43 protein-coding genes are annotated in these 42,457 nt (G+C 35.9%); 22 read left to right on the plus strand and 21 right to left on the minus strand.

Translation table 11 applies throughout. The annotated features are described in order from the left end of the window. Positions 1–84 precede the first annotated feature (84 nt). From ACH2CJ_RS04205 to ACH2CJ_RS04230, 6 genes are all read right to left on the minus strand, one after another. Entirely contained in the window at positions 85–288 is a 204-nt protein-coding gene (locus ACH2CJ_RS04205) for a hypothetical protein (protein ID WP_394990972.1), read from the minus strand. 99 nt (positions 289–387) lie between these two features. Continuing rightward, positions 388–2,208, minus strand: coding sequence for a translational GTPase TypA (typA, locus tag ACH2CJ_RS04210; protein ID WP_394990973.1), 1,821 nt, complete (start codon positions 2,206–2,208; stop codon positions 388–390). Between the two features lie 281 nt (positions 2,209–2,489). Then, positions 2,490–4,805: a DUF5916 domain-containing protein gene (locus ACH2CJ_RS04215; RefSeq protein WP_394990974.1), complete on the minus strand. Its 2,316-nt coding sequence runs from the start codon at positions 4,803–4,805 to the stop codon at positions 2,490–2,492. A gap of 75 nt (positions 4,806–4,880) precedes the next feature. Continuing rightward, on the minus strand, positions 4,881–5,834 hold the full coding sequence (locus ACH2CJ_RS04220) for a D-2-hydroxyacid dehydrogenase (RefSeq protein WP_394990975.1): 954 nt from the start codon (positions 5,832–5,834) through the stop codon (positions 4,881–4,883). Between the two features lie 49 nt (positions 5,835–5,883). Beyond that, positions 5,884–6,084 carry a response regulator transcription factor gene (locus tag ACH2CJ_RS04225; RefSeq protein ID WP_394990976.1) on the minus strand — a complete coding sequence of 67 codons (201 nt, stop codon included), beginning with the start codon at positions 6,082–6,084 and terminating at the stop codon, positions 5,884–5,886. Further along, complete coding sequence (locus ACH2CJ_RS04230; protein WP_394990977.1) at positions 6,081–6,344, minus strand: response regulator transcription factor; 264 nt, start codon at positions 6,342–6,344, stop codon at positions 6,081–6,083. The genes ACH2CJ_RS04225 and ACH2CJ_RS04230 overlap by 4 nt, the downstream gene beginning before the upstream one ends. Here ACH2CJ_RS04230 and ACH2CJ_RS04235 point away from each other — a divergent pair. Together ACH2CJ_RS04235 and ACH2CJ_RS04240 are read left to right on the plus strand one after the other, a co-directional pair. Next, positions 6,338–6,607 carry a hypothetical protein gene (locus tag ACH2CJ_RS04235; protein ID WP_394990978.1) on the plus strand — a complete coding sequence of 90 codons (270 nt, stop codon included), beginning with the start codon at positions 6,338–6,340 and terminating at the stop codon, positions 6,605–6,607. The genes ACH2CJ_RS04230 and ACH2CJ_RS04235 overlap by 7 nt on opposite strands. 12 nt (positions 6,608–6,619) lie before the next feature. Further along, on the plus strand, positions 6,620–7,165 hold the full coding sequence (locus ACH2CJ_RS04240) for a hypothetical protein (RefSeq protein WP_394990979.1): 546 nt from the start codon (positions 6,620–6,622) through the stop codon (positions 7,163–7,165). Between the two features lie 15 nt (positions 7,166–7,180). Here the strand turns inward: ACH2CJ_RS04240 and ACH2CJ_RS04245 are convergent, their stop codons facing one another. Further along, on the minus strand, positions 7,181–7,873 hold the full coding sequence (locus ACH2CJ_RS04245; protein WP_394990980.1) for a 2OG-Fe(II) oxygenase: 693 nt from the start codon (positions 7,871–7,873) through the stop codon (positions 7,181–7,183). A 171-nt stretch (positions 7,874–8,044) separates the two neighbouring features. On the opposite strand from ACH2CJ_RS04245, the gene ACH2CJ_RS04250 reads away from it, so the two are divergent. The 4 genes from ACH2CJ_RS04250 to tpiA all read left to right on the plus strand — a co-directional run bounded on the left by ACH2CJ_RS04250 (position 8,045) and on the right by tpiA (position 11,386). Beyond that, complete coding sequence (locus ACH2CJ_RS04250; RefSeq protein ID WP_394990981.1) at positions 8,045–8,542, plus strand: MarR family winged helix-turn-helix transcriptional regulator; 498 nt, start codon at positions 8,045–8,047, stop codon at positions 8,540–8,542. 11 nt (positions 8,543–8,553) lie between these two features. Further along, entirely contained in the window at positions 8,554–9,996 is a 1,443-nt protein-coding gene (locus ACH2CJ_RS04255; RefSeq protein ID WP_394990982.1) for a pyridoxal phosphate-dependent decarboxylase family protein, read from the plus strand. Positions 9,997–10,016: 20 nt separating this feature from the next. Next, entirely contained in the window at positions 10,017–10,487 is a 471-nt protein-coding gene (locus tag ACH2CJ_RS04260; RefSeq protein ID WP_394990983.1) for a GNAT family N-acetyltransferase, read from the plus strand. 137 nt (positions 10,488–10,624) lie between these two features. Further along, positions 10,625–11,386 (plus strand): triose-phosphate isomerase, encoded by a 762-nt coding sequence (gene tpiA, locus ACH2CJ_RS04265; RefSeq protein WP_394990984.1) that lies wholly within the window; start codon positions 10,625–10,627, stop codon positions 11,384–11,386. A gap of 97 nt (positions 11,387–11,483) precedes the next feature. Here the strand turns inward: tpiA and ACH2CJ_RS04270 are convergent, their stop codons facing one another. The 4 genes from ACH2CJ_RS04270 to ACH2CJ_RS04285 form a co-directional block, all read right to left on the minus strand. Further along, the gene (locus tag ACH2CJ_RS04270; RefSeq protein WP_394990985.1) at positions 11,484–12,119 is read right to left on the minus strand and encodes a TVP38/TMEM64 family protein; all 636 of its coding nucleotides are present in this window, start codon (positions 12,117–12,119) and stop codon (positions 11,484–11,486) included. Between the two features lie 99 nt (positions 12,120–12,218). After that, the gene (locus ACH2CJ_RS04275) at positions 12,219–12,842 is read right to left on the minus strand and encodes a hypothetical protein (RefSeq protein ID WP_394990986.1); all 624 of its coding nucleotides are present in this window, start codon (positions 12,840–12,842) and stop codon (positions 12,219–12,221) included. Next, positions 12,835–13,305: a hypothetical protein gene (locus ACH2CJ_RS04280; protein WP_394990987.1), complete on the minus strand. Its 471-nt coding sequence runs from the start codon at positions 13,303–13,305 to the stop codon at positions 12,835–12,837. Before ACH2CJ_RS04280 ends, ACH2CJ_RS04275 begins: the two co-directional genes overlap by 8 nt. Before the next feature lie 165 nt (positions 13,306–13,470). Beyond that, entirely contained in the window at positions 13,471–13,920 is a 450-nt protein-coding gene (locus tag ACH2CJ_RS04285; RefSeq protein WP_394990988.1) for an isoamylase early set domain-containing protein, read from the minus strand. A gap of 274 nt (positions 13,921–14,194) precedes the next feature. Here ACH2CJ_RS04285 and ACH2CJ_RS04290 point away from each other — a divergent pair, with 274 nt between their 5' ends. Both ACH2CJ_RS04290 and mgtE read left to right on the plus strand, forming a co-directional pair. Next, a complete protein-coding gene (locus ACH2CJ_RS04290) occupies positions 14,195–14,911 on the plus strand; it encodes a hypothetical protein (protein ID WP_394990989.1) in 717 nt (238 codons plus the stop codon). 5 nt (positions 14,912–14,916) lie between these two features. Next, positions 14,917–16,233, plus strand: a complete 1,317-nt coding sequence (gene mgtE, locus ACH2CJ_RS04295; protein WP_394990990.1) for a magnesium transporter — start codon at positions 14,917–14,919, stop codon at positions 16,231–16,233. A 75-nt stretch (positions 16,234–16,308) separates the two neighbouring features. Here mgtE and ACH2CJ_RS04300 read toward each other — a convergent pair whose 3' ends face one another. Genes ACH2CJ_RS04300 through ACH2CJ_RS04315 form a run of 4 tightly spaced genes read right to left on the minus strand, consistent with a single transcriptional unit; the run spans position 16,309 to position 19,567 of the window. After that, entirely contained in the window at positions 16,309–17,706 is a 1,398-nt protein-coding gene (locus ACH2CJ_RS04300) for a hypothetical protein (protein WP_394990991.1), read from the minus strand. A 4-nt stretch (positions 17,707–17,710) separates the two neighbouring features. After that, positions 17,711–18,283 carry a pentapeptide repeat-containing protein gene (locus ACH2CJ_RS04305; RefSeq protein WP_394990992.1) on the minus strand — a complete coding sequence of 191 codons (573 nt, stop codon included), beginning with the start codon at positions 18,281–18,283 and terminating at the stop codon, positions 17,711–17,713. Beyond that, complete coding sequence (locus tag ACH2CJ_RS04310) at positions 18,283–19,362, minus strand: hypothetical protein (RefSeq protein ID WP_394990993.1); 1,080 nt, start codon at positions 19,360–19,362, stop codon at positions 18,283–18,285. Before ACH2CJ_RS04310 ends, ACH2CJ_RS04305 begins: the two co-directional genes overlap by 1 nt. Before the next feature lie 16 nt (positions 19,363–19,378). Next, entirely contained in the window at positions 19,379–19,567 is a 189-nt protein-coding gene (locus ACH2CJ_RS04315; RefSeq protein ID WP_394990994.1) for a hypothetical protein, read from the minus strand. Between the two features lie 181 nt (positions 19,568–19,748). On the opposite strand from ACH2CJ_RS04315, the gene ACH2CJ_RS04320 reads away from it, so the two are divergent. Next, positions 19,749–20,243, plus strand: coding sequence for a dihydrofolate reductase (locus ACH2CJ_RS04320; protein WP_394990995.1), 495 nt, complete (start codon positions 19,749–19,751; stop codon positions 20,241–20,243). A 103-nt stretch (positions 20,244–20,346) separates the two neighbouring features. Here the strand turns inward: ACH2CJ_RS04320 and ACH2CJ_RS04325 are convergent, their stop codons facing one another. Then, complete coding sequence (locus ACH2CJ_RS04325) at positions 20,347–20,676, minus strand: DUF3467 domain-containing protein (RefSeq protein ID WP_394991013.1); 330 nt, start codon at positions 20,674–20,676, stop codon at positions 20,347–20,349. A 204-nt stretch (positions 20,677–20,880) separates the two neighbouring features. Further along, complete coding sequence (kdsA, locus tag ACH2CJ_RS04330) at positions 20,881–21,690, minus strand: 3-deoxy-8-phosphooctulonate synthase (protein ID WP_394991014.1); 810 nt, start codon at positions 21,688–21,690, stop codon at positions 20,881–20,883. A gap of 238 nt (positions 21,691–21,928) precedes the next feature. Between kdsA and ACH2CJ_RS04335 the strand changes: the two genes are divergently transcribed. The 4 genes from ACH2CJ_RS04335 (at position 21,929) to ACH2CJ_RS04350 (ending at position 25,528) form a co-directional block, all read left to right on the plus strand. Next, a complete protein-coding gene (locus tag ACH2CJ_RS04335) occupies positions 21,929–22,165 on the plus strand; it encodes an acyl carrier protein (protein WP_394990996.1) in 237 nt (78 codons plus the stop codon). Positions 22,166–22,314: 149 nt separating this feature from the next. Beyond that, positions 22,315–23,562: a beta-ketoacyl-ACP synthase II gene (fabF, locus tag ACH2CJ_RS04340; protein ID WP_394990997.1), complete on the plus strand. Its 1,248-nt coding sequence runs from the start codon at positions 22,315–22,317 to the stop codon at positions 23,560–23,562. 9 nt (positions 23,563–23,571) lie between these two features. Beyond that, on the plus strand, positions 23,572–24,318 hold the full coding sequence (gene rnc / locus ACH2CJ_RS04345; protein WP_394990998.1) for a ribonuclease III: 747 nt from the start codon (positions 23,572–23,574) through the stop codon (positions 24,316–24,318). Between the two features lie 202 nt (positions 24,319–24,520). Beyond that, positions 24,521–25,528 carry a WD40/YVTN/BNR-like repeat-containing protein gene (locus tag ACH2CJ_RS04350; RefSeq protein WP_394990999.1) on the plus strand — a complete coding sequence of 336 codons (1,008 nt, stop codon included), beginning with the start codon at positions 24,521–24,523 and terminating at the stop codon, positions 25,526–25,528. 77 nt (positions 25,529–25,605) lie between these two features. Here the strand turns inward: ACH2CJ_RS04350 and ACH2CJ_RS04355 are convergent, their stop codons facing one another. Continuing rightward, a complete protein-coding gene (locus ACH2CJ_RS04355; RefSeq protein WP_394991000.1) occupies positions 25,606–26,511 on the minus strand; it encodes a prohibitin family protein in 906 nt (301 codons plus the stop codon). A gap of 152 nt (positions 26,512–26,663) precedes the next feature. Continuing rightward, on the minus strand, positions 26,664–27,185 hold the full coding sequence (locus ACH2CJ_RS04360) for a KdsC family phosphatase (RefSeq protein WP_394991001.1): 522 nt from the start codon (positions 27,183–27,185) through the stop codon (positions 26,664–26,666). 84 nt (positions 27,186–27,269) lie between these two features. Between ACH2CJ_RS04360 and pbpC the strand changes: the two genes are divergently transcribed. Further along, positions 27,270–29,606: a penicillin-binding protein 1C gene (gene pbpC / locus ACH2CJ_RS04365; RefSeq protein WP_394991002.1), complete on the plus strand. Its 2,337-nt coding sequence runs from the start codon at positions 27,270–27,272 to the stop codon at positions 29,604–29,606. Positions 29,607–29,692: 86 nt separating this feature from the next. After that, positions 29,693–30,304, plus strand: a complete 612-nt coding sequence (locus tag ACH2CJ_RS04370) for a Uma2 family endonuclease (RefSeq protein WP_394991003.1) — start codon at positions 29,693–29,695, stop codon at positions 30,302–30,304. A gap of 83 nt (positions 30,305–30,387) precedes the next feature. Here the strand turns inward: ACH2CJ_RS04370 and rpsA are convergent, their stop codons facing one another. Next, positions 30,388–32,370, minus strand: a complete 1,983-nt coding sequence (gene rpsA, locus ACH2CJ_RS04375) for a 30S ribosomal protein S1 (RefSeq protein ID WP_394991004.1) — start codon at positions 32,368–32,370, stop codon at positions 30,388–30,390. Between the two features lie 169 nt (positions 32,371–32,539). Next, positions 32,540–32,950 (minus strand): ABA4-like family protein, encoded by a 411-nt coding sequence (locus ACH2CJ_RS04380; RefSeq protein ID WP_394991005.1) that lies wholly within the window; start codon positions 32,948–32,950, stop codon positions 32,540–32,542. Between the two features lie 146 nt (positions 32,951–33,096). Between ACH2CJ_RS04380 and ACH2CJ_RS04385 the strand changes: the two genes are divergently transcribed. From ACH2CJ_RS04385 to ACH2CJ_RS04415, 7 genes are all read left to right on the plus strand, one after another. Beyond that, positions 33,097–33,555 carry a RidA family protein gene (locus ACH2CJ_RS04385; protein WP_394991006.1) on the plus strand — a complete coding sequence of 153 codons (459 nt, stop codon included), beginning with the start codon at positions 33,097–33,099 and terminating at the stop codon, positions 33,553–33,555. 143 nt (positions 33,556–33,698) lie between these two features. Then, complete coding sequence (locus ACH2CJ_RS04390) at positions 33,699–36,065, plus strand: M1 family metallopeptidase (protein WP_394991015.1); 2,367 nt, start codon at positions 33,699–33,701, stop codon at positions 36,063–36,065. Positions 36,066–36,557: 492 nt separating this feature from the next. Further along, on the plus strand, positions 36,558–37,481 hold the full coding sequence (locus ACH2CJ_RS04395) for a helix-turn-helix domain-containing protein (RefSeq protein ID WP_394991007.1): 924 nt from the start codon (positions 36,558–36,560) through the stop codon (positions 37,479–37,481). A 164-nt stretch (positions 37,482–37,645) separates the two neighbouring features. Next, the gene (locus ACH2CJ_RS04400; protein ID WP_394991008.1) at positions 37,646–38,461 is read left to right on the plus strand and encodes an exonuclease domain-containing protein; all 816 of its coding nucleotides are present in this window, start codon (positions 37,646–37,648) and stop codon (positions 38,459–38,461) included. Positions 38,462–38,592: 131 nt separating this feature from the next. Then, complete coding sequence (nuoK, locus tag ACH2CJ_RS04405; RefSeq protein WP_394991009.1) at positions 38,593–38,925, plus strand: NADH-quinone oxidoreductase subunit NuoK; 333 nt, start codon at positions 38,593–38,595, stop codon at positions 38,923–38,925. A gap of 149 nt (positions 38,926–39,074) precedes the next feature. Next, positions 39,075–41,018, plus strand: coding sequence for an NADH-quinone oxidoreductase subunit L (gene nuoL / locus ACH2CJ_RS04410; protein WP_394991010.1), 1,944 nt, complete (start codon positions 39,075–39,077; stop codon positions 41,016–41,018). A gap of 63 nt (positions 41,019–41,081) precedes the next feature. Then, the coding region (locus ACH2CJ_RS04415) for a NuoM family protein (RefSeq protein WP_394991012.1) at positions 41,082–42,457 on the plus strand (1,376 nt) is incomplete at its 3' end.

The following is a 42,457-nucleotide window of genomic DNA, read 5'->3' on the forward strand; positions in this document are numbered from 1 at the left end:
AATGTAACTTGTGTCGGTTGTAACCCGACCCCTTGTTTGTCTTGGTTCTTGCCATTTGTTTACATAAATTTGTGTAAACCTATTTCAGGACAAGACAAAGTTTTGGCAGAAAGTATCGAAAGTCATTCCGTATTTTTGTTCAAAAAAATCAATACGACTTTTGTAATAGGATATCTTTTGTTGCAGAATCCCTTTGGCTTGCTCCCGTGCAAAGTCAATCACGCTCGAATAACCCAAAGAATGTATCAATTGGGTTAAAGTTTCTTGTGTATTTGCTACTTCTACCATAGTAATTTTGAGTTTTATACAAATGTAACAAATCTAATTTACACAAAAAAAGCCTTGATAATCTTTCGACTATCAAGGCTTTTATTATATTTTCAAAAATTAAGCTCCTGCAAAAGCATTTTTGCTTTCTGCACGTTTACGCTCGTTTTCGTCAAGGTAAATTTTACGCATACGAATAGATTTTGGAGTGATTTCCAAATATTCGTCTTTTTGAATATATTCCATGGCATCTTCCAACGAGAAATTGACTTTCGGAGCAATCTTCACGTTATTATCGGTACCAGATGCACGCATATTCGTCAACTGTTTTGCCGTTTGAACATTTACCACAATATCGTTTTGACGATTATGCTCGCCAATTACCATACCTGCATAAATATCTTCGTTCGGGTCAATAAAGAATACGCCTCTGTCTTGCAATTTATCAATCGAATAAGGGGTTGCTGGGCCATTTCCACTGGCAATCAACGAACCGTTTACACGTCCTGGAATTGGGCCTTTGAAAGGCTCATATGCCTTAAAACGGTGATTCATTATTGCCTCACCATAAGTTGCAGTCAATACATTTGAACGCAAGCCAATCAAACCACGTGAAGGAACATTGAATTCAAGGTGTTGTAAATCGCCTTTTGGCTCCATTATCAACAACTCTCCTTTGCGTTGCGTAACCAACTCGATTACTTTTCCAGCAGTTTCTTCAGGAACATCTACAACCAATATCTCAACAGGCTCCAAACGACGACCATTTTCATCTTCTTTGTATAATACTTGTGGTTGTCCAACTTGTATTTCATAACCTTCACGACGCATCGTTTCGATAAGAATTGACAAGTGAAGAATTCCACGACCAAATACTAAGAATTTATCTTCAGTGTCGCCAGATTCTACTCTTAAAGCCAGATTTTTTTCAATTTCTTTCATCAAACGGTCACGTAAGTGACGAGATGTTACGAATTTACCTTCTTTTCCAAAGAAAGGAGAGTTATTAATCGTAAACAACATATTCATCGTTGGTTCATCAATCGAAATACGTGGCAAGGCCTCTGGATTTTCGATGTCAGCAATAGTATCACCAATTTCAAAATCTTCAATACCTGTTACAGCACAAATTTCTCCTGAACCAACTTCAGTAACTTTTACTTTACCTAAACCTTCAAATACCTGTAGTTCTTTAATTTTATTTCTTTTTATTGAACCATCAGCTTTACAAAGTGCAACTTGCATACCCTCTTTCAAAACTCCTCTTGCCACACGACCGATAGCGATACGACCAACAAAAGATGAATAATCTAATGATGTGATTTGCATTTGAGCTGTTCCGTCAACTACTGGAGATGCTGGAATATATTCAATGATAGCATCTAACAAAGCAACAATATCAGTTGTTGGTTTTTGCCAATCTGTACTCATCCAACCTTGTTTTGATGAACCATAAAGGCAAGGGAAGTCTAATTGGTCTTCAGTTGCATCAAGGTTAAACATCAAGTCGAAAACTTGCTCATGAACTTCGTCAGGACGACAGTTCTCTTTATCAACTTTATTTACAACAACGATTGGTTTCAAACCTAAAGCAAGGGCTTTGCTCAACACAAAACGTGTTTGTGGCATTGGTCCTTCAAAGGCATCTACTAATAAAATTACGCCATCGGCTAATTTCAAAACTCGCTCTACTTCTCCACCAAAGTCGGAGTGACCTGGAGTATCAATAATGTTGATTTTTACGCCATTGTAACGAACCGATACGTTTTTTGAAGTGATGGTAATTCCACGTTCACGCTCAAGGTCGTTATTGTCAAGAATGAGGTCGCCAAATTCTTGGTTATCTCTAAATAATTTGGAAGCATGAATGATTTTATCAACCAATGTAGTTTTACCATGGTCAACGTGGGCAATGATGGCAATGTTTCTGATATTGTTCATTAAATGTAATTGTTAATTCGTTGTGCATCAACATTTACCCTATGCACGACGGATAAACAAAGACCAACAACACTTTATCTAAAATAAACCGCAAAATTATGAAATATAAATGAGAAAACCTTGTCAAAATTTGACAATTCAGTTGATTATCAAATTGTTAATGAGAATAATGCAATTATTTTTTGAAATAATTATGAAGTGATTGGCAATTAGTTGTTAGCAATTAGCTTTTTATGTTGAAAACAGATATTTTCGATACTACATTTTCAATACTAAATTAACTAAATATTCAACCAATAAGTCATTTTCAAAATCAAAGCTCTGTTTTTTGGAGTCCAAGCATTGATGTAATAATTGGGGATATTTTCGGCAAAATAATTATCTGTATAAACCAAAAACACATCAGAAACAGGTCGAAAACGCCACTGCAAACGAGAATTGATATTTACATTATTGGTTTGGGTATTGTACTGAAAAAATGTACTAAAAAATACACTTTTCGAAAACGATAGCTCGGCACGAGGTCCGATTAGCCAATATTCTACACTATTATAAGGCTTTGGCATATCAATTTTGGTATAATTACAATCGACCGAAAATACGCCATAAGGCTGATAACGATAACCTATACTTCCTTGTAGAAAAGTAGCGTTTCCGTTAAAATATTTACCTTTATTTACTTCAAAAGACCCGTTGAGATTATTTCGGCGGCTACTGGTATAGCTCATAGTAAAAAACTTTGAATGGTAATCTCCAATTGGTAGTTCTACAACATTTTTAAATGAATCTGGATTAGGATTATCGCTCGCATTGGTAGGATCGAAAGAATAAAATAGGTGAGTAAAACTCCAACTATAAGCCACAAATGCTTCTGCACCAGTTGGGCTATTTAAGAAAAAGAAAAGGCTGGTTTCACTATCAAGTCGCTCACCTTTTAAACTAAACACATCGCTACCTTCAGTTCCTATTCCATAGTTATTAATATATTTTCCTACTTGTTTGGACTTAGGATTCAAAATTATTTGAGCTGGGCGGTAAATTTGCCAAATACCTCTTCGTGGCACAAAGCCCACATCAGCACGGAAATTTTCCCCGATGCGTTGCACCCCCAAATTTATATTCAAATGTGGATGGTGGTAGCCCATAAAATGGGCAGCACTTCCTGCATCTTTTTTTCCATCTGGCGAAATAGATTGATGGTAATATGTTTCTGACTCAAAACGGCTGTCTTTTGAATAAAAATTAAATTCTAAACCCCCTACTCGATTATATTGGCGATAGTTTTTGGTTTGGTCGGCAGTAAGATTGCCAAAGTTATTTTCTTTATTCACAAAAATCCCACCTAAAGTTGAGCGATTTAGTAATTTTCGCTGCACAACAGCCACCGAATAATTTGCCGCAGGCAGGTATTTATCGTTTCCATAACTCACTCTGCGGGTCTGCATATTCATTAGCCCGATTCGCCAATCGTCATTGAGTTTTCCGCTGAGTCTTGCCCCTGCCAAAATCGGTACTTGCTGGTTAAGTCCTGTGTTTGGATTTCGAGTAATACCAATTCGACGTGAGAAAAATGGACGAGTATCAGGAAAGCCAAAAGTGCCAAAAAGGTCATTATTTTCAAGGAAAAATTGCCTTCTTTCAGGAAAAAACAACTCAAAACGGCTTAGATTCGTCACTTGTTTATCAACTTCTACTTGTGAGAAATCAGGATTTACCGTTAAATCTAAATTTAATGAAGGCGTAACTGCAATTTTGGCATCCATTCCTATTCCTTTCGGAAACTCGGAAGTTGTTGGAAGAGCTTTTAAATTTTCATCATTTCTTGGAAAATCTTTCTGTGTTGCCAATGAAACAAAAGGAATGAGCGAAACATTTGCACCCGGTTTTGGTGGATTTTCGTCCCAAATGATATTTCCTGCAAAAGCCAAATTTGAAGGTCTTAAATTACGAGGAACAGGTCGCCAAGTAGATATTTCGTTTTTTTGTAAGACATTTCGACCAAAATTGGCTCGCCAAGTATTTTGTCCATCAGTAACTTTATAACGAATCGTTTTGAAAGGAATTGCCATTTCGACAACCCAACGGTCTTCATAAGTTTTTACTTGGGAATACCATTTATTATCCCAATAATTGGAAGATTCTTCGCCATTAAAAATCAGACCCTCACGCTGAACACCATAAGGATTGATGGCAAACTGAAACCCATTGAGTCGGTCTTTAAAAGTATCTAAATTTACTGTAAACACATCGCTCGTACCCCCATCAAAATCTCGTTTTAGCGAAGCAACGGTATATAAACTGCGAGGTTCGTAACAAATAGCTCCAACATAAATAAAATTGTCATCAAATAGGATTTTTACTTCTGTTTGCAAAGTAGCAAAGGAAGAATCATAAGGTCGGCTTAAGAAGAAATCTTTGGCAAGGTCGGCAGTTTTCCAAGCATCATCATCGAGTAACCCATCTAATTTTATAGGTGTTTTCGATTTTTTAATGTGAATACTGTATTTATCATCTTCTTGAGTTTTGTTGTCTTGTGCAGAAAGTACGTTTATTGCCCACAGGATTGCTCCTATAGTTGTAAAATAAAGTTTTTTCATAAAGAATGTTGATATAAGTATAATACTTTAGACAAAGAACGGTAGCAAAAAGTTGCAAAAATTTCCTGAAAAATATCAAATCATACCTTTTGGGGGATATCCTTGTTGAAAAGCAATAATATTTTCAACTACTCCTTTTAATAATTCCTTGCGAGCATTTACGCCTGCCCAAGCAATGTGAGGCGTGATAATGACATTTTTGGCAGTCAAAAGTGGGTTGTCTTTAGTGGGTGGTTCGGCTGAAAGTACATCTAAACCCGCCCCTGCAATTTTTCCTTCGTTGAGAGCAGTAGCTAAATCATTTTCGTTGATTAATCCTCCACGAGAGGTATTAATAAGAATTGCAGAATGCTTTATCAAAGCCAAACTTTGTTGATTGATAAACTCCTGATTATCAGCAGTTAATGGGCAGTGAAGAGTTATAAAATCACTTTCTTGAAACAGTTTTTCTTGGTTACAAATCTCAACTCCTTCCATGCCGCCAGTTCCAGTATTTCGTTTGGTAGCCAATATTTTCATGCCAAAACCTAAACCAATATTTGCTACTTTTTTGCCAATATCGCCTAAGCCAACGATGCCCAAATTTTTACCTTCTAATTCGACCAAAGGAGAATGATAAAAACAAAAATCGGGTGAAGAAGTCCAAGTATTTTCAATATTATGGGCATGTTCTGCAACTCGATTTGTAAAACCTAATATCAAAGAAAAAACTAATTGAGCCACCGAAGCCGAACTATATCCACGAACATTGGCAACTGTTATACCATGCGACTTGGTAGCATCAATATCAATAATATTATAACCTGTGGCAACTACTCCAATATATTTCAAATTTGGCAATTTACTGATAGTCAAAGCATTGAGTGGGCATTTATTGGTTAAAACAATATCTGCATCTTTGGTTCGCTCAATAATTTGGTCTAATGGTGTGCGGTCGTAGATGGTTATATCACCAAGTGTATGTAATATTGATAAATCTAAATCATTGAGTGGATTTAGGGTGTACGCATCCAAAAAAACTATTTTCATTTTTATAACAAGGTTGATTTTAGAAGGAAATAAGTTTTGCAAAATAAAATTAAGCCAGCCCATTTTCAAGGGCAAATTTAACCAAATCGGCTGGTTTATTGATACCGAGTTTGAGATTAATATTATTGCGGTGAGTTTTTACAGTGGCAATACTCAAAAATAACTTATCGGCAACCTCTTCATTGGTATAGCTTTGTCCGATGAGTCCGATGATTTCGATTTCACGCTTGGTTAGCTGAAATTGTTTCATGAAAAATCATCAGTATGCTGATTAGTCGTAGTCTTTTTAGTGAGTTTAGGGTCGTAGTATTTTTTGTTGTCAACCACTGCCTCAATTGCCATAATTACTTCATCAACGCCCGAATTTTTCAAAATATAACCTTGTACGCCCATTTTTTGGCAATCTTCTACAAATTTTCGGTCGTTATACATCGTCAGTATAATGACTTTTACATTTTTATGGTGTTGCATAATCTGAGCGGCAACATCAAATCCATTCAAATGTGGCATATTTATATCAAGCAAATTTTGATTTTAAATTGGTGGAACTACCCGATGAAGAAGTAAATCCCAATGCTTACATTGAGTCAGTAACTATTCCGATGTATCAACAAAAAAATATTCACTCAACTACATTAATTTATGGAAATAATATGCCAATATTGAAAGCAAATAAGCGATATGCAGTTCGAGTAACTACTGCTGACACCGAAAAAAAAGTGATATTTTTGAACGAAGATCATAGTTTTGTAACAACATTTACCTGCAAATAACCAACCAAACCCGTGAAAAAACTTTCCAATTTCTTTTACAATCGAACTAATGGTTATCTTGTTTTAGGTTTTTTAGCTTTACAATTTATTTTTTCAGGACTCATTTTGCCATATTTTCAAAAGCAATTCGACCCCGAATTAAATCGTGGTCTGATGGATTTAAGTTTCGGCTTTACTCCCGAAAATGGTTATAATATCATCGAAAGCTATGGTGAAAAAGGGCGTGAAGTTTATCTTTTTGTCGAATCATTCATTGATATTCTTTATCCAATTGCCTATACAACATCATCAATTTTGCTTTTGAGTTTTTTATTCAAAAAGAATGGTTTTACTAAGTACCCCTTATTAAATTTACTCCCGCTTATTGGGATGGTATTTGATATGCTCGAAAATTTTGGAATTATTCAAATGCTAAAAGCTTTTCCCGAAAAAGTTGATTTTTGGGCGAAATTTGCTTCAAATTCAGGACTATTGAAATGGGGGTTTTTCGGAATAACCTTGACAATAACATTGATAAGTTTAATAATGTGGGGTTTCAACGCTTTAAGAAAAAAATAATCTGGTATCTTGGTATCATTTCGCATCATGAAAAATGATACCAAGATTAATTCTTTTGCCACTTCTGATTTCACTCACACCGTGCCGCATCGAAGTTCGATAATAGCCTCGACCGCCTAAAGTCGGTCTAAAATTAGTCGTAAAAATTACTGCTTCGCCTTTATTTGGTTGTAAAACTATACCTTTCGACTGCATTCGAGGGCGATTTTCGAGCATTACAAATTCTCCACCCGTATAATCAAAATTTGGTTGAGTCAAGAAAACAATTACTTGAAAAGGGAAAAAGATTTCACCGTATAAATCCTGATGCAAAGCATTCCAATCACCAGTTTCATATTTCAAAATCAAAGGCGTTGGACGATTTTGACCATTTTGGTGGCAGATTTCTAATAACTCATCTAATTGCTGAGGGAAAGTTTTTTCAATACCCAATTTCAGCATCCAATCATTAGCTATTTTTGCCAAATGTAGGTATAAAATATGACGCAATTCCTCCACAATATTGGGCAATGGATAATTAAAATATTTGTATTCACCACTACCAAACTGGTAGCGTTTCATATTAATTACACTTCGATAAGCAACAGCATTTTCGTAATATTCCGCTAATTGGTCGCACTTTTCATCAGAAATTATTTTAGGTAAAACGGCATAACCATTTTGATCAAGATTTGCCAAGTGTGTTGTAAAATCTATATTTTCAAGCATTTTTTGTTAATTTTTAACAAAAATGCCACGTTTTTCTCTTTCAATCAAACCGAATCTTGCGGTATAGCTCAATTTAGCAAATTGTGACCAAATAAAAGAGCAAGTTGAAAACTTGTAATACAAAAAAATTCTATTTTTATTTGCGTAATCAATTACGTAATTAATTACATAATGCAAGATGTTATATCAGAATTAGGGGCATTGGCAATGGGAAGCCGACTCAAACGCATGAGCGATGCTATCATGCGTGGCGGTGCGGAAGTGTATCGCAGCAATAACATCGACTTCGAGCCAAAGTGTTTTCCATTATTTTATTTGCTCTCAAAAGAAGAAGTTGAATTGGGTATCATGGATATTGCCGAAAGGCTAAATGTTTCGCATCCTGCGGTTATTCAGTTGGCAAAACAATTGGAAAAAAGAGGGTGGATTTCCTCAAAAAAATCAAAAAAAGATGCCCGAAAACGTTTTTTGCAACTGACCAAAAAAGGGCGAGATTTTTTACCACAATTACAAGCCATCTGGGCAGATATTCGAGCTTTAAATGAACAACTTATTAATAATCAAACAACCAATTTGTTGAGAGCATTAGAAGAAATGGAACATGTTTATGCTTCAAAATCTTATGCCCAACGAATGGATGAATTTCAAAAATCGAAAACAGAGCAATAATTCTAACAAAAATGAATAATACTTTAGATTATCCCCAAGAAGAGTTTCAGAAGATTCTCGAAAAAACATCGTCAATGATTCTTGACCAATACAGCAACCTAGCTTCTCAAAAAGGATTTAATGTAAATTCGCAAGAAGAAGTGGAAAGTTGGTTTAACGAGCCTCTTCCCCTTGAAGGAAAAGATAGTTTGACTTTATTGCAGGAAGCTAAAACGAAGGTTTTGGATAGTGCTACGGGCAATTTAGGGCTGAATATGTACGCTTATGTAATGTCGGGTGGTAATCAAATGTCAACTATTGCCGAACTTTTATTATCAACTATTAATCAAAATAACACAAAATGGCATTTAGCTCCTGCCATGGCAGAAATCGAAAAACGAGTAATAAAATGGACTGCCGAAATGATTGATTATACGCCAAATGCTGGCGGTGCGATGGTGAGCGGGGGTTCGGAGGCTAATTTGGCAGGCTTGACTGTTGCTCGAAATGTTTTTTTCAAGAAATTGGATATTAAACGAAATGGACTTTTCGGCATGAAGCCATTTACCGTTTACTGCTCGAATGAAACCCATAATTGTACGGATAAAAGCATCGCTTTATTGGGAATCGGCACAAATCAACTCCGCAGAATTGATACAAATGCAGATTTAACGATTGATACAAGTGCTTTAGAAACACAAATTCAAGACGATTTGGAGAACGGTTTTATGCCTTTTTGTATCGTTGGCAATGCTGGAACTGTAAATACGGGAGCAATCGATGACTTGTCTACTTTATCGCAAATAGCTAAAAAATATGAAATGTGGTTTCATGTTGATGGTGCTTATGGTGGTTTAGCATCTTCGTTGCCTTCATTGAAACACAAATATGCGGGATTAGAAAAAGCCGATTCAATAGCTCTTGATTTTCATAAATGGCTTTATCAACCTTTTGAGATTGGTTGTGTGTTGGTTCAAGATTGGGGCAAAATGCGAGAAACTTATTTTAAAGAAGCTGATTATTTGGCTACTGAATTACAAGCAAATCCTGATACTCGTTTGGAGTTTAATGAGCATTATTTTCAATTATCACGCAACGCCAAAGCATTTAAAGTTTGGATGTCGGTAAAGGCTTATGGTTTTAACCGAATCCGTGAAATGATTCAAAAAGACATTGATTTAACACATTATTTGATAAAATTAGTAAGCGAATCGACTGATTTTGAGTTAAAATCAAGTTCAGATTTAGCGGTTGCATGCTTTAGTTATGTTGGCAATTGTAGCACAAAAGAAGAAATTGTAGCAATCAATCAAAAGCTAATTCCTGCCCTCGAAGCTGATGGGAGAGTTTTTATTACAGGCACAAAACTAAACAATGAGTTTGTGCTACGAGCCTGTATTATTAATCATCGCAAACAACAATCCTCGATTGAGTATTTGTTGGATACGATTCGAGATGTGGCTTCAGGATTATAAACACTTTTTCATTTTAAAATATGTCAAAAATAGAAATCATCAACCTCGATCCGCAAAATGAAGCTCAAAAACTGGCTTTCAAGCAAATAAATTACGAGTGGATTAATAAATATTTTAAAGTAGAAAAAGGCGATTTAGATTCACTCGAAAATCCTGAAAAATACTTTCTGGCAACTGGCGGAGCTGTTTTATTAGCTCAACGAGGAGATGAATATTTGGGTACTTCGGCGTTAAAACCAATGGGCAATGATGCTTACGAGCTTTGCAAAATGGGTGTAAGTGAGTTGGCTCGTGGGTTTGGCATTGGTTATTTAATTGGAGAAGCTGCCATAAAAAAAGCCAAAGAATTAGGAGCAAAAAAGCTTTATTTAGAAACAAATTCAAGTCTAACGCCTGCACTTACACTTTATGCAAAATTAGGTTTCACTCGTATAGAAAATTTCAAATCGCCTTATCAACGTGCCGATGTTGCAATGGAAATGTGGTTTTAAATTTTGAATAAAAACTTGTATCTTTGAGGCAAAGTAGTCTACCGTCAATTGTCGATTATACACAGATTTGCTCTGATAACAGTCACCAATTGACGATCGACTATTGACTAAAAAATTAACCAAAGATTCTAAGAAAAATGAGAAAAAAAATCGCCGCTGGTAACTGGAAAATGAACAAAACTTTTGAAGAAGGTTTAATCCTACTTTCAGAAGTTGTAAATATGGTAAAAGATGAAGTTGTAAACCCTAATGTAGTGGTTGTACTTTGTGTACCTTTCCCTTATTTAAGCACATTCGGAAAATTAATTGATACCGATAAAATATCATTAGGAGCTCAAAACTGCTATCCAAAAGCCTCTGGTGCATATACAGGTGAAGTTTCAATTCCGATGTTGAAGTCAGTAGGTGTTGGTCACGTGGTTATCGGACACAGCGAACGCCGTCAGTATTTCAACGAATCGGATGCGTTTTTGGCCGAAAAAGTTGATGCAACTTTGGAAGGTGGTTTAATACCTATTTTCTGTTGTGGTGAAACTTTAGAACAACGCAACGAAGGCATTCATTTCGATTTCGTTCGTGGACAAATCACTAATAGTCTTTTTCACCTTTCGGCTGAAGATTTGCAAAAAACGGTAATTGCTTATGAGCCAATTTGGGCAATCGGCACGGGCGTAACGGCTTCAAACGACCAAGCACAAGAAATGCACAAGGTTTTGAGAGACCATTTGGCAACAAAATACGGTCAAGAAGTAGCTGACGAAATCTCAATCCTTTATGGCGGAAGCGTAAATGGAGCAAATGCTCAAGAATTGTTCGCCTGTCCAGATGTTGATGGGGGCTTAGTTGGTGGAGCTTCGTTGAAATCAAGAGAATTTACAAATATTGCGAAAGCATTTTGATTTGAATAGATTGCTATATAGAACCTTGCAGGATGCGAGTCGTCGCACCGTTTTCATCCTGTAAGGTTTTTTTTATGATGTTTTAGGATTATATTTATTAGCTCTCTTGATTTTTCTTCTTTTTGGGCAAAACAAAGTACAACAGTCCTGCAACTGAGAAAATTATTAATAAAATTATTAAAACTTTCTGCAAATTTCCTTCATTCGGATTTTCTAACAAGCGTTTGATTTCTTTTGCTTGCGAACCCGTCCAAACTGCTAAAGCTGTACGAGGAATCATTCCGAGAAAACCTCCCAAAAGAATATTTCTCAACTTTGCTCCTGACAATGCAAATACAAAATTGGTCAAAGCAAAAGGTAAAACTGGTGAAAGTTTAGTAAAGAAAATAACTTTTAATTCCTCCCGGCGAATATTTTCTAAAATAGCACTAACTTTCTTATTATCAGACAAATAGCTTTTGAATCTTTCTCCATCAAGCATCATAGTGATCATATTTATTAGAAAGATAGCTGCCATATTTAAAGTAAAAAGTGGAATAAGAGCATTCCAGCCAAGAAAATAGCCAAAAATCAAAGCCAAAAGCGTAGGAGGCGTAAATGCAAAAGTAGAAGTAAGACAGCAAATGAGCGTAATCAAAAGCCAATTTTGCCAATTGAATAAAGCAATTTGATTTTCGTGATTAATAATAATAGCGGTAAGCACCGAACTAAAAAGTAAGGGTACAACTGTCAAAAATATAGAAGAAATGAGAGGAAATGAGTATTTAGTAGATATTTTCAACAAATTTTAATTAGCTCCCTCTCCTTCGGAGAGGGCTGGGGTGAGGTATTTTTAAAAGAGAAACCCATAACGAAGCGTAATCGGAGTCTGACTTCCAAGTAAACTCTGCGGACTAATAAAACCACTGTTTGGAAAGCCTAAATTATACATCACCGAAATAAAACTACCCCGTCGGCCATCGCCACCTTGATAAAAGCCTGCACCAATGAGTGGTGAGCTTCCCCAATATTTTCTTGATGGGTCAGTCGAAGTATCAATGTATGAATAAAATTGGTCGGCACGAGCATTGATAAACTCATATTCGGCATGTGCAAAAAACCTTTTGAAAAGTTGTTGTCTTACAAAAACTTTAGGTCCATAAACAAAATTATTGGTATTATTAGCACTATTTCTGTTGAATGAACCTTGAAAAATAAAAGTACCACCTACCCCAGCAACAGTTCCCTTTTCATTGAGTTCATAGCCAATCATAGGTGAGGCATCAATATAAAAAGCACCAAAAAAACCCAGCCAAAAGTTTCCGCCGTAGCGAAGTTTATCTTTCCATTCGGGTCTTGGTTTTTCAAAATAAACTTGTGTTGGTTTGTCGGTATCACCCGATGTTGGAATTTGTTCCTGAGCAAAAACCGTTAATGAACTGATAATCAAAATGATAACTAAAGTATTTTTACGCATATTCTAACGCTTTTTCCTGTAAAAAATCAGGCAGTTTTATGCTGTCTAAGAGTTGTTCTTCGAGCATATTTGCCCACTCTGTTAGATAAACGACCACATCGGCTCTAACATTGTGGCGAAGATAGCGATTTTCGATAGGTAGACGCATTAAAATCTTCTTATCTGATAATTTTTCTAAGTTTTGGAGGTCTTCCAAGCTAAAACCCGAAGTAAGTAACTCAAAAATTATTAAATCTATGGGCATCACGCTTGTTTCGCAATAGTCATTTAGCTGTTCATTCCAGTCGCCGTGTCTTTGCATAGCAAAGGCGTGAATTTCAGCTTTAGTACGCTTTGTTATTTCTTGAGCAAGATTTCCACAATTGCAACTTCCCATGTGTCCCCACATATATTGATTGCCAGCTTCTATTTTTTTTGCTGTACGACGAAGAGCTTCGATGATTTCAAGTTTTGCCTGTGCCATGACTTTAATGAGAATTATAAATAGTAGATGTTGAGTTAACATTCTGCCAAATACTTTTGTTTTGATTTCTTAACATTTACTAAACAAATTAACAAAATAAAAGGTCACTCAAATAAATTCGAGAGACCTTTTATTTAATATTTTTAAGCAAAATTCTGAAAGAAATTATGCTTTTTTAGCTTTTGCAGCTTTAGTTACTTTGGTTTCAACTTTTGGCTCAGCTACTGCTTTTTCTTTCGTGATTTTTGCTGGAGCTTTTGTTTTTTCAGTTACTGGTTCAACAGTAGTTTTTGCTTTAACATCTATAGGTGCAGTTGCTTCAGGAGCTACTTCTGCTACTACTTCAATTACACAATTTTCGATTGCAAACTCGGTGTTATAGTTATATTTTGAGGCGTGAGTGTCATTCACCCAACGTCCGTCGTTCAACAAATAGCGATATTCGTACGAACCCGATTGTAAGCTAAGTGATGCTTTCAATGAGCCATCTTTTTGTTGCTTTAAAGTTACTCCTTTGTTTGAATCCCAGTTATTAAATTCGCCTAAAAGTATGCCTGAAGTTGCACCAGCGGCTACCTCAGCAGGAATAAGAAAATCAATGTTTTTGCTTGACATAATGTATTTGCGTTTGTTTACGATACAAATTTCTTAATAAAAATGCAGCTTTTGCAAGAAAATCATCGAAAAGTGCAAAAAATCTTGATAAAATACAATTATTTGATAGAATGATATAAAAAAATAAGCGATTTAAGTTAAAATTTAACTTAAATCGCTTATTATCAGCTACTTATGATGGCTTTTTTAATTAAACAAGTCTGTTTTGATAATACAAAGTACTTCATTCTTTCAAAAAAATAGATTAGTTTTGCCCAAAGTAAAACCCTAAGGTATGAGAAAAATATCCTGTCAAATATCCTTTTTTATTTCAATCACACTTTCGAGTTGTGGCGTACTTAACAAAGCCTCAAAATTTCAACTTTCAGATGGGTATTATGCTACAAAGTTAAAGCTATCGGATAATAAAGTAGGAAAAATATATGTTCAAAATGCAGAAGACACTTTGAAAATTTATGAAACATTAAAAGACAGAAAATCTATTGCTGTTGATACGTCAAAAAAGCCCGAAATATTCCTGAAAAACCAAACGAATCCCTATTCCTCACTTGTCTTTCGGCAGCCAAGTTTAGATATTGATTTTCTAACAATTCTATTGAAATATCGCCCTCAAACACAAGGATTTCCCAATCAGCTTAATACAAATCTTAATGGTGCAGTATATGTTGGTTATCGAAACGATTTTTACCATATCAGATACAAAAAGAACCCTTTCACTTTTAGCAGATATACTACACATTACGGCTTTTCTTTTGGAGCTTTTGCTGGCTTAGGAGCAACAGCCATAAACCCTTCTGTAACCAATAACCTCATAAGCAGTGAGTATGATGGTGTTATTTTTACAAAAGGTTTGGCGGCTATTATTGGAATTGATGCTTTTACCATCGGTTTGACATTTGGTTTAGATAACTTATTAGACTCAAATAAAAAAACATGGATTTATGAAAGCAAACCTTGGTTTGGTTTAGCTTTTGGTTTAAACTTAAATTAGCAAAAATGACAGATATTATAGCTACACACCCCGCCGACATTGCAGAGAATATTATAAAACTCTCAAAAAAAGAAAGAAACTTAGCTTTTTTAAAACTTTCAGGCGATGATAAAACAAAAGTATTTCCTTATTTTGATAATGATATTCAGATAGAACTACTCAAAAATTTAGGAAATAAAGAAACCAGCGAGCTATTAAATAACCTTGCCCCAGACGACAGAACAGCCATATTTGTTGACTTTCCCGACCATTTGATTAAAGAAACTATCAATCTTTTGAATAAAGAAGAAAGAGAAGAAGCACTAAATTTATTAGGCTATAAACCTAACAGCATGGCAAGGCTAATGACACCACATTATATTCAAGCAAAGCCAAATTGGACAGTTGAGAAAGTGCTTGAACATATAAAAAAGTATGGTAAAAAAGCCGAAACGCTCAACTTTGTATATGTTATTGACGAAAATAATAAGCTAATTGATGATTTAAAAATTGGTCAGTTGCTCATGGCAGAGCGAATAACCTTGATTTCGGATTTAATGGATTATGATTATGTAGCTATTAAAACTACAATAAATACTGACGAGGGTTTGGAGATTTTTGAAAAATACGATAGAGCAGCCATGCCAATTATATCTGAAAACGGAACTTTGGTTGGTATCGTAACTTTTGATGATGTTTTAGAAAAAATCAAAGAAAGAGATACTGAGGATATTCAGAAATTTGGTGGAACAGAAGGTTTAGATTTATCTTATACAAAAACAACTCTTTTTGAATTGGTAAAAAAACGAGCAGGATGGTTGATTATATTATTTTTGGGAGAAATGCTTACCGCATCGGCAATGGGTTATTTTGAGGGCGAAATAGAAAAAGCAGTTGTTTTAGCATTATTTGTCCCTCTAATTATTTCCAGTGGTGGAAATTCGGGTTCGCAAGCTGCTTCTTTGATCATTAGAGCAATGGCTTTGGGTGAATTAAAATTAAAAGATTGGTGGTATGTAATGCGAAAAGAGCTTTTCTCTGGGCTTTCATTAGGAACAATTTTAGGTGTAATTGGCTTTTTGAGAATATTCATTTGGCAAGAAACGGGCATTTACGATTACGGACAATATTGGTTTTGGATCGCATTAAGTGTTTCGGTTTCACTTGTATTTATTGTACTTTGGGGAACTCTCTCTGGCTCGCTCATTCCATTCGTTTTACGTAGGGCAGGGCTCGACCCAGCCACTGCCTCTGCTCCTTTTGTAGCTACTTTGGTAGATGTAACTGGACTCGTTATCTATTTTACAATTTCAGCGTTATTTTTATCGGGGAAATTATTATAAAAAAAATCCCTCAAAGTTTATAAAAAAACTTTGAGGGAAAACTTAAATCGTTTATTATCGATTACTTATAAATTCTTAATTTTGATTAAATTGCTCAGTAATTACCTTGCGAAGTGCTTGGTGCGGACGCAGCCCATTGTTGCGATAAACCTTTGGGCCAGCATCAGTTTTTGTATCTTGTGCATTACGCATTTGTCTTACCGACGTACTTCTAAATTCTTCATATTCGTCATCGGTCATATCATCACGGTTAGCTTTTCCTTTTTCCAAACCATCATCAAAGGTATAGATGCGGCGGTCTTGGTCGGCAATACGTAGGCGATCAAGCAAATCTGCAAGTTCTGCCAAAACTTGTTTCTTTTCAGCCTTCAATTCTTCTAAATTTGGCAATAAAGCCAAATCGTTTTCTAAAATACTTTTCTGAACAATCTCCTGAGCAACTTCGCCCTCAGCCAATTTTAGTTCTTCGATTAGTTTCAAATTCTTCTTTTTAGTTCGCCTCATGGCTGGTCCAGCTTGTAGCCAATTGTGCCAATATGCTTGTAGAATCGGAAATGAAATACCCAAGCAAATCGCTCCTGCAATAGCAAATAAAACTCCACTCAAAACAAACGACATCAACGCCCACGGACTATTTACCAAATCAACATTTAGCTTGTCATAAGCCTTCAGTTGCTCGTCCATTTTCTGAATAATCGCTTGATTATCAGTTGCTTGTACGGCATTTGGGTCAATAGACTGGCTATTAATCTGCATTGATTTTATCTGCTTATTGATACTCTCTTTTAATCTATCAGTTTTGTAAGCTTCGTAGCGAAACCAACCCAAAATAAACATCGTGGCCACCGAGAAAACTAACAAAAAGCCTTGAAAAATAGCGTAGGTTTTTTTGGTTTTAGGCGAATAATCGGTCAAATAAGGTTGCTCAACTAAGCGGTCATAGGCAGGTTTCAATAAAACTGAAAGCATAGCCAAACCAACCGCAAATGCCCAAGCTTCGTAATTATCTCTGATATTAAGGGCATACGCGACAATTTCGTGCGAAATAATCAAATCGCCAGTAACAAAAGCAATACCAGCAAACAAATATAAAATACCAGCCAATAAAGAATAGGGAGAATCATTACGATTACGTTTCCCCTCTAATCGTTTGATATTTGCCAAATTATCGTCAATTTGTTGCTGCACAAAGTTTGCCTTGCGTGATTGCGTGCTTACACCCATCACATGCTCTTGCAGTTTGTCGAAAGACGTTTTTTGCCTCTCTTTAGTTTCAGCAATTTGATTGTCTAATTTAGTAACTTCCGTTTGTTTTTCGCCAATTCGCTCATGATACCACTCATAAGAGACATGGCTCGACAAATAGCCTTCGTAAGGGTCTTCTTCTTTGTCTTTATCTTTTCTGATGTTTTCAACGCCGATTAAATAACCATGTTGAAAGTCGGAATTATAATAATTTTCTGGATTTTCCATAGTTCTACTCTATTTCAATATTATATTTATCTAAAAGTCCTTTGATGCTCGTCAAAGAGAATTTTGCTTTTTTTATTCGATTGAGTTCTGGGTCGATTGAAAAATAATATGATGTCCTGAAATCGGTTTTTTCTAAAATTGTATGTTCAAATATCGCTCCTGCCAAATCACAATTCTCAAAAGTAGTACTTGTCAAATCAGTTTCCGTAAAATCAGCTTCTTGTAGTTTACAGTTTTTAAAATTTGTTGCCTTCATTTTAAGTTTGTAGAAAGTAGCTAAATTCAGAAAACAATCTTCAAAACTTACTGAAAACAAGAAATGGTTGCATTCACCAAAATTCAATCCCAAAAGTTTACAATTTTTAAACTTCAAAGTTTTCATTGATGTATTCCGAACTTTTACCAAGCTCAAATTACAATTATCAAACTGACATTCTACAAAAACAACGTTTGACAAATCAATTTCTGAGAAAACACAGTTTGTAAAATTACAACTCTCATATTCGCCTTTAACAAAACTATCAGGCGTAAACGTTATTCCGTGAAAATTTTGTTCTTCTATTATTGGTTTAAGCATTATTTCAAAATCTCTCTTATCTGTTTACCTGTCAATTTTTCACGGTAACCTCTTGCCAAATTAAACTCACTTTCAAACAATTTTACGAGCATTTCACGTCTTTCGTTGAGGCGTTTGAGTTCGGCTTCTGGCGATTTTAAGGTATCAACAATCTTCCATTTCTCAATTCTCTGCTCATCAATTTCAAGTTTGAGTTTTGCAATTTCATCTTCCCAAGTTTGGGTTTTATTTACCTTATCTTTTTCCAAACGCAGATTATCAAACCACAAACCCGAATCTATTTTTAACACCGTTAGGTTACTCAAAAGCAACTTTCCTGCAAAAAGAAATAAGAAAAACACAAAGAAAAACAAAGCAAACGAACGCATAAGTGACTGATTATCAACAACTTGCACAAATACAAAAACCGAAGCTGCCAAGGGCATTCCTACTTCTTCGAGCAATTGTCGCCATGAAATCGAAGAACCTTTTTCGTGAAAAAGAGATTTTGGGTTAAACAAATTGAACATCCCTGCCAAGAAAATTCCTAAAGCAATGACATAGTGATTTTGTGGAAAATTAGTCAGAATAGACTCATCAATTAGAAAATAATTGCCTATACACATCGCCAATGAAAGGACGATTCCGATGAAAGTTCGGGGAAGTTGATGTTCAGAGCGTTCACGATTTTCGAGTGTTCGAGATTTTTCGGTAAGGTCGTTGATGCGAGTTTCTTTTTGTTCGATAAAAAGATTCAATTCACCTATTTTCTCCGAATTATATTCAACCTCTTTTTCTAATTCGGCTGTTTGATGAGCGAAATAATTACGAATTGCCCCTATTTTCTCCTCAGCTTTCGATTCCGAAAGACCAAAAATAACACCTTCATCACGCAAGGTATCTTCATTTTCGAGCCAAAATGGAATATTGTCCATTTCGTGCGAAAAATGAACAACTTCGGTTGGCGAAACGACACTTAATTCATTGAAAGTCGGTGTGTTTGCATCTGTCAAAACCAATGCTTCATCATTTGACGATGATTGCAGAACGCTCGCTGGTTTTGAACTAAACATTTTTTTTACTTGGTCAAAAAAGGACATGGGTTATATGCTCGTTTTAAGCACTCGTACCTACGATTTGGGGGCTGAAACGTGAGCATTGCGGTTCTTTTTCATATTCCATAATCGCACTGATTATTTCACGAAAACATTTTTCACGCTCAAAATTCCCTCCAAAACCAGCATCTATCATTATAGCTGCTTTTTCGTAAGCAATTGTGTATTCTCGGTTATTACGAATCTTCATAGTGGTTGAGGTTGTTTAGTGTTTGCTTATCACTGTGCAACCACAATGCCATATTAACTCTAAATTGAGAAAAATATTTTGATTTTGAAAAAATAAAAGCGTAAAAGGGCTTTTTGGCTATTTGAAGGGCATAAAAAGCAATAAAAAGGTGTAAATTTGTGAATAAATAAATGCCGCTTTCATGATTTCAATAATAGTAGCAACTGCCGAAAATGGCGTGATAGGAAAAGACAATCAATTACTTTGGCGACTTTCGGCAGATTTGAAGCAATTCAGAATTTTAACTACGGGTCATTCCATTATTATGGGCAGAAAAACCTTTGCATCTATCGGAAAATCTTTGCCCAATAGAACTAATATTGTCATTTCTCGACAAACAAATTTTGATTTTCCTTCGGGAATATTACAGACAGATTCTTTAGAAAAAGCTATTGAAATTGCCAAAAATAGCGAAGGAAATGATGAAATCTTTATTATTGGTGGCGGAAATGTGTATAGACAAGCCTTAGATATTACTGACAAAATTTACTTAACCGAAGTAAAAGCAACCCTCGAAGGAGATGCTTTTTTTCCGAAATTGAATGAGAAAAATTGGAAAGAAACTTCAAGAATTTCGCACATTAAAGATGAGAAAAATGAATATAATTTTGATTTTGTGGAACTGGAAAGAATTTAACGATTTACGATGTCATAATCTATAAAAATAAAATTTACAAAGTTTAAAAAAATGCACTTCTCTTTTTAAAAAATATGAAATCGTAAATCGTAAATTTTCAAAATTATGCTTCGCCCATTGGCCCGCCAAAATTCATTGGAAATGGCATTGGTTCGCCTGTTTGACGAATCGCACCAAAATTATCTTCGTATTTAGAAATATTATCTTGTAACGCTATCAACAAACGTTGAGCATGTTCGGGCGTTAAAATCACACGAGATTTTACTTTTGCCTTTGATACCCCCGGCATTAATCGGATAAAATCTATGACAAATTCGGTGTTTGAATGTGCAATCATTGCCAGATTTGCGTAAACACCTTCTGCCATTTCTTCCGATAATTCGATATTTATTTGTTGTTCAGGTTCTTCCTGAACGTCTTTTCTTTTTGCCATTTGTACAAAAACTGTTAGTTGATTGGGAGTCATTGTTGGTAGTAAATTAACCAAAGGTAAATAGCTTTTTTGAAAAAACGAAATACCGACTTAATTTGTTATTAAATGGCAAGGAGTAGTGGGCAGTTTTCAGTCTTCAGTAGACAATTGGCAGTCAGTAATGAATATAATTTGAAAAAAATATTGATAACTGCCCACTGATAACTAAGAAATAGCTTGCCGAATTCTAAGCAATTTTTCTAAAAGCTCTTCCAATTTATCTAAAGCCAACATATTTGCTCCATCAGATTTGGCAACTGATGGATTTGGATGCGTTTCGATAAAAATTCCATCAGCACCAACAGCAATTGCTGCTTTGGCAATAGTTTCGATTAAAGCAGGTTTTCCACCTGTTACGCCCGATGATTGATTAGGTTGTTGTAACGAATGTGTACAATCCATGATAATTGGCACATCAAATGCCTTCATTTCGATTATATTTCTATAATCTACCACAATATCGGAGTAGCCAAACGAATTTCCTCTATCGGTCAGCATTACTTGAGCATCAGGGTTTATTGCTTTTACTTTCTCAACTGCAAAACCCATTCCCGAACCGTGCATAAATTGCCCTTTTTTTACATTCACAGCTTTCCCTGTTTGAGCGGCTGCTACCAAAAGTTCGGTTTGGCGACATAAAAAAGCTGGGATTTGCAAAACATCCACATATTTTGCTGCTAATGCTGCTTCCTCAGATTCGTGAATATCAGTAACAGTTGGTAAGTCGAAAGTATCGCCAACTTCTTTCAGAATATTCAGAGCCAGTTCATTGCCAATGCCCGTAAAAGAATCTAATTTAGTACGATTGGCTTTTCGATACGATGCTTTAAAAATATACGGAATCTGCAAGCGGTCGGTAATAGCTTTTACTTTTTCAGCAATTTCCAAGGCCATATCTCGTCCTTCAACTACGCAAGGTCCCGCAATGAGGACGAAATTGCCAGAATTTTGATTTTTTAAACGATTGATTTTCAGCACTTTATCAGTTTTTTAAGATTTTGTAATTATTATTTAAGTTTTAACAATTTATTTTTTTGCCAAATAACGGCACTTTTAAGCCCTTTTTAGCTAAAAATCAAAGCTAATGACCTATTAAGCAATAAACATTGCAAAGGTCGAAACAAATCTGACATCAAAAAAATTTCCTGTATTTTGTTGTTTTCGTTTAAAAGCGTTTTCTTTGCAGTCGTTTTTCACCAAACTACAGTTCAAAATGTCAGCAATTGCAACAAAAGTAACGAAAATTATCGTAGAGAAACTCGGCGTAGATGAGTCAGAAGTAACTCCAGAAGCATCATTCACAAATGATTTAGGAGCCGATTCATTAGATACCGTAGAATTGATAATGGAATTTGAAAAAGAATTTAATGTCTCTATCCCAGATGACCAAGCAGAAAATATCCAGACCGTAGGTCAGGCTATCACTTACTTAGAAGAAAATTCTAAATAAGTATTTTTTTGTCGAGTTCAGAGTACCAAGTTCAAAGAACAAAGTACAAAACCTTTAAGGTTTTTGTAAAAACTCGTTTTTGCACCACTCCGAACTCGACATTCAAAATATTTAATTAAGAAATTTACTTTTGACCAAAATTACACTTTATGGCATTCAAACGAGTAGTTGTAACAGGATTAGGGGCATTAACGCCTATCGGAAACACAGTAGAAGAATATTGGCATGGGCTGTCAAACGGCGTAAGCGGTGCAGCTAATATTACCAAATTCGATGCCAGCAAATTTCGTACGAAATTCGCCTGTGAAGTAAAAAACTTTGACGTTACACAGTTTATTCCTCGTCAGGATGCCCGTAAAATGGACTTATTCACCCAGTATGCCATGGTTGTTGCCGATGAGGCAATAAAAGATTCTGGACTTGATTTAGACAGTATCAATAAAAATAAAGCAGGAGTTATTTGGGGTTCAGGTATTGGTGGATTAAAAACTTTTGAAGAAGAAGTGATTAATTTTGCTAGTGGTGATGGAACACCAAAGTTTAACCCTTTCTTTATTCCTAAAATGATTGCCGATAGTGCTTCGGGGCAAATTTCTATTAAATATGGTTTCCGAGGACCAAACTACATTACTGTTTCGGCTTGTGCTTCTACCAACAATGCTATTATTGATGCCTTCAACTACATTCGTTTGGGCAGAATAACTCTTTGTGTTTCGGGAGGCTCAGAAGCGGCCATTACGCAAGCAGGAATCGGTGGTTTCAATGGTTTACGTGCCATGTCGGAACGCAACGATGACCCAGCAACGGCTTCTCGCCCTTATGATAGAGACAGAGATGGATTTATTTTGGGTGATGGTGGTGCAGCATTAATTTTAGAAGAATACGAACACGCAGTGGCTCGTGGAGCAAAAATTTATTGTGAGATTGTAGGTGGTGGTTTCTCGTCAGATGCTTATCATATCACAGCCCCACATCCCGAAGGTCTTGGTGCGTTTTTATCTATGGAAGATGCCCTCGATGATGCCAACATGAAACCCGAAGACATTGATTATATCAATACGCATGGTACTTCTACCCCTTTGGGCGACCCACAAGAAATTAAGGCAATCGAACGATTATTTGGGGAACATACTTACAAAATGAGTATCAGTTCAACCAAATCAATGACTGGCCATTTGCTCGGTGCAGCAGGTGCAGTTGAGTCTGTTGCCGCAATTATGGCTATTAAGCATCAACTCGTTCCGCCAACAATTAATCTTTTTAATATTGACGAAGGAATTGACCCTCGAATAGATTTGACACCAAATGTTGCGAAAGCTCGAAAAATAGATGTAGTTTTGAGTAATTGTTTTGGGTTTGGCGGTCATAATGCTACCTTGATTTTCAAGAAAATTTAATTTCGAATCGTGTTGTCGGTAGTTAATAATTCTTTTTGGGGGTTTTTCAAATCTGATTCTAAGGAACGCAGTTTTAGAAAATCAGTAGAGCAGATTATCGGTGAAAAACCGAGCAATCCATTGCTCTACCAGTTAGCTTTTAGGCACACTTCTGCGTCGAAAGAAACAAGTATTGGTGGTTTTCGAGAATCTAACGAAAGATTAGAGTATCTTGGCGATTCAGTACTTGGAATGATTGTCGCTGAATATTTATTCAAAAAATACCCATTCAAAGACGAAGGTTTTCTTACTGAAATTCGTTCCCGAATCGTTAATAGAGAATCATTAAATATTCTTGCTCGCAAAATTGGCTTAGAGCGACTCATTGAATTTGACGGTCAAAGGATAGCACATAACCGTACATCTATGTATGGCGATGCTATGGAGGCTCTTATTGGAGCAATTTATTTAGATAAAGGTTTTCGTTTCACACGAAAATTCATTCTCAAAAAACTTATTGCTAACTACTTCGACCTTGACACGGTCATTCAAACAAATACTAACTACAAAAGCATCCTGCTTAGCTGGTCTCAACAAGAAGGCAAAAAAGTTGTCTTTGAAATTGTGCAAGAAAACGGCAAACATCACCACAAAGAATTTGTTGCCCAAGTATCGGTCAATGGCGAAGCTGTAAGCAAAGGTGGCGGTTGGAACAAGAAAAAAGCCGAGCAAGAAGCTGCTCGACGTGCGTGTGAGGCTTTAGAAATTAAGTCATAAAACTCCAAAAAACAACCTCTTAAACAACTATCCAATTATAGTTAGTTACGCACCTCGCTATTTTAAATTCTCCATTCCCACTTCCATTTAGTAAAATGATTCAAAAAAGTTTGTATAATGGTGCCAAGTTTCTATTTTTGTAAAATGATATAGTTCAACTCAACCGCAACTGCGGGCCGTCACTTTTAGAAGCAACCCTTTGTTGAAACTTTTACCTAAAATAGCATTCGGAATTTTAGTATTACTAACTTGTGGTGTTTCTTACTCCCAAAAAGTAGCTATCCAAGTTTTACAACAAGGCACATCCTATTCGGATTCGTCCTATTATGACATTATACCTGTTGGAGACAAATTTTGGATTGGTGGTAAATATGGCACACTGAAACTAATTGATTCGGTTGGAAATCTTTCTAATATTCCTTACCCAAGTGAAAATGTTGATATTTATAAATTAGACCATTTTGATAAAGATAATCTCATTATTAGTGCTGATAAGGGGGTTATTTACAAACACAATTTGGTTAGCAAAACTTGGGAAACCATCAAATTGAAAGGGTACGAAAAAGCCTGTTTTTATAATTTGACCGTTGTAAATGATTCAACGGCATTTATCTGTGGTGGAAAATCTTCTATTGCCCATTCCGAGAAAACTGTTCCTTTTGGCTTTATTTTGAAAACTGTAGACAAAGGAGTCACTTGGAAACGAGTTTATCACAATGCCCTAAAAATGGTCTGGTGTGTAAAATATAATCCTTTCAACAAAAAGGTTTACGCACTTATGTACACGCCCAACAAAACGCATCTTTATAGTTTTGGCAGCGAAAAATGGAAACATGAACAAAAAATTGGCAATAGCATTTTTCATGAAATACAGTTTGAAAACGAAAAAGATTTTGTAGCGATGGGTGGATGGATGGGAAAAAATGGGCGTATTCACCACAATAATCAAAAATTAGAAATACCAAAGTCTGGCTTGATTTGGGGAAGAGTTTCAAACGATAAATATGATATTTATTCTGCCTGTGACGGAAAAATTGTTTTAGGCGACAAATCAGGGAACTATAAAGTATTTGGCGAAAAGTTGAATATGGCTTTCAATATCTACGAAACCGTTTTTACCTCGCCTACCACCGCCATTGCCATTGGAAGTGCCAGAACTATTCTGCTCATAAAAATCATTGAAGAAAGTCATTTTGCTCAAAATGATTAGTATTAGTTTCAAATGTTTTGAACACAAAACGAGACTATTCTTTTGGAACAGTCTCGTTGCTTAATAGAATCGATACTTTACTTGTCGTTCAAAATCATTGGCGTATTGCCTTTCCCTCCCATAATTATTACCTTAGTATTAGGCGAAATAGCAATCTCTTTTTGAGCTTTAATCATTTCATACTGCAACTGTTTATCAGTCAAAGTAGTAGTAATAATTCTTTGATAGTCCGAAATACCTTGTGCTTCTACACGCTTACGTTCGGCTTCTTGCTTTTCTTTTTGTAATACAAACTGCATCTTTTGAGCTTCTTGCTCGGCATTAATTTTCGACTCAATGGTTTTCTTAACTGATTCGGGCAAATTGATGTTTCTGACCAATAATTGCTCTAAAACTAAGCCTCTTGCCTTGAAATCAGTTTCAATTGTTTTAAAGATTCTTCCTTGAAACTCATCTCTTTTAGTAGAATACAATGCCACTGCTTCATAATAAGCGGCAATATCACGGATACGGGTACGGGCAATTGGACGCACGATTACATCTTCATATTCTTTACCAATTTTTCTCAAAATTGTTGGTGCTTGGTCGGGTTGAACTCGGTAAAGAACTGTTAAGTCGATAACAACCTCCAAGCCGTCAGACGAAAGCACACGAATAGCATCGTCACCTGTTTGTTTACCTTCATCGTGGACGCTCGACATTGTGTAGTTTTGAGTACGGGTGTCAAATTCGGCAACTTCTACCAATGGGTTGATAATGTTGAGTCCACTTGTAAGTATTCCTTCTTGTACATTGCCAAAAAGCGACGGTACTCCCACTCTGCCAGCATCAATTTGTTTAACTGAAGACGAGGCTAATCCTAAAATAATCAAAATAATACCCACCACTTTGAGCGGGCGAGAAAAACGAGAAAATTGTAATGATGGGGTGTTGATAGCAAATCCTACTATCACGATAATAACACCGATTGTTAAAAAAAACATGTTTTTGTATTGGTTTAGATATTGTTTAGCTTTTCAATGAGATAGTTTTAGCTCAAAAGCTGAGTAAACATACAGTAAGGTGAGATTTATTATTCAATATTTACATAAAAGGTAATTTTTGAATCATCAAACGTATAGTATAAGAATTTGTCTTAAAAAATCTTCATCCATTTTCCTTGTTCTTTCATTACCAATTCGATGACTTCACGCACGGCACAATCGCCTCCAACTCGGGTCGAATTATAGTCTGCCACTTCAATTATTTCCTCAACCGCATCGGAAGGGCAAGCCGACAAAACCGCCCGATATTTCATAATTTCCCAGTCGGGCAAATCATCTCCCATAAACAATATTTCGTCTGCCAAAATATTGTTTTCTTCTATATATTTATCAAAAACCGATAGTTTTTTGTCCGTATTTACACCTAAAAAAATATCTTTTATGCCAAAAGGTGAAAGTCTTTCACGAATACTTTCGTCTTTTCCTCCCGAAATAATGGCAATTCTGTAACCAGACCTTACTGCTTTCCCTAAAGCATAGCCGTCTTTTACATTAAAAACTCTTGCTAATTCTCCTCCTCTCAAGGCAATTACGGTTGCATCGGTCAATACACCATCTACATCAAAAATAAAGGTTGTAATTTTTCGGAGTTGAGATTTGAGTTTGATATTCATGAAATTGGGTTTAGTGTTTAAAATAATTTGCATAAAATTCGCATAAATTCGTTTAATTCGTGCCATTAGTGTACTATTATTTTTATGCTTGAAAGAATAACCCCAAAACTTAAATTATTTCTAAAAACTCGCTGGGCAAAAGTATTTTTAGCTTTTCTAAGTATTTTAGTATTACTCAATCTCATTTTTCCACCAAAAATTAAGCTCAACTATTCGACGCTCATTACAGACACCAACGGAGTTATGCTACACGCTTTTTTGAGTCCAGACGAAAAATGGCGAATGTTTGTTGAACTTCGAGAAATTACTCCTACGCTCCGAAAGGCAATTCTTGCTAAGGAAGACAAATATTTTCCATATCATTTTGGTGTAAATCCTGTAGCGATTTGTCGAGCAATTATTAATAATTTGACGAAAAGTCGCCGAACTTCGGGAGCAAGTACAATTACGATGCAAGTAGTCAGAATGTTAAACCCAAATGAAAGAACCTATTTCAATAAAATTGCTGAAATTTTTCGGGCAATTCAATTAGAAATTTTCTATTCAAAAGACGAAATTCTGCAAATGTACCTCAATCTTGTTCCTTATGGTTCAAACATTGAAGGCATCAAATCGGCTGCATATCTATACTTTCAAAAATCACCCGATAGACTAAGTTTGGCAGAAGTAACTACACTTGCCATTATTCCAAATCGCCCAACAAGTTTGAAATTAGGCACAAAGAACCCGTTGATTGTTGAAGAAAGAAACAAATGGCTGAAACGCTTTAAACAATCACAATTGTTTGATAATCAGGCTATTAATGATGCTTTACGAGAACCTCTAACTGTTTTTCGTCATGAAGCACCCAAAGATGCACCCCATCTTTCGCTTCGACTAAAAAAGCAATTTCCTGACAAAGCCATTATCCAGTCAAGTATCAAGCAAGCCACACAAGCTAAGGTCGAACAGATGGTTTCAAATTATGTCAATCGCACACGAGCGATGAATATTCATAATGCAGCGGTTTTGGTCATCAATAACGAAACCATGCAAATAGAAGCTTACATTGGCTCGGCTGGTTTCAATGATAATTTCGATGGTGGACAAGTGGACGGTGTACAGGCAATTCGTTCGCCTGGAAGTGCTTTAAAGCCCCTTTTGTACGCAACAGCATTCGACAAAGGGATTATTACACCAAAAAATATTATTAATGATGTGCCGACAAATTTTAATGGCTTTGAACCAGAAAATTTTGACAGAAAATTTAACGGAAAAGTTTCGATTGAGTTTGCTTTGGCCAATTCATTGAATATTCCAGCTGTAAAAATTGTGCGAGATTTAGGAAAAAACAATTTGATTGAACAATTAGAAAAGGCTGATTTTCAGACTATTAGGAAACAAGAGAAAGATTTGGGACTTTCAATCGTATTGGGAGGCTGTGGTGTAACCCTCGAAGAAATGACACAACTATATGCAGCTTTTGCTAATAATGGAATGTGGAGTAAATGTAGCATGACGAATGATAAATTTTTCTCAAGAAAAGAGTCTTTACAACTTATTTCGCCATCTGCTACTTACCTAATCACCGAAATTTTGGCTCAAATCAAGCGACCAGATTTACCTAATAATTTTGATTATACTTATCGTTTGCCAAAAATCGCTTGGAAAACTGGCACTTCTTTTGGAAAGCGTGATGCGTGGAGTATTGGCTATAATAAAAAATATACAATTGGAGTTTGGGTAGGTAATTTTTCGGGTGAAGGAGTTTCCGAACTAAGTGGAGCAGAAATTGCAACACCTTTGCTTTTTCAGATTTTCAATACTATTGATTATAATACTTCGGGCGAATGGTTTCGGCAGCCCAAAGAGGTAGTTTCTCGCCAAGTTTGTGCCGAATCGGGCGATTTACCAAGTGAATATTGCAGCAATAAAATTTTAGATTATTCTATCAAAGGAATTTCACATACCCATAAGTGTATTCACATCAAGAAATTTTTCGTAAACAACTCCGAGTCAATGAGTTACTGCACACAATGCTTGCCAATTGATGCTAATTATAAAGAAAAATTACATACAAATTATGCCCCAGAATTGATTAGTTTTTATGAGTTGAAACATATTCTTTATGAGAAAATTCCGCCTCATAACCCCACTTGCACGAGGGTTTTCAAGACTGTTAATAATGCTCCTATTATTACCAATCCGAATAATGGAAGTGAATATTTTATCAATAAAAACGATGTTCAACAAATGCAATTGGCTTGTCAAACTGCCAACGATGTAAAAGAAGTTTACTGGTATATAAATGACCAACTTTTGCAAAAAACATCATCAAATAAGCCATTTTTCTTTATACCAAGTATCGGGAAACTAAAAATATCTTGCACCGACGACAAAGGACGAAGTAGTAATATTTGGGTGATGGTAAAGGGGGAATAGCCTGAATTTTACAAAATTGTGGATTTTCACAAAACTTTGAAAAACAAAATTAATTACCTACTTTTCGGTTAATAAATAGAATTGATATGCTCACCTCAGAAAAATCAAAGCAAAAAAATAGAGTTAAACCAATACCCGAAAGCCTTATTTATGAAATAATGGACGGAAGACCTCTCTATTATAAAGGCTACAAAGATGTTTTGACAAATAAAAAAACAAGTGAAGAAATTATGGGAGCAAGTGGCTTACAATCGTTTATCATTCAATATTTATTAGAGGTGCTTTATCTCAAAATAGGAAGAAAAAAATACCATTTCTTAACAAACGAAATAGGCACACATCTTGATAAAGGAAATAACCTTTCGGGCGATATTTATATTTATGAAAAAAATGTACTTTCTCCTGAAAAAATCAATACTCGTTATGTTGAAGTAGCTCCAAAAATTGCTATTGAAATTGATATTCGCATAGATTTATCTGATGAAAAAGATTTTGGTTATGTTTTTACCAAAACCCATAAACTACTCGACTTTGGCGTAGAAAAAGTATTCTGGATTTTTACTAAACATCAAAAAGTAATGGTAGCTACCAAAGACCAAGATTGGCTAACCAAAAACTGGAACCAAGAAATAGAATTGCTTGACTGTGAATATTTTAATATAGGAAAATTTTTGACAGATGAGGGAGTTGTGCAGTGAAAATTTATTACAATATAGGTTTACAATCAAAAAAGGCTTCCCTTGCGAGAAGCCTTTTTTAATATATACCAACGAGAAACTTATTAAGCTTCTGCAGGAGCATCTTCTACTGCAACTTCAGAAACTTCAGCAGTTTCTGAAGCTACTTCTACTGGAGCAGCAGCAACTTCTGCAACTACCTCAACTGGAGCAGCAGCAACTTCTGCAACTACTTCAACTGGAGCAGCAACTTCTGCGTCCACAGCGGCTGCATCCACAGCGGCATCTTTTTTCTTAGAAAGTTTCTTCTTTTCGCCTTCTACCATTGCATCTTTCAAAGCTAAAAGTGCTGATAAATCTCCAAGAGTGGCTTTGTCATCATTGTTTGATGACGTAGAAGATGTTGATGCTTCTTTTCCGCCTTTTTTCTTAGCTTCTTTCTTCTCTTCTTCTTTAGGAGCTTCCCAAGTTTTAGAGTGTGAAAGCATGATTTTCTTTTCTTCTTTGTGGAATTCTAACACTTGGAATGTCAAACGCTCCCCTGCTTCGGCAACAGTGCCATCAGCTTTAGCCAAATGCTTCAACAAAGCATAACCTTCGATTCCGTAAGGAAGTTCAAGTGTTGCTTGTTTATCATTTTTAGAGATAATTGTACATTCTTGGTCAGAACCTACAGTGAAGATATGTTCAAACGTATCCCAAGGATTTTCTTCTAAGTGTTTGTGGCTCAATGCTAAACGACGATTTTCGCCATCTAATTCTAATACCATTACTTCAAGAGCATCTCCAACTTTCACGAAGTCAGATGGATGTTTGATTTTCTTCGTCCAAGACAAATCTGAAACGTGAACTAAACCATCAATACCTTCTTCTAATTCTAAGAAAATACCGAAGTTAGTCATATTACGCACAGTACCAGTGTGTTTTGTATTCACACCATACTTATTGATAAGGTCTTGTTTAGTCCAAGGATCTTCAGTCAATTGCTTGATACCCAATGACATTTTACGATCATCACGGTCAAGAGTTAATACAACTGCATCAATTTCATCACCGATTTTCAAGAAATCTGATGGGTTACGCAAGTGTTGCGACCATGACATTTCTGAAACGTGAATTAAACCTTCAACACCTGGTTTCAATTCTAAGAAAGCACCGTAATCAGCGATGTTTACAATTTTACCTTTTACTTTCGAACCGATTGATAATTCGGCAGCCAAAGAATCCCAAGGATGGTTTTCTAATTGCTTCATACCTAACGAAATACGTTTTTTCTCATCATCAAAGTCTAAAACTACAACTTTGATACGTTGATCAAGTTTCAACAATTCGTTTGGATGGTTGATACGGCCCCACGAAATATCAGTGATGTGCAAAAGTCCATCTACGCCACCAAGGTCAATAAATACTCCGAAGTTTGTAATGTTTTTAACAACACCTTCCAATACTTGTCCTTTTTCAAGGTTAGTAAGGATAACCTGACGTTGTGTTTCGAGGTCTTTCTCAATAAGAATTTTGTGCGAAACTACTACGTTATCGTTGGTATGGTTGATTTTCACAACCTTAACTTCCATTTTCTTACCAACAAAAATATCAAAGTCACGAATTGGTTTCACGTCAATTTGTGAACCTGGCAAGAATGCCTCAATTCCATAAATATCTACAATCAAACCACCTTTTGTACGGCGTTTTACTAAAGCGTCAATAATGGCGTCTTCAGTAAATGATTTTTCGATGTTGCTCCAAGCGGTCAATACTCTTGCTTTTTTGCGAGAGATAACCAATTGTCCCATAGCATCTTCTTGTTTTTCGATGAAAACTTCCACTTGGTCTCCTACAGCGAGATTTGGAAGATCACGGAACTCAGAAATCGAAACTAAACCGTCCGATTTAAAACCAATGTTTAGTAATACTTCACGGTCAGTGATTCCAACAACCGTTGCCATTACTACGTCTTTTTCAGCAACTTTGGCGAGGGTTTCGCTGTAAAGTGCTTCTAATGTTGCTTTTTCGTCGGCTGAATAGCCTCCGCCAATACCTTTTTTTGTGACCTTTTCCCAGTCAAAATCTGCAAGTGATGCTGCCATAATAGATTGATAAACAGTCCTTTGTACATCAACTTATCGGACAATGTAAGTTGAAATTGGGTGAAATTATTAAATTCCTTTGCAAAAAGGAGTGCAAAGGTACGTTTTTTTTGTTAGAAAACAAGGGTTTTGAGGGGAAAGAAAAGGAGCATTTTGTTTTACTATGTTATTACGCAAACCTCCTAACTCCCAAATAAAGTAGCAAGCCAATTGGTCCAAGCATAAAACAGAACATTAAACAGATTCCAATGGCAACTCGGTTATTACCTCTTGCGAGCGAATCTTTGAAAATCCAACTTCCTGTCACTAAATCAAAGCACAAATAGTGAATCCAGCCTGCTAAAACCCCTTGTTCGATAGTAAATAGTTTCATTACACCAGCAAGTGTACTAAATGCCAAAAAATCTAAGTCGCCCAAACCTGTAAAAATATAATAGGCATAAACAATTGCCAATAATAAAGGTATGAGATAAGAATTGGCTAACTTTTGTGTCCACCGCCAATTGGGTGCAAAAATCATCAATAGCCACTGTGGCAGCACCAGGGTATTTACAATAGAAAAAACAGTTTCTAAATTCATAGGTTTTAGGGTTTAGGGTTTTGATATTTGAAGCAAGTTACAAAGAAAATAGATGAGTGACGCAGGATTCAAGATGTGAGATCTAAAAACTTTTATCTTACTTTTGCAATGTCAATACTTTCAAATCCCTTATCACCTATCTCAACATGAAAAATTTTCTTTTTACCTCAATTGCTATTTTTATTAGCTATTTTTGTTTTGCTCAACACAAAGAAATCGTCAAAACCGACAAAGCTCCAGTTCCCATAGCTCCTTATAGTCAAGGTGTCAAATCTAACGGTTTGCTTTTTGTTGCAGGTCAAATTGGTTTAGACCCAGCTAATCGAAAATTGGTCGATGGTGGTTTCGAAGCAGAAACGATCCAAATCATGGCAAACATTAAAGCAGTGGTAGAAGCTGCTGGCTCAACCATGGAAGACATTGTAAATACGACCATTTATATCAAAGACATAAACAATTTTGCCAAGGTAAATGAAATTTATGGCAAATATTTTAAAAGCGATTTTCCAGCCCGCACTACTGTTGGCGTAGCAAATCTGCCAGGTGGGGCAAATATCGAAATTGCCGTTGTGGCAGCTTTGACTTTCAAGCCTCGTCGAAAATAATTGCCGATTTATCTCAAAATTTCACAAAAACACCTTGTTTCAAAGTAACTTCCTACATTTTTTATATCTTTGTTGTTTACTAACTCTTCATCATTTCAATGAAAAAACTACGATTTTTAAAAACTCTGTGTGGTATATTTTTAATGCTTTTTACCACATTAATAACCATTGCTCAACAGCCAGCTACAACTCCGTATAATGCCAACACTCGTTTTGAGCAAATGGGAACAGAATTGCCTACGCCAAATACCTATCGCACGGCTTCGGGTGCTCCAGGAAAAGATTATTGGCAACAAAAAGCTGATTATGACATTAAAGTAGAATTGGATGATGTAAACCAGAAAATTATTGGCACAGAGATAATTACTTATACCAATAAATCGCCCGACGAATTGCGTTATTTGTGGCTTCAACTCGACCAAAATTTGTTTGAGAAAAACTCTATCAACGCCCTTACGCAAACGGGGGGAATGAGCGACCAAATGAGTTTTGGAGCAATTCAAGGCATTGGAGGCACTCGTTCGGTCAATACATCAATTGATGGTGCTAAAAGTTATGGCTATAAAATATTAGTTGTGAAAGATGCAAAAACAGGCATGGATTTGAAATACACCATCAACAATACCATGATGCGAGTTGAAATCCCAACAGCTTTGAAACCTGGCCTTTCTTACGCATTCCGGATTGATTGGAATTATTTGATTACAGATTATTATGGTCGTTCGGGCATGGAGTTTTTTGCCAAAGATGGTAACTATAACTATTTTATTGCACACTGGTTTCCTCGCATGGCAGTTTATGATGATGTAAACGGCTGGCAACACAAGCAGTTTTTGGGTCAAGGCGAGTTTACTTTGCCTTTTGGTGATTATAAAGTAGAAATTACCGCTCCAAATGACCACGTTGTAGGTGCAACGGGCGAATGTCAAAACTATGACAAAGTGCTTACCGCAGCACAAGCGAAGCGTTTGCAACAAGCAGCAACTTCAAAAACGCCAATTGTAATTGTTACGCAAGATGAAGCAATTGCTGCCGAGAAAGCGAAGCCAAACGGCAAGAAAACTTGGGTTTTCAAAGCAACAAATGTACGTGATTTTGCGTTTACTTCTTCTCGCAAATTTATTTGGGATGCCATGCAGACCGATATTTATAATAATGGACGTAAGATTTGGTCAATGTCATATTATTCTAAAGAAGGAAATCCTCTTTGGGGGCAATATTCTACCCGTACAGTTGAGCATACTTTGAGAAGCTACGGAAATCGTACCATACAATATCCTTATCCAGTAGCGATTTCTTGCCATGCAACAGCGGGTGGTGGTATGGAATACCCAATGATTTCGTTTAATGGTGGTCGCCCAGAAGCTGACGGAACTTATTCCGAGCAGACAAAGGCAGGCATGATTGGCGTAATTATCCATGAAGTTGGGCATAATTTCTTCCCCATGATTGTTAATACTGACGAACGCCAATGGTCGTGGATGGATGAAGGGTTGAATACTTTTTGTCAATATTTGGCAGAACAAGAGTGGGACAGAGATTTTCCTTCTCGCAGAGGCGAGGCTCAAAACATTGTGCCTTACATGAAAACCGACAAATCGCAACAAGTGCCAATCATGTCGAGTTCAGATAATATTATGGCATTTGGGCCAAACGCTTATGCAAAACCTGCCACAGGTTTAAATATTTTGCGTGAAACGGTGATGGGTCGTGAATTATTCGATTATGCTTTCAAAGAATATGCTCGTCGTTGGGCCTTTAAATCACCAAGTCCTTCCGACTTTTTCCGCACAATGGAAGACGCTTCAGGCGTGGATTTGGATTGGTTCTGGAAAGGTTGGTTCTATGGTGTTGAGCCTGCCGATCAAGATTTAGCCGAAGTACAATGGTATGCCGCCGATAGCCAAGACGCAACAGCAAAAAAAACATCCGAAAAAGCAGATTTCGATGCAAAACATGAAACTTTAAGCAATATTCGTAATAAAACTGATATCAAGCAGACAGTTGTTGAGGCAGATTCTACGATGAGAGATTTTTATAATTCTTATAATAGATTTGCCGTTACAGATGCCGATAAGCAAAAATCGGAGCAATATAAGGCAAGTTTGAGCGAAGATGAGCGTAAGCTATTAGAGTCAGGAATGAATTATTATGTACTAACTGTAAAAAACAAAGGTGGCTTACCAATGCCTGTAATCTTCAAAATGGATTTTGAAGATGGCACAAGCGAAATCGTTAGAATTCCAGCAGAAATTTGGCGTTTGAATGACAAAGAAGTAAAAAAGACCATTCCGACAAAGAAAAAAGTTGCCAAATTTACGCTCGACCCATTCTACGAAATTGCTGATATTGACACCGAAAACAATTCGTTTCCTCGTGAACCTCAGCAACCAACAAAGTTTCAGGCATTTAAGCAACAACAACGCAGATTCCCGCAAGGGTCAAATCCTATGCAAGAAGCACAGAAAAACAAACCTGCTGGCACACAGACAAGTGGGGGGAAAAATTGATGGTTTTTGTTGAATGTAAAGAACTATTTATAAACTTTAGAGAATTATAACGAAAAAGAAATTTTATCAAACTGACAATTTCAAATATGCCGCATGCATTGTTATTGGTATAATACTTTACAGAATACTTAGTAATTTTTTATAAGAGGCTGTAATAATGGCATAATTCAAAATCTTAAGAAAGATAGTTTAACAAAATTTTTTGAACAAAACACATAAAACGTTGTACTAAAAAAGGCTCTATTTGAGCCTTTTTTTATGCGAAATAGTGGAATTTTACTACTACACACAATAAAGGTATCATTAAGTAAGTTTAAATAAAATTAGATTATTTTTAGAAAATTGGTCTAATTTTTGCCAAACTGTATGACGAAAGGAACATTATCTAATTTTTGTTTGTTAAAAAAAAATAGTGAAAATATTAGATTTGTCCAAATTAGTTAATACATTGCAGTTAATATTCTAAGCAACAACGAAAAAATTTCTTTCACCATGGAAGACTATAATAAAATTATTGAATCACTTGGCGTAAAGTTTGCCAAAGCACGCCATATCAGAATCCTGCAAACAATCAAAATCAAGAATGTATATGATGTTGAAAACACCATTCTTGTTTTGTATAATGGCGAAGTGAAATTAGCAGGCAACGAAGAAAAAGTAATGCCAGGCGATTTACTCTTTATCCCCGGTGGAAAAGCCGCTACACTCACTTACGGCGAAGGTGAGCCAAAAAATGTATCGTACGAGGAATTTATGACTCGTCGAGAAAGTTATTTCGACTCAATGACCGACCCAAATACAATCGGACAAATACCAAACTCTTTTGGTTTGATAGCATTTGAGGCAAAAGTTTTTGATTCGGTAAACTTCTTCACTTCCTTAGATATTCCACCGTTTTTCATCAAAGCCCACACTAAGTTGGCTTCGTTGATTCATGATATTTTGAAAGAAGATTTCTCGGACGATGCAGGTCGTGGACGAGTAATTAGAAACAAAACCGAAGAGATTGTCATTGAGATTGTTCGTCATATCTTGAAAAACAGAATGTTTGTTGAGCAATTAGCTACCAATAGCACCTATTTTAAAGACCCCCGATTGATTGATATTTTTACTTATATCAAAAATAGTTTACCTGGCGATTTGTCAAACAAACAATTGGCAAACGTTGCCAATGTTTCGGAAGACTACGTAGGACAGTATTTCAAAATGCTGACGGGTATCAATCCACAAGATTATATCGAATATCAACGCATGGAGTCGGCAGTTACCTTGTTGCGTACTTCTAAGAAAAGTATTCGTGCCATTGGGCATGAAGTTGGCTATAAAGATACTGCTTATTTCTGCCGTCGTTTCAAGATGATGTTCGGAATTCCAGCAGGAAAAATGAGAAGACGTGAGTCATTGATGATTGGATAATAAGTTTAATCTTATATATAAAGTCAGCATAACATTGTTGTTATGCTGACTTTTTTTGTCTATTGTTTCTAAGGCAAATTATTCCTTCTTCCAAATCATTGACAATACCGCTGAAATTCTGATATAATTTATAACTTTGCATCACCGAAATAAAAACCATCCAAATGCTCACTCATTCACTCAAACTCCGTAAACCATTAGCTGTCATTGACCTCGAAACTACTGGAGTTAATGTTGCCAAAGATAAAATCGTTGAATTATGTATTGCCAAAGCAAAAGTTGATGGTACTGTTGAAGTCAAAACAAAACTCATCAATCCTGGCATTCCGATTCCGTTGGAAACGAGCTTGATTCACGGAATTTATGACGATGATGTGAAAGATGCTCCAACTTTCAAGCAAATAGGGAAGGCTTTGGCACAATTTATTGAAGGTTGCGACTTGGCTGGTTTCAATAGCAATCGTTTCGACGTACCAATGTTAGTAGAAGAGTTTTTGAGAGCTGATATAGAATTTGACACAAAAACTCGAAAATTGATTGATGCTCAACGAATTTTTCACTTGATGGAACCTCGTACACTTTCAGCAGCTTATAAATTCTTCTGTCATAAAACCCTCGAAAATGCACACAGTGCAGAAGTAGATACCTTAGCAACTTTGGAAGTGCTCTGCTCTCAAGTAGAAAAATATGAAGGTATAAAACTCAAAAATGATAAAGGAGAAGAGTATGAACCAGTAAAAAACGACATGGATGTATTGCATCAGCTAACCTCAGCCAATATTGTTGACTTTGCTCAAAGAATGATGATGAATGATAAAGGCGAAATTCTATTTAATTTTGGCAAACACAACAAAAAACCAGTCAGATTGGTCTTAAAACAAGAGCCACAATATTATGATTGGATGATAAATGGCGATTTTCCGCTGGATACAAAAAGGAAATTAACCGAGATAAAATTGAAAATGATGCTCGATAAATAATTTTATGCCTCAACATCTAACAATTTTCTTTAAAAAGCACTTTATAAAAGTGAATATTTCCTATTTTTGCAGAAATATTAAAAAAAATCTTCTATTTTAAGTAATAAACGACTTGATAACTGTTAATTGAAATGCAAAGTCAAATACCCGACATTATTCAGAAAGTTCCATTGATAAACTATGTTTTGTTATCAAGTATTTTGTTTATCATTGGCATAGTAGGTGTGCTGATTCGTCGTAACGCCATCATTATATTCATGTCTGTTGAGTTAATGCTTAATGCCGTAAATTTATTATTGGTTACATTCTCTGCCTATCGCTCCGATCCTGCTGGACAAGTTTTTGTCTTTTTCATCATGGCAGTTGCCGCCGCCGAAGTAGCAGTTGGATTGGCAATTATCGTAATGATTTACCGAAATATCCTCTCTATTGATGTAGGTCTTTTAGATAAATTGAAATGGTAGATTTTATCACAGCAAATCTCTTTGCAGCTCCAAATTTATGCGAAGATAAAAAAGGCTTCAAAAAGTAAATACTCGGTCATTACTCTTGCTAATATCAAGCAAAAGATTGAAAAGACATTATTAAAAAGCAAAATTAAGTACATTAAAATATGTCAATAATTTCACTAATACCTTTATTTCCACTCATCGGATTTTTAATCAATGGGCTTGGTTTTCGTAAAATACCAAAAAATATCGCAGGTGCAATAGGCGTTGGAGCTTCTTTACTTTCGTTTGTATTTGCCTTTTTGGCATACCAACAATTTTCGGAAACAAGCCAACCTATTATCGTTCACATTTTTGATTGGATAACTGTCGGAAAACTGAATATTAACCTCTCTTTTCAAATTGACCAACTGTCAATTTTGATGCTTTTCGTAGTAACGGGCGTAGGAACTCTCATTCATGTGTACTCAATGGGTTACATGCACGACGACGACGGTTACGGCAAATTCTTCGCATTTCTCAATCTTTTCTTATTTTCGATGTTGCTGCTCGTAATGGGTTCAAACTATGTCGTGATGTTTATTGGTTGGGAAGGTGTCGGACTTTGTTCATACTTATTGATAGGTTTTTGGAACAAAAACTTCGAATATGGTAATGCCGCTCGCAAAGCATTTATCATGAACCGTGTGGGTGATTTAGGCTTTTTGATTGGTATATTCTTAATTATCAATCATTTTGGAACAGTCGAGTACCTCGAAGTATTTGAAAAAGCTAAAGGTTTTTCGGTAGGTGATGCTACAATTGTTGCCATTACAGCACTTTTGTTTATTGGTGCAATGGGAAAATCAGCTCAAATTCCACTTTATACTTGGTTGCCCGATGCAATGGCTGGGCCAACACCCGTTTCGGCTTTGATTCACGCCGCTACGATGGTAACGTCTGGACTTTACATGATTGTTCGTTCAAATATTCTTTATACGCTTGCTCCTCAAACCCTCGAATTTGTTGGTTGGATTGGACTCGCAACTGCCCTATTTGCTGCTACAATCGGTATTTTTCAAAATGACATTAAGAAAATTTTAGCATACTCAACCGTTAGTCAATTGGGTTATATGTTTATGGCAATGGGCGTAATGGCTTATACATCAGGGTTTTTCCATGTTGTTACACACGCATTTTTCAAAGCATTATTATTCTTAGGAGCAGGTAGTGTGATTCACGCAATGGGTGGCGAGCAAGATATTCGTCGAATGGGAGGACTTTGGGGTAAAATAAAAATCACAGCGATTACTTTCTTGATAGGCACAATTGCCATTTCTGGAATTCCACCATTTGCAGGTTTTTTCTCGAAAGATGAAATCTTGGCTCATGTTTACGAACATAACAAATTGATGTGGGCTTTGGCTGTACTTACTTCAATGATGACAGCTTTTTATATGTTTCGTTTGTTTTTCTTAACTTTTACAGGAAAATTCAGGGGAACATCCGAGCAAGAACATCATTTACACGAATCACCTTCGAGCATGACCATTCCTTTAATGGTTTTGGCAGCACTTTCAGTCGTTGGAGGTTTTATTGGAATGCCCGAAATTTTTCATTTTCCTCACGCGTTAGCAGATTTCTTGAATCCAATTTATGTAGGTTCAAAAGCCGTGAATCCTGAATTTGGTGCAGCAGCAATCGACCATTCAACCGAATGGATGTTGATGGGAATTTCTGTAGCAGCAGCAGCTATTTCAATATTTTATGCCTATACAAGATTTAGCAATAGCAAAAACGTACCAGTAGAAGATTCAGAAATTACTGGTTTGCAAAAAACAATTTACAATAAATATTACGTGGATGAGGCTTACTGGGCAACTTTTGTCAGTCCAATTAAGCGTTTATCAAACATATTTACTAATGTTTTTGAACCAAAAGGATTTGACAGCGTAGTAAATGGCATTGGTGGATTTGTCAATAATTTTAGTAATAAAGCAAAAAAATTACAAGCAGGCGGAACAGGTTTCTATTTATTTGCAATGGTAATCGGTATCGCTGTTATATTAGGCATCAATCTTGGTTATCAAGTTTTAGAGACAATCAAAGCGTTTGTTGGCATTAAATAAAATAGATTTTGTATCATAAGTTACAATCAATTCGATTAGGTAACTACATAAAAATAATTCCGAATGTTAGCACTAACACTCATACTTGTACCCCTTATTGGTAGTATTTTACTATTATTGTTGAAAGGAAGTAACGTCAGTACATCTAAAAATGTAGCTATTGTTTCATCATTGGTAACATTTGCAGTTGCGGTTTATGCTTTTGCCACCTTCAATCCCCTTGTTCCAATTGAAGCAAAATATACTTGGATGAAAGATTTAAACATCAATTTTCATATCGGTATTGATGGAATTAGCTTACTAATGATTACTTTGACTGCATTTTTAGTGCCGCTAATCATTCTTTCGACTTATAAATATTCTTACAAAAATCATGCAACATTCTATGCCCTTATTCTTCTAACAGAAACGGCATTGATGGGCGTATTTATGGCAAAAGATTTATTCTTATTTTACTTCTTTTTTGAAGCTGCTTTGATTCCTGTTTACTTTTTAGCGGCAATTTGGGGAGGAAAAGATGCTCCACGCATTACTTTCAAGATGTTTATCTATACAATGTTTGGAAGTTTGTTTATGTTGGTAGCCATCGTTTATTTGTATATTCAAGGAGCAACAGCAAATATTCAAGAACTTTATACAACTGCAAAACTCATTTCACCAGTAAATCAAAACTTATTATTTTGGGCATTTTTCGTAGCATTTGCTATAAAAATGCCAGTTTTGCCATTTCATTCTTGGCAACCCGATACTTACACCGAATCGCCAACACCAGCTACAATGTTGCTCTCTGGTTTGCTTTCAAAAATGGGGGTTTATGGACTAATTCGTATTTTACTTCCCCTTGCTCCGGCGGGTGTAGCCAATTGGGGTTTATTCGGAATGATACTTTCAGTTATTGGTTTGATTTATGGGTCGGTCATTGCAATTCAACAAAACAATATCAAACGCTTAATTGCTTATTCGTCATTTGCTCACATGGGTTTGATGGCAGCCGGGGTTCTTTCAGGAACTTTGAATGGTATTCAAGGAGCAATGCTACAAATGGTTGCTCATGGAATCAATGCTGTTGGCTTGTTCTTCATTATCAAAATTATTTATGACCGCACCAATACAAGAGATTTAAGTGCTTTAGGCGGCATTACTCAAAAAACACCTGCCCTCAGCATTTACTTTATGATTATCATGCTTGGAAGTGTTGCTTTGCCTTTAACCAATGGTTTTGTTGGAGAGTTTTTATTGCTGAAAAGTATATACGATAAAAATGTTTGGCTCGGAGCAATTGCTGGTTTGACTATTATTTTAGGAGCAGTTTATATGCTCCGCTTGATGCAACGCTCAATGTTTGGAGAAAGCAACAAAGTTACGGCAAAGTTTAAAGATGTAAACGGAACAGAAGTAGCCGTACTTTTGCCTTTAGCAATATTGGTTATTTTGATGGG

Origin of the sequence: Emticicia sp. (assembly GCF_043780375.1) — a bacterium.
In the GTDB taxonomy this organism is placed as follows: domain Bacteria; phylum Bacteroidota; class Bacteroidia; order Cytophagales; family Spirosomataceae; genus Emticicia.

Excerpts from the sequence above, each read along its gene's own strand:
- ACH2CJ_RS04205 (WP_394990972.1), bottom strand. The coding sequence starts at position 288 with ATGGTAGAAGTAGCAAATACACAAGAAACTTTAACCCAATTGATACAT.
- typA (WP_394990973.1), bottom strand. The coding sequence starts at position 2,208 with ATGAACAATATCAGAAACATTGCCATCATTGCCCACGTTGACCATGGT.
- ACH2CJ_RS04215 (WP_394990974.1), bottom strand. The coding sequence starts at position 4,805 with ATGAAAAAACTTTATTTTACAACTATAGGAGCAATCCTGTGGGCAATA.
- ACH2CJ_RS04220 (WP_394990975.1), bottom strand. The coding sequence starts at position 5,834 with ATGAAAATAGTTTTTTTGGATGCGTACACCCTAAATCCACTCAATGAT.
- ACH2CJ_RS04225 (WP_394990976.1), bottom strand. The coding sequence starts at position 6,084 with ATGAAACAATTTCAGCTAACCAAGCGTGAAATCGAAATCATCGGACTC.
- ACH2CJ_RS04230 (WP_394990977.1), bottom strand. The coding sequence starts at position 6,344 with ATGCCACATTTGAATGGATTTGATGTTGCCGCTCAGATTATGCAACAC.
- ACH2CJ_RS04245 (WP_394990980.1), bottom strand. The coding sequence starts at position 7,873 with ATGCTTGAAAATATAGATTTTACAACACACTTGGCAAATCTTGATCAA.
- ACH2CJ_RS04250 (WP_394990981.1), top strand. The coding sequence starts at position 8,045 with ATGCAAGATGTTATATCAGAATTAGGGGCATTGGCAATGGGAAGCCGA.
- ACH2CJ_RS04255 (WP_394990982.1), top strand. The coding sequence starts at position 8,554 with ATGAATAATACTTTAGATTATCCCCAAGAAGAGTTTCAGAAGATTCTC.
- ACH2CJ_RS04260 (WP_394990983.1), top strand. The coding sequence starts at position 10,017 with ATGTCAAAAATAGAAATCATCAACCTCGATCCGCAAAATGAAGCTCAA.
- tpiA (WP_394990984.1), top strand. The coding sequence starts at position 10,625 with ATGAGAAAAAAAATCGCCGCTGGTAACTGGAAAATGAACAAAACTTTT.
- ACH2CJ_RS04275 (WP_394990986.1), bottom strand. The coding sequence starts at position 12,842 with ATGCGTAAAAATACTTTAGTTATCATTTTGATTATCAGTTCATTAACG.
- ACH2CJ_RS04280 (WP_394990987.1), bottom strand. The coding sequence starts at position 13,305 with ATGGCACAGGCAAAACTTGAAATCATCGAAGCTCTTCGTCGTACAGCA.
- ACH2CJ_RS04285 (WP_394990988.1), bottom strand. The coding sequence starts at position 13,920 with ATGTCAAGCAAAAACATTGATTTTCTTATTCCTGCTGAGGTAGCCGCT.
- ACH2CJ_RS04290 (WP_394990989.1), top strand. The coding sequence starts at position 14,195 with ATGAGAAAAATATCCTGTCAAATATCCTTTTTTATTTCAATCACACTT.
- mgtE (WP_394990990.1), top strand. The coding sequence starts at position 14,917 with ATGACAGATATTATAGCTACACACCCCGCCGACATTGCAGAGAATATT.
- ACH2CJ_RS04300 (WP_394990991.1), bottom strand. The coding sequence starts at position 17,706 with ATGGAAAATCCAGAAAATTATTATAATTCCGACTTTCAACATGGTTAT.
- ACH2CJ_RS04305 (WP_394990992.1), bottom strand. The coding sequence starts at position 18,283 with ATGCTTAAACCAATAATAGAAGAACAAAATTTTCACGGAATAACGTTT.
- ACH2CJ_RS04310 (WP_394990993.1), bottom strand. The coding sequence starts at position 19,362 with ATGTCCTTTTTTGACCAAGTAAAAAAAATGTTTAGTTCAAAACCAGCG.
- ACH2CJ_RS04315 (WP_394990994.1), bottom strand. The coding sequence starts at position 19,567 with ATGAAGATTCGTAATAACCGAGAATACACAATTGCTTACGAAAAAGCA.
- ACH2CJ_RS04320 (WP_394990995.1), top strand. The coding sequence starts at position 19,749 with ATGATTTCAATAATAGTAGCAACTGCCGAAAATGGCGTGATAGGAAAA.
- ACH2CJ_RS04325 (WP_394991013.1), bottom strand. The coding sequence starts at position 20,676 with ATGGCAAAAAGAAAAGACGTTCAGGAAGAACCTGAACAACAAATAAAT.
- ACH2CJ_RS04335 (WP_394990996.1), top strand. The coding sequence starts at position 21,929 with ATGTCAGCAATTGCAACAAAAGTAACGAAAATTATCGTAGAGAAACTC.
- fabF (WP_394990997.1), top strand. The coding sequence starts at position 22,315 with ATGGCATTCAAACGAGTAGTTGTAACAGGATTAGGGGCATTAACGCCT.
- ACH2CJ_RS04355 (WP_394991000.1), bottom strand. The coding sequence starts at position 26,511 with ATGTTTTTTTTAACAATCGGTGTTATTATCGTGATAGTAGGATTTGCT.
- ACH2CJ_RS04360 (WP_394991001.1), bottom strand. The coding sequence starts at position 27,185 with ATGAATATCAAACTCAAATCTCAACTCCGAAAAATTACAACCTTTATT.
- pbpC (WP_394991002.1), top strand. The coding sequence starts at position 27,270 with ATGCTTGAAAGAATAACCCCAAAACTTAAATTATTTCTAAAAACTCGC.
- ACH2CJ_RS04370 (WP_394991003.1), top strand. The coding sequence starts at position 29,693 with ATGCTCACCTCAGAAAAATCAAAGCAAAAAAATAGAGTTAAACCAATA.
- rpsA (WP_394991004.1), bottom strand. The coding sequence starts at position 32,370 with ATGGCAGCATCACTTGCAGATTTTGACTGGGAAAAGGTCACAAAAAAA.
- ACH2CJ_RS04380 (WP_394991005.1), bottom strand. The coding sequence starts at position 32,950 with ATGAATTTAGAAACTGTTTTTTCTATTGTAAATACCCTGGTGCTGCCA.
- ACH2CJ_RS04385 (WP_394991006.1), top strand. The coding sequence starts at position 33,097 with ATGAAAAATTTTCTTTTTACCTCAATTGCTATTTTTATTAGCTATTTT.
- ACH2CJ_RS04390 (WP_394991015.1), top strand. The coding sequence starts at position 33,699 with ATGCTTTTTACCACATTAATAACCATTGCTCAACAGCCAGCTACAACT.
- ACH2CJ_RS04395 (WP_394991007.1), top strand. The coding sequence starts at position 36,558 with ATGGAAGACTATAATAAAATTATTGAATCACTTGGCGTAAAGTTTGCC.
- ACH2CJ_RS04400 (WP_394991008.1), top strand. The coding sequence starts at position 37,646 with ATGCTCACTCATTCACTCAAACTCCGTAAACCATTAGCTGTCATTGAC.
- nuoK (WP_394991009.1), top strand. The coding sequence starts at position 38,593 with ATGCAAAGTCAAATACCCGACATTATTCAGAAAGTTCCATTGATAAAC.
- nuoL (WP_394991010.1), top strand. The coding sequence starts at position 39,075 with ATGTCAATAATTTCACTAATACCTTTATTTCCACTCATCGGATTTTTA.